The organism is Pseudomonas sp. Q2-TVG4-2 (assembly GCF_013620795.1).
Classification (GTDB): domain Bacteria; phylum Pseudomonadota; class Gammaproteobacteria; order Pseudomonadales; family Pseudomonadaceae; genus Stutzerimonas.
Window position 1 is genome coordinate 1 of sequence record NZ_LGLW01000002.1, and the last position, 56,989, is coordinate 56,989.

At 60.6% G+C, this 56,989-nt stretch carries 55 protein-coding genes and 3 pseudogenes (1 of these 58 cut by a window edge); 43 read left to right on the forward strand and 15 right to left on the reverse strand.

The annotated features are described in order from the left end of the window. The 5 genes and pseudogenes from H3028_RS05060 to dnaA form a co-directional block, all read right to left on the reverse strand. Positions 1-157 (reverse strand): annotated as a pseudogene (locus H3028_RS05060) (alkyl hydroperoxide reductase subunit F); the annotation flags it as partial. Between the two features lie 176 nt (positions 158-333). Next, the gene (gene gyrB, locus H3028_RS05065) at positions 334-2,748 is read right to left on the reverse strand and encodes a DNA topoisomerase (ATP-hydrolyzing) subunit B (RefSeq protein ID WP_181295987.1); all 2,415 of its coding nucleotides are present in this window, start codon (positions 2,746-2,748) and stop codon (positions 334-336) included. Continuing rightward, complete coding sequence (gene recF / locus H3028_RS05070) at positions 2,745-3,854, reverse strand: DNA replication/repair protein RecF (RefSeq protein WP_181295988.1); 1,110 nt, start codon at positions 3,852-3,854, stop codon at positions 2,745-2,747. The genes gyrB and recF overlap by 4 nt, the downstream gene beginning before the upstream one ends. Positions 3,855-3,869: 15 nt before the next feature. Further along, positions 3,870-4,973, reverse strand: a complete 1,104-nt coding sequence (gene dnaN / locus H3028_RS05075) for a DNA polymerase III subunit beta (RefSeq protein WP_181295989.1) — start codon at positions 4,971-4,973, stop codon at positions 3,870-3,872. A gap of 36 nt (positions 4,974-5,009) precedes the next feature. Then, positions 5,010-6,461 carry a chromosomal replication initiator protein DnaA gene (dnaA, locus tag H3028_RS05080; RefSeq protein ID WP_181295990.1) on the reverse strand — a complete coding sequence of 484 codons (1,452 nt, stop codon included), beginning with the start codon at positions 6,459-6,461 and terminating at the stop codon, positions 5,010-5,012. Between the two features lie 167 nt (positions 6,462-6,628). Between dnaA and H3028_RS05085 the strand changes: the two genes are divergently transcribed. The 26 genes and pseudogenes from H3028_RS05085 to H3028_RS05205 all read left to right on the forward strand — a co-directional run bounded on the left by H3028_RS05085 (position 6,629) and on the right by H3028_RS05205 (position 30,429). Further along, a complete protein-coding gene (locus H3028_RS05085; RefSeq protein ID WP_181295991.1) occupies positions 6,629-6,883 on the forward strand; it encodes a hypothetical protein in 255 nt (84 codons plus the stop codon). A 78-nt stretch (positions 6,884-6,961) separates the two neighbouring features. Continuing rightward, a complete protein-coding gene (gene rpmH / locus H3028_RS05090) occupies positions 6,962-7,096 on the forward strand; it encodes a 50S ribosomal protein L34 (RefSeq protein WP_019340723.1) in 135 nt (44 codons plus the stop codon). Positions 7,097-7,113: 17 nt separating this feature from the next. Beyond that, positions 7,114-7,509 (forward strand): ribonuclease P protein component, encoded by a 396-nt coding sequence (rnpA, locus tag H3028_RS05095; RefSeq protein WP_181295992.1) that lies wholly within the window; start codon positions 7,114-7,116, stop codon positions 7,507-7,509. After that, a complete protein-coding gene (gene yidD / locus H3028_RS05100; protein ID WP_168426211.1) occupies positions 7,502-7,747 on the forward strand; it encodes a membrane protein insertion efficiency factor YidD in 246 nt (81 codons plus the stop codon). The genes rnpA and yidD overlap by 8 nt, the downstream gene beginning before the upstream one ends. Positions 7,748-7,749: 2 nt before the next feature. Continuing rightward, positions 7,750-9,426 carry a membrane protein insertase YidC gene (yidC, locus tag H3028_RS05105; protein WP_181295993.1) on the forward strand — a complete coding sequence of 559 codons (1,677 nt, stop codon included), beginning with the start codon at positions 7,750-7,752 and terminating at the stop codon, positions 9,424-9,426. A 69-nt stretch (positions 9,427-9,495) separates the two neighbouring features. Then, positions 9,496-10,863 carry a tRNA uridine-5-carboxymethylaminomethyl(34) synthesis GTPase MnmE gene (gene mnmE, locus H3028_RS05110; protein WP_181295994.1) on the forward strand — a complete coding sequence of 456 codons (1,368 nt, stop codon included), beginning with the start codon at positions 9,496-9,498 and terminating at the stop codon, positions 10,861-10,863. Positions 10,864-11,434: 571 nt separating this feature from the next. Then, positions 11,435-13,327: a tRNA uridine-5-carboxymethylaminomethyl(34) synthesis enzyme MnmG gene (gene mnmG / locus H3028_RS05115; RefSeq protein ID WP_181295995.1), complete on the forward strand. Its 1,893-nt coding sequence runs from the start codon at positions 11,435-11,437 to the stop codon at positions 13,325-13,327. Continuing rightward, the gene (rsmG, locus tag H3028_RS05120) at positions 13,327-13,974 is read left to right on the forward strand and encodes a 16S rRNA (guanine(527)-N(7))-methyltransferase RsmG (protein ID WP_181295996.1); all 648 of its coding nucleotides are present in this window, start codon (positions 13,327-13,329) and stop codon (positions 13,972-13,974) included. Before mnmG ends, rsmG begins: the two co-directional genes overlap by 1 nt. A 19-nt stretch (positions 13,975-13,993) precedes the next feature. Beyond that, the gene (locus H3028_RS05125; protein ID WP_181295997.1) at positions 13,994-14,782 is read left to right on the forward strand and encodes a ParA family protein; all 789 of its coding nucleotides are present in this window, start codon (positions 13,994-13,996) and stop codon (positions 14,780-14,782) included. Positions 14,783-14,792: 10 nt separating this feature from the next. Next, positions 14,793-15,665 (forward strand): ParB/RepB/Spo0J family partition protein, encoded by an 873-nt coding sequence (locus H3028_RS05130; protein ID WP_181295998.1) that lies wholly within the window; start codon positions 14,793-14,795, stop codon positions 15,663-15,665. Between the two features lie 134 nt (positions 15,666-15,799). Then, positions 15,800-16,198, forward strand: a complete 399-nt coding sequence (locus tag H3028_RS05135; protein ID WP_309109525.1) for a F0F1 ATP synthase subunit I — start codon at positions 15,800-15,802, stop codon at positions 16,196-16,198. A gap of 14 nt (positions 16,199-16,212) precedes the next feature. After that, the gene (gene atpB, locus H3028_RS05140; protein WP_181295999.1) at positions 16,213-17,085 is read left to right on the forward strand and encodes a F0F1 ATP synthase subunit A; all 873 of its coding nucleotides are present in this window, start codon (positions 16,213-16,215) and stop codon (positions 17,083-17,085) included. A gap of 69 nt (positions 17,086-17,154) precedes the next feature. Next, positions 17,155-17,382: a F0F1 ATP synthase subunit C gene (gene atpE, locus H3028_RS05145; protein WP_019340921.1), complete on the forward strand. Its 228-nt coding sequence runs from the start codon at positions 17,155-17,157 to the stop codon at positions 17,380-17,382. A 93-nt stretch (positions 17,383-17,475) separates the two neighbouring features. Then, entirely contained in the window at positions 17,476-17,946 is a 471-nt protein-coding gene (locus tag H3028_RS05150) for a F0F1 ATP synthase subunit B (protein WP_019340922.1), read from the forward strand. Between the two features lie 12 nt (positions 17,947-17,958). Next, positions 17,959-18,495: a F0F1 ATP synthase subunit delta gene (locus tag H3028_RS05155; protein WP_181296000.1), complete on the forward strand. Its 537-nt coding sequence runs from the start codon at positions 17,959-17,961 to the stop codon at positions 18,493-18,495. 15 nt (positions 18,496-18,510) lie between these two features. Further along, positions 18,511-20,055 (forward strand): F0F1 ATP synthase subunit alpha, encoded by a 1,545-nt coding sequence (atpA, locus tag H3028_RS05160; RefSeq protein ID WP_181296001.1) that lies wholly within the window; start codon positions 18,511-18,513, stop codon positions 20,053-20,055. A gap of 50 nt (positions 20,056-20,105) precedes the next feature. Beyond that, positions 20,106-20,969, forward strand: coding sequence for a F0F1 ATP synthase subunit gamma (gene atpG, locus H3028_RS05165; protein ID WP_181296002.1), 864 nt, complete (start codon positions 20,106-20,108; stop codon positions 20,967-20,969). A 30-nt stretch (positions 20,970-20,999) separates the two neighbouring features. After that, positions 21,000-22,376, forward strand: a complete 1,377-nt coding sequence (gene atpD, locus H3028_RS05170; RefSeq protein ID WP_181296003.1) for a F0F1 ATP synthase subunit beta — start codon at positions 21,000-21,002, stop codon at positions 22,374-22,376. 80 nt (positions 22,377-22,456) lie between these two features. Beyond that, a complete protein-coding gene (locus H3028_RS05175; protein ID WP_168426220.1) occupies positions 22,457-22,885 on the forward strand; it encodes a F0F1 ATP synthase subunit epsilon in 429 nt (142 codons plus the stop codon). Positions 22,886-23,004: 119 nt separating this feature from the next. Next, positions 23,005-24,369 carry a bifunctional UDP-N-acetylglucosamine diphosphorylase/glucosamine-1-phosphate N-acetyltransferase GlmU gene (gene glmU, locus H3028_RS05180; RefSeq protein ID WP_181296004.1) on the forward strand — a complete coding sequence of 455 codons (1,365 nt, stop codon included), beginning with the start codon at positions 23,005-23,007 and terminating at the stop codon, positions 24,367-24,369. A 410-nt stretch (positions 24,370-24,779) separates the two neighbouring features. Continuing rightward, positions 24,780-25,775, forward strand: a pseudogene (locus H3028_RS21545) (HAMP domain-containing protein); the annotation flags it as partial. 345 nt (positions 25,776-26,120) lie between these two features. Beyond that, positions 26,121-26,633: pseudogene (locus H3028_RS21550) on the forward strand (methyl-accepting chemotaxis protein); the annotation flags it as partial. A 74-nt stretch (positions 26,634-26,707) separates the two neighbouring features. Continuing rightward, positions 26,708-27,490, forward strand: coding sequence for a DeoR/GlpR family DNA-binding transcription regulator (locus H3028_RS05190; protein ID WP_168426223.1), 783 nt, complete (start codon positions 26,708-26,710; stop codon positions 27,488-27,490). A gap of 2 nt (positions 27,491-27,492) precedes the next feature. Then, positions 27,493-29,343 carry a glutamine--fructose-6-phosphate transaminase (isomerizing) gene (gene glmS / locus H3028_RS05195; protein ID WP_181296006.1) on the forward strand — a complete coding sequence of 617 codons (1,851 nt, stop codon included), beginning with the start codon at positions 27,493-27,495 and terminating at the stop codon, positions 29,341-29,343. Between the two features lie 224 nt (positions 29,344-29,567). After that, positions 29,568-29,975: an SMI1/KNR4 family protein gene (locus H3028_RS05200; protein WP_181296007.1), complete on the forward strand. Its 408-nt coding sequence runs from the start codon at positions 29,568-29,570 to the stop codon at positions 29,973-29,975. A gap of 79 nt (positions 29,976-30,054) precedes the next feature. Next, complete coding sequence (locus H3028_RS05205) at positions 30,055-30,429, forward strand: DUF3301 domain-containing protein (RefSeq protein ID WP_181296008.1); 375 nt, start codon at positions 30,055-30,057, stop codon at positions 30,427-30,429. 8 nt (positions 30,430-30,437) lie between these two features. Here H3028_RS05205 and H3028_RS05210 read toward each other — a convergent pair whose 3' ends face one another. Next, the gene (locus H3028_RS05210) at positions 30,438-31,409 is read right to left on the reverse strand and encodes a GTP-binding protein (RefSeq protein WP_181296009.1); all 972 of its coding nucleotides are present in this window, start codon (positions 31,407-31,409) and stop codon (positions 30,438-30,440) included. 90 nt (positions 31,410-31,499) lie between these two features. Between H3028_RS05210 and H3028_RS05215 the strand changes: the two genes are divergently transcribed. Beyond that, a complete protein-coding gene (locus tag H3028_RS05215) occupies positions 31,500-31,853 on the forward strand; it encodes an NADH:ubiquinone oxidoreductase (protein WP_181296010.1) in 354 nt (117 codons plus the stop codon). A 46-nt stretch (positions 31,854-31,899) separates the two neighbouring features. On the opposite strand, the gene H3028_RS05220 is transcribed toward H3028_RS05215, so the two are convergent. Then, positions 31,900-32,424: a DUF3617 domain-containing protein gene (locus tag H3028_RS05220; RefSeq protein WP_181296011.1), complete on the reverse strand. Its 525-nt coding sequence runs from the start codon at positions 32,422-32,424 to the stop codon at positions 31,900-31,902. Between the two features lie 154 nt (positions 32,425-32,578). Between H3028_RS05220 and H3028_RS05225 the strand changes: the two genes are divergently transcribed. From H3028_RS05225 to H3028_RS05240, 4 genes are all read left to right on the forward strand, one after another. Next, positions 32,579-33,094 (forward strand): sigma-70 family RNA polymerase sigma factor, encoded by a 516-nt coding sequence (locus H3028_RS05225; protein ID WP_181296012.1) that lies wholly within the window; start codon positions 32,579-32,581, stop codon positions 33,092-33,094. Further along, on the forward strand, positions 33,094-34,047 hold the full coding sequence (locus H3028_RS05230; protein ID WP_181296013.1) for a FecR domain-containing protein: 954 nt from the start codon (positions 33,094-33,096) through the stop codon (positions 34,045-34,047). The genes H3028_RS05225 and H3028_RS05230 overlap by 1 nt, the downstream gene beginning before the upstream one ends. A gap of 104 nt (positions 34,048-34,151) precedes the next feature. Continuing rightward, the gene (locus H3028_RS05235; protein ID WP_181296014.1) at positions 34,152-36,635 is read left to right on the forward strand and encodes a TonB-dependent siderophore receptor; all 2,484 of its coding nucleotides are present in this window, start codon (positions 34,152-34,154) and stop codon (positions 36,633-36,635) included. 67 nt (positions 36,636-36,702) lie between these two features. Continuing rightward, positions 36,703-37,887 carry a PepSY domain-containing protein gene (locus H3028_RS05240; RefSeq protein WP_181296015.1) on the forward strand — a complete coding sequence of 395 codons (1,185 nt, stop codon included), beginning with the start codon at positions 36,703-36,705 and terminating at the stop codon, positions 37,885-37,887. A gap of 119 nt (positions 37,888-38,006) precedes the next feature. Here H3028_RS05240 and H3028_RS05245 read toward each other — a convergent pair whose 3' ends face one another. From H3028_RS05245 to H3028_RS05255, 3 genes are all read right to left on the reverse strand, one after another. Then, a complete protein-coding gene (locus H3028_RS05245) occupies positions 38,007-38,408 on the reverse strand; it encodes a DUF1850 domain-containing protein (RefSeq protein WP_181296016.1) in 402 nt (133 codons plus the stop codon). Continuing rightward, positions 38,405-40,438 carry a TRAP transporter permease gene (locus H3028_RS05250; protein ID WP_181296017.1) on the reverse strand — a complete coding sequence of 678 codons (2,034 nt, stop codon included), beginning with the start codon at positions 40,436-40,438 and terminating at the stop codon, positions 38,405-38,407. Before H3028_RS05250 ends, H3028_RS05245 begins: the two co-directional genes overlap by 4 nt. A 175-nt stretch (positions 40,439-40,613) precedes the next feature. Further along, entirely contained in the window at positions 40,614-41,567 is a 954-nt protein-coding gene (locus H3028_RS05255) for a TAXI family TRAP transporter solute-binding subunit (protein ID WP_181296018.1), read from the reverse strand. Between the two features lie 377 nt (positions 41,568-41,944). Between H3028_RS05255 and H3028_RS05260 the strand changes: the two genes are divergently transcribed. The 12 genes from H3028_RS05260 (at position 41,945) to madM (ending at position 50,887) form a co-directional block, all read left to right on the forward strand. After that, positions 41,945-42,373 (forward strand): DNA methylase, encoded by a 429-nt coding sequence (locus H3028_RS05260; RefSeq protein ID WP_181296019.1) that lies wholly within the window; start codon positions 41,945-41,947, stop codon positions 42,371-42,373. 179 nt (positions 42,374-42,552) lie between these two features. Beyond that, positions 42,553-42,795, forward strand: a complete 243-nt coding sequence (locus H3028_RS05265) for a hypothetical protein (RefSeq protein WP_181296020.1) — start codon at positions 42,553-42,555, stop codon at positions 42,793-42,795. Positions 42,796-42,894: 99 nt separating this feature from the next. Beyond that, positions 42,895-43,332, forward strand: coding sequence for a YqaA family protein (locus tag H3028_RS05270; protein ID WP_181296021.1), 438 nt, complete (start codon positions 42,895-42,897; stop codon positions 43,330-43,332). Between the two features lie 118 nt (positions 43,333-43,450). Next, positions 43,451-45,118, forward strand: a complete 1,668-nt coding sequence (gene mdcA / locus H3028_RS05275) for a malonate decarboxylase subunit alpha (protein WP_181296022.1) — start codon at positions 43,451-43,453, stop codon at positions 45,116-45,118. After that, positions 45,118-45,993, forward strand: coding sequence for a triphosphoribosyl-dephospho-CoA synthase (locus tag H3028_RS05280; RefSeq protein WP_181296023.1), 876 nt, complete (start codon positions 45,118-45,120; stop codon positions 45,991-45,993). The genes mdcA and H3028_RS05280 overlap by 1 nt, the downstream gene beginning before the upstream one ends. Positions 45,994-45,995: 2 nt before the next feature. Further along, positions 45,996-46,295 carry a malonate decarboxylase subunit delta gene (locus H3028_RS05285; RefSeq protein WP_003296879.1) on the forward strand — a complete coding sequence of 100 codons (300 nt, stop codon included), beginning with the start codon at positions 45,996-45,998 and terminating at the stop codon, positions 46,293-46,295. Next, a complete protein-coding gene (locus H3028_RS05290) occupies positions 46,288-47,154 on the forward strand; it encodes a biotin-independent malonate decarboxylase subunit beta (RefSeq protein WP_181296024.1) in 867 nt (288 codons plus the stop codon). Before H3028_RS05285 ends, H3028_RS05290 begins: the two co-directional genes overlap by 8 nt. Continuing rightward, positions 47,151-47,936 (forward strand): biotin-independent malonate decarboxylase subunit gamma, encoded by a 786-nt coding sequence (gene mdcE / locus H3028_RS05295; RefSeq protein ID WP_181296025.1) that lies wholly within the window; start codon positions 47,151-47,153, stop codon positions 47,934-47,936. The genes H3028_RS05290 and mdcE overlap by 4 nt, the downstream gene beginning before the upstream one ends. 101 nt (positions 47,937-48,037) lie before the next feature. Then, positions 48,038-48,658, forward strand: coding sequence for a malonate decarboxylase holo-ACP synthase (locus tag H3028_RS05300; protein WP_181296026.1), 621 nt, complete (start codon positions 48,038-48,040; stop codon positions 48,656-48,658). Next, positions 48,655-49,590, forward strand: coding sequence for a malonate decarboxylase subunit epsilon (gene mdcH / locus H3028_RS05305; RefSeq protein ID WP_181296027.1), 936 nt, complete (start codon positions 48,655-48,657; stop codon positions 49,588-49,590). The genes H3028_RS05300 and mdcH overlap by 4 nt, the downstream gene beginning before the upstream one ends. A 130-nt stretch (positions 49,591-49,720) precedes the next feature. Continuing rightward, positions 49,721-50,119: a malonate transporter subunit MadL gene (gene madL, locus H3028_RS05310; protein ID WP_181296028.1), complete on the forward strand. Its 399-nt coding sequence runs from the start codon at positions 49,721-49,723 to the stop codon at positions 50,117-50,119. Positions 50,120-50,122: 3 nt separating this feature from the next. Further along, a complete protein-coding gene (gene madM / locus H3028_RS05315) occupies positions 50,123-50,887 on the forward strand; it encodes a malonate transporter subunit MadM (RefSeq protein ID WP_181296029.1) in 765 nt (254 codons plus the stop codon). Between the two features lie 24 nt (positions 50,888-50,911). On the opposite strand, the gene H3028_RS05320 is transcribed toward madM, so the two are convergent. The 5 genes from H3028_RS05320 to H3028_RS05340 all read right to left on the reverse strand — a co-directional run. Further along, on the reverse strand, positions 50,912-51,832 hold the full coding sequence (locus tag H3028_RS05320) for a LysR substrate-binding domain-containing protein (RefSeq protein WP_181296030.1): 921 nt from the start codon (positions 51,830-51,832) through the stop codon (positions 50,912-50,914). Positions 51,833-52,593: 761 nt separating this feature from the next. Beyond that, positions 52,594-53,757, reverse strand: coding sequence for a class C beta-lactamase (gene ampC, locus H3028_RS05325; protein WP_181296031.1), 1,164 nt, complete (start codon positions 53,755-53,757; stop codon positions 52,594-52,596). A 112-nt stretch (positions 53,758-53,869) separates the two neighbouring features. Continuing rightward, the gene (locus H3028_RS05330) at positions 53,870-54,571 is read right to left on the reverse strand and encodes a fumarylacetoacetate hydrolase family protein (RefSeq protein ID WP_181296032.1); all 702 of its coding nucleotides are present in this window, start codon (positions 54,569-54,571) and stop codon (positions 53,870-53,872) included. Positions 54,572-54,640: 69 nt separating this feature from the next. Beyond that, positions 54,641-56,395, reverse strand: coding sequence for an IlvD/Edd family dehydratase (locus tag H3028_RS05335; protein ID WP_181296033.1), 1,755 nt, complete (start codon positions 56,393-56,395; stop codon positions 54,641-54,643). A 73-nt stretch (positions 56,396-56,468) separates the two neighbouring features. Further along, a protein-coding gene (locus H3028_RS05340; protein WP_219919901.1) for a LacI family DNA-binding transcriptional regulator crosses the window boundary here: on the reverse strand, positions 56,469-56,989 show its 3' portion. Its footprint extends 526 nt past the window's final position; 521 of the gene's 1,047 nt are visible here — the last part of the coding sequence; the start codon falls outside the window, past its right edge; the stop codon is at positions 56,469-56,471.

Genomic DNA, 56,989 nt, shown 5'->3' on the forward strand with positions numbered 1-56,989 from the left:
GCAGCGTGATCTTGTCGCTCAGGCTGGTGATGTCTTCCAGCAGGTTGAGCATTTCCTGGGATTTGGCGCCGTCACCGAGGGACGCAATGATCTCGAACGGCTGGGTGACCTTCTCGAGATAGGCTTTCAGTTGCGTTTTTAGATTGCTATCAAGCATGGAATTTCCCCTAGCTGGAAGTTGAGAAGCTTTGAATGGGGAAAGCATACGAGCCGAGAGGAAATTCTTAAAATTGATTAAAGCAAGCGGCACCATCGACTGAGGCTATCGGTGTTCCACGTGGAACAAAAAAACCCGGCTCACGCCGGGTTTTGGTAGCACGCTTATCGCACTAATCAGAAGTCCAGGTTGGATACCGCCAATGCATTGGATTCGATGAAATCGCGGCGCGGTTCAACTGCATCCCCCATCAACGTGTTGAAGATCTGATCAGCTCCAATAGCGTCTTCAATGGTGACTTTGAGCATTCGGCGAACCGCGGGATCCATGGTGGTTTCCCACAGCTGGTCCGGGTTCATTTCACCTAGTCCCTTGTATCGCTGAACACTGTGCCGGCGCGTACCTTCGGTCATCAACCAATCGAGCGCTTCCTTGAAGGTCGTAACCGGCTTCTTCCGCTCGCCACGCTTAACATAGGCACCCTCTTCAAGCAGGCTGTTCAGCTTTTCCCCCAGCACCGTGACCGTCTTGTAATCGTTGCTACCAAAGAAGTCGCGATTGAAGGTTATGTAGCTGGCCAAGCCATGGGAAACAATCTCCACCTCAGGCAGCCAGAGATTACGCTCCTTGTCCTCGCGCAGGCTCGCCTTGTATGCCAACCCTGAGCGCTCGATGCCTTTCAACAAGGCGGCGTAAGGTTCCAACCAGACCTGCATGGCCGCATGATCACCCAACTGTTCAACGGTCACTCGCGGCAGATAAATGAAATGCTCGGTCAACTCCTGAGGATACAGTCGCGACAGACGCTGCAATGTCTTCATCACGGTTCGGTAATCGTTGACCAGACGCTCTAGCGCCTCGCCCGACAAGCCAGGTGCATGCTCGTTGACGTGCAGGCTGGCATCCTCGAGAGCGGACTGAGTAAGGTACTCATCCATCGCCTCGTCATCCTTGATGTACTGTTCCTGCTTGCCGCGCTTGACCTTGTACAGCGGTGGCTGAGCGATATACACGTAGCCGCGCTCAATCAGTTCAGGAAGCTGGCGGAAGAAGAACGTCAGCAACAACGTACGAATGTGCGAACCGTCAACGTCCGCATCCGTCATGATGATGATGTTGTGATAACGCAGTTTGTCGATGTTGTACTCATCGCGGCCAATGCCGCAGCCAAGCGCGGTGATCAGCGTGCCGACTTCCTGAGACGAGATCATCTTGTCGAACCGAGCCTTCTCGACGTTGAGGATCTTACCCTTGAGCGGCAGGATGGCCTGAGTCCTGCGGTTACGACCTTGCTTGGCAGAACCGCCCGCGGAGTCACCCTCCACTATGTACAGTTCGGAGAGGGCAGGGTCCTTTTCCTGACAATCAGCGAGCTTGCCAGGCAGACCGGCGATGTCCAGCGCACCTTTACGGCGGGTCATCTCCCGCGCCTTGCGTGCGGCCTCACGGGCGCGCGCCGCGTCAATCATCTTGCCGACGACGGCCTTCGCTTCATTCGGACGCTCGAGCAAAAAGTCCGCAAAATGCTTGCCCATTTCCTGTTCAACGGCGGTTTTGACTTCGGAAGAGACGAGCTTGTCCTTGGTCTGCGAGCTGAACTTCGGATCCGGCACCTTCACCGAAATGATTGCTGTCAGGCCTTCCCGCGCATCGTCGCCGGTGGTCGCCACCTTGTGCTTCTTCGCCAGGCCTTCCTGCTCAATATAGTTATTCAGGTTGCGAGTGAGCGCTGAACGGAAACCCGCCAGGTGGGTACCGCCGTCGCGCTGAGGAATATTGTTGGTGAAGCAAAGCAGGTTCTCGTTGAAGCTGTCGTTCCACTGCAGAGCCACCTCGACACCAACGCCATCGTCACGCTGGACGTTGAAGTGAAATACCTCGTTGACCGGCGTCTTGTTGGTATTGAGATAGGCAACGAAGGCGCTAAGGCCGCCCTCGTATTTGAACAACTCTTCCTTCGCGTTGCGCTCATCGCGCAAAACGATTCCTACACCCGAGTTCAGGAAGGACAGCTCACGGAGCCGTTTAGCTAGAATATCCCAGCTGAAGTGAATGTTCTGGAAGGTCTCGGCCGATGGCTTGAAATGAATTTCGGTACCGGAATCCTCGGTTTCGCCAACAGCAACCAGCGGCGCCTGCGGTACACCGTGACGGTAAGTTTGCTCCCAAACCCTGCCCTCTCGACGGATCGTCAATATCAGCTCTTCGGAAAGCGCATTCACCACCGACACACCTACGCCATGCAGGCCGCCGGATACCTTGTAAGAGTTGTCGTCGAACTTACCACCCGCATGCAAGACAGTCATGATGACTTCAGCTGCGGACACGCCTTCTTCGTGGATATCTACGGGAATACCACGGCCATTGTCGCGGACGCTGATGGACTCATCCACGTGAATGGTAATGCTGATATCGCTGCAATGACCGGCCAACGCTTCGTCGATCGAGTTATCGACCACTTCGAAGACCATGTGGTGCAGACCGGTGCCGTCGTCGGTATCGCCGATATACATGCCGGGACGTTTACGTACAGCATCGAGGCCCTTGAGAACCTTGATGCTGGACGAATCGTACGTGTGATTTTCGCTCATGCCTTCACTCCCGAGGGGCCGTGGACCTGGGCTATCGCACCATGTTCCACGTGAAACATTGAGACTGGCGTATCGTCACGCCAGCCTTCTTTCAATACGTCTGAATCGACACAGGTGATGAATACCTGGCAATTCAGCTGTTCCAGTAACCGGCACAATGCAAGCCGGTGTTGGTCATCTAATTCGGACGGCAAATCATCGACCAGGTAAATGCATTGGCCTCGCTTGGCCTCGCTGACCAGGTGCCCTTGGGCGATTCTCAGCGCACAGACGACCAGCTTCTGTTGACCACGAGACAAGGTTTCGGCCGCGTTATGGTTGGCTATCCGCAAACGCAGGTCGGCCCGCTGCGGTCCTGCCTGCGTATGTCCCATGGCCCTGTCGCGCTCGATCGAAGTCGCAAGTACCTCGGCCAGGGAACGCTTATCCCAGCCCCGGTAGTAGCTCAACCGAAAGCCCTCAAGATCCAGAAGGGAGGCCAGCGTGCGTTCGAATACTGGTTTCAAGGCCTGAATATAAGCCCGCCTATAGCCGTCAATCTCATCGCTAGCAGCGCTGAGCTCGCGGCTCCAGGCGGCCTGTGAAGCGGCGTCCAGTGTACCATGTCGCAGCCATGAGTTCCGTTGCCTCAGTGCCTGCTGGAGGCGCTGCCAGGCCTGAAGGAAACGGGGTTCCACGTGGAACACACCCCAATCGAGAAATTGGCGGCGAAGCTTCGGTGCGCCTTCCAACAGGCGAAAGCTGTCCGGATTAATGAGCTGCAACGGCAATGCCTCTGCAAGCTCTGCCGCACTACGAACAGTCTGTCCGTTGATGCGAATCCGTACTTCCCCACTGCGATCTCTAGAGATCCCCAACGCACTTGACTGCTCTTTACCCAGCTCAGCCTGACCAAATACCGTACAGCTACTTTGCTCATGGCTTATGACTGGATTCAGGCGTGTGCTGCGAAACGAACGCGCCATTCCGAGGAGATGAATGGCTTCGAGAAGACTGGTCTTCCCGCTGCCGTTGTCACCGTAGAGGATATTGATTCGAGGGGAGGGGGTTAGCGTCACCGGCTGCAAATTGCGAATGCCGGTGACGGAGATGCGGCTAAGGGACATTCAGTTGGAAGCGGATTACAGGCGCATCGGCATTACGACGTAGGCCGAGTCATCGTTATCGAATTCCTGAACCAGCGCGCTGCTGTTCGCATCGGAAAGTATCAATCGAACCTGATCTGTGGTCATGACACCCAACACATCGAGCAAGTAGCTGACGTTGAAGCCTATCTCCAACGATCCGCCTGAATAGTCGACAGCGACTTCCTCTTCCGCCTCTTCCTGCTCGGGGTTGTTCGCCTGTATTTTTAACAGCCCGCTTTCTAACTGCAGACGGATTCCGCGGTACTTCTCGTTAGAGAGGATCGCCGTACGGCTGAATGCTTCTCGGAGGGTCTGGCGTTCGCCAACCACCAGCTTGTCGCCGCCACGAGGCAAGACTCGCTCGTAGTCGGGAAACTTTCCGTCCACTAGCTTGGAGGTAAAAGTAAACTCGCCGGTCGTCGCGCGGATGTGGTGCTGACCCAGCACGATACTGACTTCGCCGTCCTGATCGGTCAGCAGACGCGCCAGTTCGAGAATGCCCTTGCGTGGAACGATGACCTGGTGGCGATCCGGTTGTTCGATGCCGGCTTGCATGGAACACATCGCGAGACGATGACCATCGGTCGCGACCGCACGCAGCATGCCGCTAGAGACCTCGATCAGCATTCCGTTCAGGTAATAGCGAACATCCTGCTGAGCCATGGCAAAGCTGCTGCGTTCGATAAGACGGCGCATCTTGCCCTGGTTAACGCTGAAGTTCAGCGAGCCTGGACCCTCCTCTACCGTAGGAAAATCATTGGCCGGCAGAGTAGAAAGGGAAAAGCGGCTACGCCCTGATTTGATCACGACCTTCTGGTCATCCAGACGAATGTCGATCAGCGCGTCAGGCTGCAAGCTTTTGCAAATATCCATCAACTTACGCGCCGGTACCGTGATCTCGCCCGGCTCGGATGCATCTTCCAGAGCCACGCGGCCAACCAGTTCCACCTCAAGATCCGTACCGGTGAGCGATAACTGATGATCCTGAACCACCAGTAACACGTTGGACAACACCGGCAACGTCTGGCGCCTTTCGACGACGCCAGCCACCAACTGCAGGGGTTTCAACAGGGCTTCGCGCTGAATAGTGAAATGCATGGTCTGGTCCCTTGCCTATTAATTGGCCGCAGTCTGTCAGGTTGTCAAAGTACGCAGCAGGTTTTTGTAATCTTCGCGAATATCAGCATCCAATTCACGAAGTTCCGCAATCTTACGACAGGCATGTAGCACCGTCGTGTGATCACGCCCACCAAACGCATCGCCGATTTCGGGCAGGCTGTGGTTGGTGAGTTCTTTGGACAAAGCCATCGCGACCTGACGCGGCCGAGCTACCGAGCGCGAACGTCGTTTCGACAGCAGGTCGGATATCTTGATTTTGTAGTATTCCGCGACGGTGCGCTGAATATTATCGACGCTTACCAGCTTGTCCTGCAGGGCAAGCAAGTCTTTCAGCGATTCGCGAATGAGCTCGATGGTGATATCGCGCCCCATGAAGTGGGCATGAGCGATCACCCGCTTCAGCGCACCTTCCAGCTCACGAACATTCGAGCGGATCCGCTGCGCAATAAAGAACGCCGCATCATGAGGCAGATCCACGTTGGCCTGATCCGCCTTTTTCATCAAGATCGCCACTCGGGTCTCTAGCTCCGGCGGCTCGACGGCAACGGTCAGGCCCCAACCGAAGCGAGACTTCAGCCTTTCCTCAAGCCCGTCGATCTCCTTCGGATAACGGTCACTAGTAAGAATCACCTGTTGTCCGCCTTCAAGCAAGGCGTTGAAGGTGTGGAAAAATTCTTCCTGGGATCGCTCTTTTTTGGCGAAGAACTGGATGTCGTCAATCAGCAGCGCGTCTACGGACCGATAGAAGCGCTTGAATTCGTTAATGGCGTTGAGCTGCAGCGCCTTGACCATGTCGGCGACGAAGCGCTCGGAATGAAGGTAAACCACCTTGGCGTTGGGGTTCTTCTTCAGCAAATGATTGCCAACCGCATGCATCAGGTGCGTTTTGCCGAGGCCAACACCGCCATAGAGAAATAGAGGGTTGTAGCCATGCTTCGGATTGTCGGCAACCTGCCATGCCGCAGCGCGAGCCAGCTGGTTGGACTTACCTTCGACGAAGTTCTCGAAGGTAAAAGTCCGATTGAGATAACTGGTGTGTTTGAGTCCGCCTTCAACTTGAACGTTGCGTTCCGTCCTCGCAGGCGCCGGTGCAACGGCAGATTCAATTGCCGCCGTAACCGAAGGCTCCGATAACGAAGCCTGTGGTGGCGCGGACGCGGCAGGCGAGCCCGCCTGCTGTTGGGTGCGTGCGATCGATGCGGACGGAAGCGCCGCAGCGCTCCGCTTACTGCCTATCAATAAGGACAAAGAAGGAGTCAAGCCGGTGGCGCGCTCGGATAGCAGCTCGAGCAATCGAGACAGATATTTTTCGTTGACCCAATCGAGAACGAACCGGTTGGGCGCATAGACGCGCAGCTCATCCCCTTCGGCTTCGACCTGGAGCGGACGGATCCATGTGTTGAATTGCTGGGCCGGCAGCTCATCTCTCAAGAGGTCAATGCATTGCTGCCAAAGTTCCACCGACACGGAATCTCCTAGACGCTGTCGAGCTCATAAACGGCAGCCATTGTAGCCCCCGACCGAGCGGTTATCCACAGTTCGAAACGATATGGCGAGAAGAATCTGGCCACAACAGCAGTGTGCTATCGCATAAGCCTTGTTGATAACCCTGCCGGAAGCCTTAGGAAAAGTCTGTGCACAGCATGCTCATAAGCTTGCCTGTTGATAACATCGAAATTAATCCACAGGCAATCCAAGGGATGCCCACCGTGAGCACACCGCTTGCGCAGAGCCTTCGCGAACGCGTTAAGGACCACGGCGCCGCCGTTACAGGCATCTATCCACAGATTCCTCGCTACCCATTAATAAGCTCTGCATTAAAAAGAGCTTTAACTTCTCTTCTTCTTACTATTTTCTCTTCTCATCTTGCTGGCTGGAAATTGACCTAACAGCGCGGCTTCTCTACAATCGCCGGTCTCTTAAAAGGGGGCCATTCCGGCCCGCAACGGATCACCAGGTAACGCATCATGAAACGCACTTTCCAACCCAGCACACTCAAGCGCGCTCGCACCCACGGTTTCCGTGCTCGCATGGCCACCAAGAACGGCCGCGCCGTCCTGTCGCGTCGTCGCGCCAAAGGTCGTAAGCGCCTGGCAGTCTGAACACGTCGGAAAAGGTAGTGAGTCGAGACTTCGCTCGGGAAAAGCGATTGCTGACCCCGCGCCAGTTCAAAGCAGTCTTCGACTCCCCTTCCGGCAAGTTACCGGGCAGGAATGTCCTGCTCCTGGTACGCGAAAACGGACTGCCGCATCCCCGTATCGGGCTGGTGATCGGCAAAAAGAGCGTCAAGCTCGCGGTGGAGCGCAACCGCATCAAGCGGCAACTGCGTGAAACCTTTCGTCTCCACCAGATGGAACTGACGGGGTGGGACATCGTGGTTATCGCGCGCAAGGGATTGGCTGATCTGGATAATCCCGAATTGGCACGGCAATTCGCCAAACTCTGGAGGCGGTTGTCTCGCACCCCCTCCCAGACCGCCAATCATCCGGAACAGGGCAAGCCCGCCCATGCGTAAACTGGCTTTGATCCCGATTCGGATCTACCGGTATGCCATCAGTCCCATGATGGCGAGCCATTGTCGTTTCTACCCAAGTTGCTCCTGCTACGCACAAGAGGCCATTGAAACTCATGGTCTGCTGCGCGGTGGCTGGCTGAGCCTGCGCAGGCTTGGCCGTTGCCATCCATGGAATCCGGGCGGCTATGATCCCGTGCCTTCCAACCACACCTCCAATTCATCTTCGATGACCGAGTAACCATGGATATCAAACGCTCGATTCTGCTTGTCGCACTGGCAGTCGTTGCCTACCTGATGGTTCTTCAGTGGAATCAGGACTATGGCCAAGCTGCCTTGCCTGCCGAGACAAGTCAGGAACAACCTTCGACCGCTCAACTCCCTGACACCCCGCCAGCTGCCAGCGCAGAAGGTACGCAGGGTGATATTCCCGCCGTCGGAGGCGAGCAGTCTGCCAGCGCGCTTCCGGAAACCCAGGCCAGCTCGCAACTAATTCGCGTCCGCACCGACGTTCTGGACGTCGCGATCGATCCTCGTGGCGGCGATATCATCGATCTCCGCTTGCCAGAGTTTCCTCGTCGCCAGGATCGGCCGGACGTCCCGTTCCAGCTGTTCGAGCGAAGCGGTGACCGGACCTATGAGGCCCAAAGCGGCCTGATCGGTGACGGTCCAGACAAGGCCACTGGCCGGCCGTTGTACAGCAGCGAACAACAGCAGTATCAACTGGCAGAAGGTCAAGATCAGCTGGTCGTTGATCTGAAGTACAACGAAGGCGGCGTCAACTACACCAAGCGTTTCACCTTCGACCGTGGCGATTACGATCTGGGCGTCAGCTATCTGATTGACAACCAGAGCCAGGAGCCCTGGACGGGTTATATGTTCGGTCAGCTCAAGCGTGACGACAGCGGCGACCCGTCATCCAGCACAGCAACCGGAACCGCGACCTATCTGGGCGCAGCCCTCTGGACCAAGGACGAGCCTTATACCAAGGTGTCCATGGGCGACATGGATGACAAGAACCTGAAAAAAACTGTCGAAGGCGGATGGATCGCCTGGTTGCAGCACTACTTTGTGACGGCGTGGATTCCGGCACCTGATCAAACCAATCAAGTGCAGACCCGCAAGGACAGCCAAGGCAACTACATCATTGGCTTCACCGGCCCGGCGGTTACAGTCGCCCCGGGAAGCCAGGGTGAAACAGCCGCTACGCTGTATGCCGGGCCCAAGAGCCAAGACAAGCTCGAGGAACTCTCGCCAGGCCTGCGCCTGACCGTCGATTACGGCATTCTCTGGTTCATCGCCCAGCCGATATTCTGGCTGCTGGAAAATATTCATGCGCTGCTAGGCAACTGGGGCTGGTCGATTATCGTACTGACGATCGTCATCAAGCTGGCCTTCTTCCCGCTCTCGGCTGCCAGCTACAAGTCGATGGCACGCATGCGTGCGGTATCGCCGAAGATGCAGGCGCTCAAGGAGCAATTTGGCGACGATCGCCAGAAGATGTCCCAGGCGATGATGGAGCTGTACAAGAAGGAGAAGATCAATCCTTTGGGCGGTTGCCTGCCGATTCTGGTGCAGATGCCCGTGTTCCTCGCGCTTTACTGGGTACTGCTGGAAAGCGTCGAGATGCGCCAGGCCCCCTGGATGTTCTGGATCACTGATCTGTCAATCAAGGATCCGTTCTTCATCCTGCCTATCATCATGGGCGTGACCATGTTTATTCAGCAGCAGCTGAACCCCACGCCGCCGGATCCGATGCAAGCCAAGGTGATGAAGCTCCTGCCGGTCATCTTCACCTTCTTCTTCCTCTGGTTCCCGGCTGGTCTGGTGCTGTACTGGGTAGTCAACAACGTCTTGTCGATCGGACAGCAGTGGTACATTACCCGCAAGATCGAGAGGCAGACCGCGGCCGCAGCCTGATCTGCTGAGTCAACAGAACGCCCCTTGATTGGGGCGTTTTGCTTTTCTGACCCTCCTAGGAGAGTACGCATGAGCCAAGATCGCGAAACCATTGCTGCAATCGCCACCGCGCCGGGGAGAGGTGGTATCGGCGTCGTGCGAGTTTCCGGGGCGCGGGCAAAGGCGGTGGCCATCACGCTTAGCGGGCGCGAACCCATCGCCCGACACGCACATTACGGTCCGTTCCACTCCGATGACGGTGAGGTCATTGATGAGGGGATCATGCTGTTCTTCCCAGGCCCGAATTCCTTCACTGGCGAAGACGTGCTGGAACTCCAAGGCCATGGCGGCCCTGTGGTAATGGATATGTTGCTGCGCCGATGCGTTGAACTCGGGGTACGGCTGGCTAGGCCGGGCGAGTTCAGCGAGCGGGCCTTCCTTAACGATAAGCTGGACCTCGCACAGGCCGAGGCGATCGCCGATCTGATCGAAGCCAGCTCAGCCCAGGCGGCGCGTAACGCCGTGCGCTCGCTGCAAGGCGAATTTTCCCATCGAGTGCATGAGTTGACGGAGAAGCTGATCCAGCTGCGCATCTACGTTGAGGCAGCGATCGACTTCCCTGAAGAGGAAATCGATTTTCTGGCCGACGGCCGCGTGCTGGCTTTGCTGCAGGCCGTCAGGCAGGAGTTGAGCGAGGTGATTCGCGAGGCCGGTCAAGGCGCTCTGTTGCGTGAGGGCATGAACGTGGTGATCGCTGGCCGCCCCAACGCTGGGAAATCCAGCCTGCTCAACGCGCTGGCCGGCCGTGAAGCCGCGATTGTCACAGACGTCGCCGGCACCACCCGCGACGTGCTGCGAGAACACATTCATATCGACGGCATGCCCTTGCACATCATCGATACCGCAGGGCTGCGGGACACCGATGATCAGGTGGAACGAATTGGGGTGGAGCGCGCGATCAAAGCGATTGAGGATGCTGACCGGATATTGCTGGTGATAGACGCCAGTGCATCGCCTGCACATCCAGACAACTCCGATTGGCCCGACTTCCTCGCGGTCCGGCCAGATCGCGCCAAGACGACCCTCATCCGCAACAAGGCCGATTTGACAGGGGAGAGCGCCGCTCTCTCAGTCGATCCAGACGGCTACAGCACTTTGAGCCTTTCGGCCCGATCGGGTGATGGGCTGGAAATGCTCCGTGAGCACCTGAAGAGCTGCATGGGCTATGACCAGACCGCAGAGAGCGGCTTCAGCGCCCGCCGTAGGCACCTGGACGCGCTGCGGCAAACAGCCGACCACCTGAACCATGGCCATGCGCAACTCACCCTAGCGGGGGCGGGAGAGCTATTGGCTGAAGACTTACGCCAGGCCCAGCAGGCACTTGGCGAGATTACCGGTGCCTTCAGCTCGGATGATCTGTTGGGGCGCATCTTTTCGAGCTTCTGCATCGGCAAATAGCTCGAAACTGATGGCGCGCTATCGCTCGCTTTGGCGTCTCCTCCTCGGGACACGCTCTCTTTGCTCACGATCTGCAGAGGCGCCATGCGTAGGCATGCCTCTCTCGTTGAATCCTCGTGGCCACGCATTTTCCCTCTATCTCCTATCGGTGGCCTCGCTTCTTTTTGCCTAGCGGGCAGCTTGTGAGCCCTGTGGAAAACTAACCTTGAGCCCAGTCCATAACCCTTGGGATAACCGGTCGTATAAAACAGCTGTGCATAACTAAGCGTTTAGTGCACAGGCTGCGAACCGGTACTGCACCGGCACAGCCCAGGTTCAGCACAAGGTTCCCATGCGCTGCATGCTCCTAGAGCCGGAGCCTGCAACGAGTTATCCACAGATTTTCGCTGCATATTTATAAACATAAAAATAAGCTTTAAATAATATCTCTATCTTTTTATATATTGCTTTGAGTTCAGTCGAACTCTTCCGGAGCTGGTCATTTTTTGTTCAAGGGCCTTCTTTCACGGGCCTCGAGCCCCTATACTTGCGCGTTTCCCCAGAACTCATCTGAACAGGCACGAGGTGCGTGGTGGATTTCCCTTCCCGTTTTGACGTCATCGTCATCGGCGGTGGCCATGCCGGTACCGAAGCTGCATTGGCAGCCGCTCGAATCGGCGTGAGGACCTTGCTGCTCACTCACAATGTCGAGACCCTCGGGCAGATGAGCTGCAATCCGGCCATCGGCGGTATCGGCAAAAGCCATCTGGTCAAAGAGATCGATGCGCTCGGCGGCGCCATGGCGACCGCGACGGACAAAAGCGGCATTCAATTTCGCGTGCTCAACAGCCGCAAAGGTCCTGCGGTGCGTGCGACCCGTGCTCAGGCTGACCGCGTGCTCTACAAGGCCGCAGTCCGCGAGACCTTGGAGAACCAGGCGAACCTGTGGATATTTCAGCAAGCAGCTGACGATCTAATCGTTGAAGGGGACCAAGTCAAAGGCGTGGTCACTCAGATGGGGCTGCGCCTCTTCGCTGACTCGGTAGTCCTCACCACTGGCACCTTTCTGGGCGGACTTATCCACATCGGTTTGCAGAACTACTCAGGCGGTCGCGCTGGCGACCCGCCTTCCATCGCGCTCGCCAGACGTCTGCGTGAATTGCCGCTTCGCGTCGGCCGTCTGAAAACCGGGACGCCGCCCCGTATCGACGGGCGAGGCGTCGACTTTTCGGTGATGACCGAACAGCCAGGCGATACCCCCATCCCGCCGATGTCATTTCTGGGTCATGCCGCGCAGCATCCGAAACAGCTCAGCTGCTGGATCACCCATACCAATGCGCGGACTCATGAAATCATCGCTGCCAACCTCGACCGTTCACCGATGTACTCTGGCGTCATCGAAGGCGTGGGGCCACGCTATTGCCCGTCGATTGAGGACAAGATCCATCGCTTCGCCGACAAGGACAGCCATCAGGTCTTCATCGAGCCCGAGGGCCTGACGACCCACGAGCTCTACCCCAACGGTATTTCCACTTCGCTGCCATTCGATGTCCAGTTGCAGATCGTGCAAAGCATCCGCGGCCTGGAGGAGGCGCATATCGTTCGCCCCGGCTATGCCATCGAGTACGATTATTTCGATCCGCGCGATCTCAAATACAGCCTGGAAACCAAGGTCATCGGCGGGCTGTTCTTTGCCGGCCAGATCAATGGCACCACCGGTTACGAAGAAGCCGGTGCTCAAGGATTGCTCGCTGGCACCAACGCCGCGCTGCGCGCTCAGGGCAAGGACAGCTGGTGCCCGCGTCGCGACGAGGCTTACCTCGGTGTGCTTGTTGACGATCTGATCACTCTGGGGACTCAGGAGCCGTATCGCATGTTCACCTCGCGCGCCGAGTATCGACTGATACTTCGCGAGGACAACGCCGATCTGCGGCTGACCGAAAAGGGTCGTGAGCTGGGGTTGGTGGATGACGTTCGCTGGGCAGCGTTCGAGCGCAAACGCGAAAGCATCGTGCGGGAAGAACAGCGCCTGAAAAGCACCTGGGTGCGTCCTGCAACGCCGCAAGGCGACGCCATCGCTGAACGCTTCGGAACCCCTCTGACCCACGAATACAATTTGCTGAATCTGCTCGCTCGACCGGAAATAGACTATCGCAGCCTGGTTCAGCTCACCGGAGCGGGCGTCGAGGATCCTCAGGTGGCCGAGCAGGTCGAGATCAAGACCAAGTACGCCGGCTATATCGATCGCCAGCAGGAAGAGATTACGCGGCTGCGGGCGAGCGAGAATGTCGCGCTGCCCGCGGATCTGGAGTACTTGACGATCTCTGGACTGTCGAAGGAAATCCAGCACAAGCTTTCCCTGGCTCGTCCCGAAACTCTTGGGCAGGCTTCGCGGATCCCGGGAGTAACCCCGGCGGCGGTTTCCCTTCTGATGATTCATCTGAAAAAGCGCAGTGCCGGGCAGACGTTGGAGCAGACAGCTTGATGGAAGCCGAACACACGCGCTACGTCGAAGAGCTCACGCAGGGGGCGACACTACTGGGTGTCGAGCTGAGCGAAGCGCAGCAAGCTCAACTGCTCGCCTATCTGGCGCTGCTGCACAAGTGGAACAAGGCTTATAACCTGACCGCGGTTCGTGATCCGGCGGAGATGGTTTCGCGGCATCTGCTCGACAGCCTCAGCGTCGCACCGCACGTACAACAAGGCGGTGCGCGCTGGCTCGATGTTGGCAGCGGTGGTGGGATGCCCGGCATACCCCTGGCCATCCTGTTTCCCGAGCGAAGCTTCACCCTGCTCGACTCGAACGGCAAGAAGACCCGCTTTCTTACACAGGTCAAGCTCGAGCTGAAACTCACTAACGTCGAAGTTGTCCACAGCCGGGTCGAGCAGTTCAGGCCGCAGCAGCCTTTTACCGGAATCACTTCGCGGGCGTTCAGTTCGCTGGATGATTTTGCCAGCTGGACGCGCCATCTGGGCGATCTGGGTACCCGTTGGCTCGCCATGAAAGGCGTACAGCCGGATGACGAGTTGCAGGCGTTGCCGGCGGACTTCCAGCTGGAGCGCTGCCTGGTTCTCAAGGTTCCCGGTTGCCAAGGGCAACGCCATCTGCTGATACTGCGCCGCACTTCATGACTCCGGACAGACACTGACCATGGCTAAAGTATTTGCCATCGCCAACCAAAAGGGCGGTGTCGCCAAGACCACCACCTGCATCAACCTGGCCGCCTCGCTTGTCGCGACGCGACGCCGGGTGCTTCTCATCGACCTTGATCCCCAGGGCAACGCTACAACCGGTAGCGGTGTGGATAAGTTGAGCCTGGAATATTCGATCTATGACGTGCTGATCGGCGAATGCAGCTTGGTCGACGCGATGCAGTTTTCCGAGCATGGCGGCTACCAGTTATTGCCGGCCAACCGTGACCTGACGGCCGCCGAAGTTGCCCTGCTCAAATTACCGACCAAGGAGCATCGCCTGCGTGAGGCGCTCGCCCCGGTACGCGAGAATTACGACTACATCCTCATCGATTGCCCGCCCTCGCTGTCGATGCTGACGATCAACGCGTTAACGGCTGCCGACGGTGTGATCATCCCGATGCAGTGTGAGTATTACGCCCTCGAAGGGCTGACTGATCTGGTCAACTCGATTCAGCGTATCGGTCAGGCGCTGAACCCGTCACTGAAGATCGAGGGCCTGCTGCGCACTATGTACGATCCACGTAGCAGCCTTACCAACGACGTCACCGAACAGCTCAAGACGCATTTCGGCGAAAAGCTCTACGACACGGTTATCCCGCGCAATGTGCGGCTTGCCGAAGCACCCAGTCATGGTATGCCGGTGTTGGTCTATGACAAGCAATCCAAGGGGGCCTTGGCCTATTTGGCGCTGGCGGGCGAATTGTCACGTCGTCAGCGCCGAGCCGCCCGCAGCGTAACCGCATAAGGAAATTTTCATGGCGACCAAAAAACGAGGCCTAGGACGCGGACTGGATGCCCTGCTCGGCGGCGCCAACGTGACGGCGGTGCAGGAGGAAGCCGCTCAGGCCGATGAGCAAGAGCTGCGACAGTTGCCACTCGATGTCATTCAGCGTGGCAAGTACCAGCCACGGCGCGACATCGACCCGGTGACACTCGACGAGCTGGCGCACTCGATTCGCACCCAGGGTGTTATGCAGCCGATCGTCGTTCGCTCGATCGGTTCCGGCCGTTACGAGATCATTGCTGGCGAGCGCCGTTGGCGTGCCAGCCAGCAAGCGGGTCTGGACAAAATACCGGCACTGGTACGCGACGTTTCCGATGAGGCGGCTATCGCCATGGCGCTGATCGAAAACATTCAGCGCGAGGACCTCAATCCCATCGAGGAGGCCGTAGCACTGCAACGGTTGCAGCAGGAGTTTCAGCTGACTCAGCAGCAAGTCGCCGATGCCGTAGGCAAATCTCGCGTGACTATCAGCAATCTGTTGCGTCTGATTGCCCTGCCGGAGGAGATCAAGACGCTTCTGTCTCACGGCGATTTAGAGATGGGACATGCCCGCGCACTGCTTGGCCTGCCAGCAGAGCAACAGGTCGACGGAGCGCGTCATGTTGTCGCACGGGGACTGACCGTGCGACAGACCGAAGCGTTGGTTCGGCAGTGGCTGAGCAGCGCGGGGCAGCCGAAAGCCGAGCCGAAAAGCGATCCGGACATCGTTCGCCTCGAGCAGCGCCTCGCTGAGCGCTTAGGTTCTCCTGTGCAAATCAAGCATGGCGAAAAAGGTAAGGGGCAGTTAGTGATCCGCTACAATTCGCTGGATGAGCTGCAAGGTGTGCTTGCACACATCCGTTGAAACAAAATTTATGTAGTGGTAGTCGTAAACTGCTACCTGAAGGTTGAACGCAGGGTGGGCTACTCCTATACTCGCCGCGCTTTTTTGACTGCGGTCATTGCTGACCAGCGAACGACTTTGGCGATGGATGTACGGTGAATATACGCAACAAGACACCTCTCCATCGCATGCCAGTTGTCCGTGTGCTAATCGTACAGGCGCTCGTTGCGTTGGCCGCAGGCGTTTCTTGTGGGTTTTTTTTTGGTATGGTCGCCGGCTATTCGGGATTGTTGGGTGGTTCGATAGCGTTGATGGCCAACGTGTACTTCGCGTTCAAGGCGTTTCGCTATTTCGGCGCGCGGTCGGCCAAGGCCATCGTTCAGTCCCTCTGGGCTGGTGAGATGGGTAAACAGATTCTGGCAGCAGCGTTGTTTGCGCTGGTGTTTGTGGGAGTGAAACCGCTACAACCGGCTGCTTTGTTTGCCGGTTACCTGTTGGTTTTGGTCGCGGGCGCGAGTGCCCTCCTACTGATGAAAAATAATCCGAAGCATTGAGCACTGAGGCGTTTATGGCGAGTACCCCGGCGGAATATATCCAGCATCACCTACAGAATCTGACTTACGGAAAACTGCCGGAAGGCTACGTTCGCGCAGACGGCTCAGTGGTTGACCAGGCCACCTGGACCATCGCTCAATCGGGCCTCGAAGCTCGTGATATGGGTTTCATGGCGGTCCATCTCGATACGCTCGGATGGTCGTTATTCATGGGGCTGATCTTCATTCTGATCTTTCGCATGGCCGCTAAGGGCGCTACCGCCGGGATACCGGGTCGCCTGCAGAACTTCGTCGAGATGTGCGTTGAGTTTGTTGAAGGCGTAGTGAAAGACACCTTCCATGGCCGTAACGCACTGATTGCCCCGCTGGCCCTGACCATCTTCGTCTGGGTGTTCCTGATGAACAGCCTGAAATGGATCCCGGTCGACTACATTCCCGGTCTGGCGAGTGTGCTGGGGCTGCCCTATTTCAAAATTGTCCCGACAGCCGATCCGAACGGTACTTTCGGCTTGTCCCTCGGCGTGTTCATTTTGATTCTGTTCTACAGCGTCAAGGTCAAGGGTGTGGGCGGCTTCAGCAAGGAACTGGCTTTCACGCCGTTCAATCACTGGTCGCTTATCCCGTTCAACCTGTTCCTCGAGATCCTCGGTCTGCTGACCAAGCCGCTGAGTCTGGCTCTGCGTCTGTTCGGCAACATGTATGCCGGTGAGGTGGTGTTCATCCTCATCGCGCTGCTGCCGTTCTACGTGCAATGGACCCTGAATGTGCCCTGGGCGATCTTCCATATTCTGGTGATCCCGCTTCAGGCGTTCATTTTCATGGTTCTGACCGTGGTGTACCTGAGCTCGGCGCATGAAGATCACGGCCATGCCGAACTCACACCGTAACAGCTGATCCGGTTCAAACAGTTTCGCTTTACCCAAGAAAACCTTAACCCTTAGCTTCAGGAGCTTTACATGGAACTCGTCTACATCGCCGCCTCTATCATGATCGGTCTGGGTGCCCTGGGCACCGGCATCGGCTTCGCCCTGCTGGGCGGCAAGCTGCTGGAATCCACTGCTCGTCAACCCGAGCTGGCCCCTCAGCTGCAAACCAAGACCTTCCTGATGGCCGGTCTGCTCGACGCCGTGCCGATGATCGGTGTTGGTATCGCGATGTACCTCATCTTCGTTGTCGCTGCTTAAGACTTTTCCGGTTCCTGATGGGGTTCGCATCGCGAGCCCCGTTGCCGTGGAATTGACAACCGCGTCGAACGAGATAGCACGAGGTATATCGCTGTGAACATTAACTTGACGCTGTTCGGTCAAACGTTCGCTTTCGCTATTTTCGTCTGGTTCTGCATGAAGTACGTATGGCCGCCAATCACCAAGGCCATGCAAGAACGCCAGAAGAAAATTGCCGAAGGGCTGGACGCCGCAGGCCGTGCGCAGCAAGACCTAAAGTTGGCTCAGGAAAAGGTTTCCAATACTCTCCGTGAGACCAAGGGGCAAGCTGCCCAGATTCTTGAGCAAGCCAACAAGCAGGCCAACGCCATCGTTGAGGATGCCAAGCAACAGGCGCGCGTCGAAGGCGAGCGACTGGTAGCCGGCGCCCGCGCCGAAATCGAGCAGGAAGTGAATCGTGCCAAGGAGCAACTGCGTAACCAGGTAGCCGTGCTGGCTGTCATGGGTGCGGAGAAGATCCTGGAGTCCCAGGTGGACGCCAAGGCGCACAACGATCTGGTCGAAAAACTGGCCTCCCAACTCTAAGCGAGGCAAGCGATGATCAATACCCAGACGCTTGCCCGGCCATACGCAAAGGCCGCGTTCGAGTTCGCCAGCGCGGCTGGTCGGATTGATGCCTGGTCGGGCATGTTGAGCCTGGCTGCGGTCGCCGTTGAAGTTCCCCAAGTTGCCGAGCTGCTGAAAAATCCTCGTCTGACCAGCGAAAGCAAAGTTCAGACGCTGGTTCAGCTACTCGGTAGCGATATCGATGAAGCGTTCCGAAATTTCGTCTCCACGCTTGGCGACAATGATCGCCTGGACGTGTTGCCGACCATTCGGGAGCTGTTCGAGGAGCTCAAGGCTGAGGCCGAAAAGACACTCGACGTTGAAGTGCAGACAGCTTTCGAGCTGACCCCTGCGCAACTCCAAACTTTGGCTGCCGCCTTGTCGAAGCGGCTAGATCGTACCGTCAACCCCCAGCAGGTCGTGAACCCTGCGCTGATCGGCGGCGTTGTTATCCGCGCCGGCGATGTGGTTGTCGATGGTTCGGTCCGCGGCAAACTGAGCCAGTTGGCCGAATCGTTGAAATCCTGATTTGAGGGTCGTGGCATGCAGCAACTGAATCCTTCCGAGATTAGTGAAATCATAAAGCAGCGTATCGGTAATTCCGATGTGTCTGCCCAAGCGCGTAACGAAGGCACCATCGTCAGTGTTTCCGACGGTATCGTTCGCATTTACGGCCTTGCCGACGTGATGTATGGGGAGATGATCGAGTTCCCTGGCGGCGTCTTCGGCATGGCTCTGAACCTGGAGCAGGACTCTGTTGGTGCGGTGGTACTGGGCGCCTACCAGAGTTTGACCGAAGGCATGAGTGCCAAGTGCACCGGTCGCGTACTGGAAGTTCCGGTAGGTCCCGAGCTGCTGGGCCGTGTAGTCGATGCACTGGGTAACCCGGTCGACGGCAAGGGCCCGGTCAACGCTCAGGCAACTGACGCAGTTGAAAAGGTCGCCCCTGGCGTGATCTGGCGTAAGTCGGTCGACCAGCCGGTACAGACTGGTTACAAGTCGGTCGATGCGATGATTCCAGTCGGCCGCGGTCAGCGCGAGCTGATCATCGGTGACCGTCAGATCGGTAAGACCGCTCTGGCCATCGACGCGATCATCAACCAGCGCAACAGCGGCATCAAGTGCGTCTACGTCGCGATTGGTCAGAAGCAGTCGACCATCGCCAACGTGGTGCGCAAACTCGAGCAGCACGGTGCACTGGCTAACACCATCATCGTTGCTGCTTCGGCTTCGGAATCCGCTGCGCTGCAGTTCCTGGCGCCATACGCCGGTTGCACCATGGGCGAGTACTTCCGTGACCGCGGCGAAGATGCGCTGATCGTTTATGACGATCTGTCCAAGCAGGCCGTGGCCTATCGTCAGATCTCCTTGCTGCTGCGTCGTCCGCCGGGACGTGAAGCCTACCCGGGCGACGTGTTCTATCTCCACAGCCGTCTGCTCGAGCGCGCATCGCGCGTTTCCGAGGAGTACGTTGAGAAGTTCACCAATGGCGCCGTGACAGGCAAGACCGGTTCGCTGACCGCTCTGCCGATCATCGAAACCCAGGCCGGTGACGTTTCGGCGTTCGTTCCGACCAACGTGATCTCGATCACCGACGGTCAGATCTTCCTCGAGTCGTCGATGTTCAACGCTGGTATCCGTCCGGCCGTTAACGCCGGTATCTCGGTATCCCGGGTTGGTGGCGCTGCGCAGACCAAGATCATCAAGAAGCTGTCCGGTGGTATCCGTACCGCTCTGGCTCAGTACCGTGAACTGGCGGCATTCGCTCAGTTCGCCTCTGATCTGGACGAAGCGACCCGCAAGCAGCTCGAGCATGGTCAGCGAGTGACCGAGCTGATGAAGCAGAAGCAGTACGCGCCGATGTCCATTGCCGACATGGCGGTGTCCCTGTATGCGGCCGAGCGTGGCTATCTGCAGGACATCGAAGTAGCCAAGGTCGGCGCCTTCGAGCAGGCGTTGATTGCCTATTTCCACCACGAGCACGTCGCTCTGCTGGACAAAATCAACGTGAAGGGCGACTTCAACGACGAAATCGACGCAGGCATCAAGGCCGGTATCGAGTCGTTCAAGGCCACCCAATCCTGGTAAGCCGCAGCGGGAGCCGCAAGGCTCCCGCTTGCTAACCCGATAGGTGTCAAATGGCAGGCGCAAAAGAGATTCGCAGCAAGATTGCGAGCATCAAAAGCACGCAGAAGATCACCAGCGCCATGGAAAAGGTGGCGGTCAGCAAGATGCGCAAGGCACAGATGCGCATGGCTGCCAGCCGTCCCTATGCGGAGCGGATCCAGCAGGTAATCGGCCATCTGGCCAATACCAACCCTGAGTACCGTCATCCGTTCATGGTTGAGCGTCCGGTCAAGCGTGTCGGCTATATCGTCGTGTCTTCTGATCGTGGCCTGTGCGGCGGGTTGAACACCAACCTGTTCAAGGCGCTGATCAAAAGCATGAAGGAATGGCATGACAGCAAGGTCGAGGCCGATCTTTGCGTGATCGGTAACAAGGGCGCGAGCTTCTTCCGCAGCTTTGGCGGTAACGTGGTCGCGGCAGTCAACGGACTTGGCGAAGAGCCGTCGATCAACGATCTGATCGGCAGCGTCAAGGTCATGCTGGATGCCTTCGATCAGGGCCGTCTGGACCGTCTTTACTTGGTGTCGAACAAGTTCATCAACACCATGACCCAAAAGCCGACCGTAGCCCAGCTGCTGCCGTTGGCCGCGAGTGACGATCAGACCGCGCCGAAAGGCCAATGGGACTACCTGTACGAACCCGATGCCCGCCTATTGCTGGATGCGTTGCTGGTTCGCTACGTCGAATCCCAGGTTTACCAGGCCGTGGTCGAGAACGGAGCAGCCGAACAGGCCGCCCGGATGATCGCCATGAAGAACGCAACCGACAATGCCGGTGAGCTGATCGGCGACCTGCAACTGGTCTATAACAAGGCCCGTCAGGCGGCGATCACCCAGGAAATTTCGGAAATCGTCGGCGGCGCTGCCGCGGTTTAAGAACGGTTCAAATATTCAGAGGAACCAAACATGAGTAGCGGACGTATCGTTCAAATCATCGGCGCCGTTATCGACGTGGAATTTCCGCGCGATCTGGTACCGAACATTTATGACGCGCTGAAAGTCACAGGCGCCGAAACCACCCTGGAAGTCCAGCAGCAGCTGGGCGACGGCATTGTTCGTACCATCGCCATGGGCTCGACTGAAGGCCTCAAGCGTGGTCTGGACGTCAGCAACACTGGCGCGGCCATTTCCGTACCGGTGGGCACTGCCACCCTGGGCCGGATCATGGACGTGCTGGGCAACCCCATCGATGAAGCCGGCCCGATCGGTGAGGAAGAGCGCTGGGGTATCCACCGCGCCGCTCCGAGCTATTCCGAACAAGCAGGCGGCAACGAACTGTTGGAAACTGGCATCAAGGTTATCGACCTGGTATGCCCGTTCGCCAAGGGCGGTAAGGTCGGTCTGTTCGGTGGCGCCGGTGTTGGCAAGACCGTAAACATGATGGAGCTGATCCGTAACATCGCCATGGAGCACAGCGGTTACTCCGTGTTCGCCGGTGTGGGTGAGCGTACTCGTGAAGGTAACGACTTCTATCACGAGATGAAGGACTCCAACGTTCTGGACAAGGTTGCGCTGGTCTACGGCCAGATGAACGAGCCACCAGGAAACCGTCTGCGTGTGGCACTGACCGGCCTGACCATGGCCGAGAAGTTCCGCGACGAAGGCAAGGACGTTCTGCTGTTCGTTGACAACATCTACCGCTACACGCTGGCCGGTACCGAAGTGTCCGCGCTGCTGGGTCGTATGCCGTCCGCAGTGGGTTATCAGCCGACGCTGGCCGAGGAAATGGGCGTTCTGCAAGAGCGCATCACCTCCACCAAGAGCGGTTCGATCACTTCCGTTCAGGCCGTTTACGTCCCTGCGGATGACTTGACCGACCCGTCTCCGGCGACGACCTTCGCCCACCTGGACGCCACCGTGGTTCTGTCGCGTGACATCGCTTCCCTGGGTATCTACCCGGCGGTCGATCCGCTCGACTCCACCTCGCGTCAGCTGGATGCCAACGTGATCGGTCAAGAGCACTACGACACTGCTCGCGGTGTTCAGTACGTGCTGCAGCGCTACAAGGAACTGAAGGACATCATCGCGATCCTCGGTATGGATGAACTGTCCGAAGGCGACAAGCAGCTGGTATCCCGTGCTCGTAAGATCCAGCGCTTCCTGTCCCAGCCGTTCTTCGTGGCCGAGGTCTTCACCGGTTCGCCTGGTAAGTACGTCTCGCTGAAAGAAACCATCCGTGGCTTTGCCGGCATTCTCAACGGTGATTACGATCACCTGCCGGAGCAGGCGTTCTACATGGTTGGCGGTATCGACGAGGCCATCGAGAAAGCCAAGAAACTGTAACTGGCGCGCCCGCTTGCGGGCGCCAATAAGCTCAGCTGGCGGCAGCCGCCGCCAGCTGAGCCGATTACCGAGGCATAAGTATGGCTATGACAGTCCACTGTGACATCGTCAGTGCGGAAGAAGAGCTGTTCTCGGGGCTGGTAGAGATGGTTGTCGCTCATGGTCACTTGGGTGACCTGGGTATTCTGCCGGGCCACGCCCCACTGCTGACCGATCTCAAGCCCGGTCCGGTGCGAGTGATCAAGCAGGGCGGCGGCGAAGAGATCTTTTACATATCCGGCGGCTTCATCGAAGTCCAGCCGAACATGGTGAAGGTACTCGCCGATACCGCCACGCGCGCCAAGGATCTGGACGAAGCGGCGGCGAAGGCTGCCGTGACGGCGGCCGAGAGGGCGCTGCATGATAAGGGCGCGGAGTTCGATTACGGCTCTGCCGCTGCCCGTCTGGCCGAGGCTGCCGCTCAGCTGCGAACCATCGAGGCGATGCGCAAGAAGTACGGCCGCGGTTGATCCGTTAACGGCTTCATCGCGCACGAGTAAAAGGGTAGCCTTGGCTACCCTTTTTCTTTTCCGTTTTGAAAATAACGTCTCACGTTGGCCCTAGGGGTCACGATTGTTCAGGATCTGCCATGTCTCTCGATATCGTCATTCTCGCTGCCGGTCAGGGCACGCGCATGCGTTCAGCCCTGCCTAAGGTGCTTCACCCGGTCGCCGGACAGTCCATGCTCGGTCACGTCATCGATACCGCTCGTGGGCTCAAGCCGAAGGCCATCCATGTGGTGATTGGCCATGGCGCCGAGCTGGTACGCGAGCGGTTGGCGTCGGATGATCTGAATTTCGTCGTCCAGGCCGAGCAGCTGGGAACCGGACACGCCGTGGCTCAGGCCCTGCCGGCGCTCACTGCCGAACGAGTCCTGATTCTTTACGGCGACGTACCGCTGATCGAGGCAGGAACGTTGGATCGTCTTCTTCAAAAAGTCGGATCGCAGCAACTGGCACTGCTCACGGTGAATCTGGACGACCCGACCGGTTACGGTCGCATCGTCCGTGACGAACAAGGTGTGGTCCAGGCGATCATTGAACACAAGGATGCCACAGCCGAGCAGAAGCTGATCGCTGAAGGCAATACCGGGATTCTTGCGGTGCCGGGCGAGCGGCTCGGCGATTGGCTGGGAAGGCTGTCCAATACCAACGCTCAAGGTGAGTACTACCTGACCGACGTGATCGCCATGGCCGTGGCCGATGGCCTGACGGTCGCCACCGAGCAACCGCAGCATGCCATGGAGGTACAGGGCGCCAACGATCGCATCCAACTGGCCGATCTCGAGCGGCATTATCAGCAGCGTGCCGCGCGACGCTTGATGGCCCAGGGGGTGACATTGCGGGATCCGACTCGCTTCGATCTGCGCGGGGAGGTCACCATCGGCCGTGACGTGCTGATCGACGTGAACGTGATTCTCGAAGGCGAAGTCGTCATCGAGGATGGCGTCGAGATCGGACCGAATTGCGTGATTCGCAATAGCACGCTGCGTCGCGGAGCGGTGGTCAAGGCCAACTCCCACCTGGATGGCGCCGAGCTGGGCGAGGGCGCGGACTGCGGGCCGTTTGCACGTCTGCGCCCCGGCGCTGTTCTGGGGGAAAAGGCACATGTGGGCAACTTCGTCGAAGTGAAGAACTCGCACCTGGGTGAGGGCGCGAAAGCCGGCCATTTGGCGTATCTGGGTGATGCAGACATCGGCGCGCGAACCAATATCGGGGCCGGAACCATCACCTGCAATTACGACGGCGCGAACAAGTTCCGCACGGTTATGGGCGAAGACGTCTTTATCGGCTCCAACAGCTCGTTGGTGGCTCCGTTGAACGTTGGGGATGGCGCTACCACAGGCGCCGGTTCGGTAATTACTGCTGACGTGCCGGCTGGCACCCTGGCCCTGGGCCGGGCTCGCCAGGCATTGATCGAGGGCTGGAAGCGCCCACAGAAGGTTCGTAAGTAAGCCATCGACGTCGAGCGCTCCGGTGCTCAACGTGCGGCGACGACTTTATCCCGTAGGCGCTAAAGAGATCGTACATCTGGCCGATCTATCAGGGCATAACAAAAAAGGACGCACCCATGCCCTCCCTCACTCGACTGTCCATCCAGTGGAAGCTAACCCTGCTGGCTGGTCTCTGCCTGCTACTGATCGTTGGCCTGCTGATCGGTGCTTCACTTTATCAATCGCGCCAGACCGTGGCCCTGGTCAGTGCCTCGAGCAGCGTCATGCTCGAAGAGTCGGCGCGCGACAATCTACAGGCTCGCGGGCTGTCTCAGGCCTTGCGAATCGAGCGCCAGTTCAATGATGCCTATCAGTACGGTCAGGGGTTTGCCCGCCAGGTGTTGTCGCTGCGCGAGCAAGCTATCGAGCGCATGTCGAACGCGTTCGAGCTGCGGGAAGATCTGCATCATCAGATCAAGACCGCATTGGAGACGAACCCTGGCCTGATCGGTATTTACGTAGTGTTCGAAACCGACGCGCTGGACGACAAGGACGGCATGTTCATCGACAACCAGGAGATGGGCGGCAACGACAGCGGCCGTTTCTCACTGTACTGGTCGCAGCGCACGCCTGGCCAGCTCACGGCCGAAACCATCAGCGAGGAATTGCTCGCCGACACCACACCGAGCATCAGCGGTGCACCGTACAACGCCTGGTACAGCTGCCCCCGCGATAGCGCCCGGGTCTGCCTGCTGGACCCTTATTTCGATGAAGTGGAAGGCCGACCGCTGCTGATGACCAGCGTTGCCTTTCCGTTGATCGAGGACGGCAAGGTGATTGGCGTCGTCGGCGTCGACATCAGCCTGGCGTCGCTTCAGCAACTCAGTCAGCAGGCACATCAGGAGTTATATCAGGGCGAAGGCCAGCTGAGCGTCATCAGCCCGGCCAAGCTGCTGGGTGGCCACAGCCGCGACGCCGGTTTGCTCGGCAAGTCGTTGAGTGCTGCTTTCGGCTCGGAAAGCGAGGCGATTGGCCGCGCCGTCGATGCGGGCCAGAAGGCGATGCTCGAAAATGGCGACATGCTTCGCGTGTTACAACCCGTGCAGCCGATACCCGAACTTGCGCCCTGGGCAATCTTGCTGGAGGTACCACGGCAGGTCCTGCTCGGCCCGGCACAGCGTCTTGAACAGGCGCTGCAGACTCAGAGCCGCAAGGACAGCATGATTGCGCTGACCATCGGGCTTGGCGCGGTGCTGTTGGGCCTGGCACTGATGTGGCTGACCGCGCGCGGCGTCACCCGGCCGATCGAAGGGGTGGCGGCGATGCTCAAGGACATCGCCAGCGGTGAGGGCGATCTCACTCGTCGTCTGGAGTACTCTCGCGACGACGAACTGGGTGCATTGGCGGGGTGGTTCAACCGCTTCCTCGATAAGCTGCAGCCCACCATCGCCGATGTGAAGCGCTCGGTGCAGGATGCTCGCAGCAGCGCTGATCAGTCGGCGGCTATCGCGAGCCAGACCAGTGCTGGGATGCAGCAGCAGTTCCGCGAAGTGGATCAGGTGGCGACGGCGTCGCAGGAGATGAGTGCCACCGCGCAGGATGTTGCGCGCAATGCTGCGCAAGCGGCCGAAGCGGCACGTGACGCGGATCAGGCCACCCACGAAGGACTGAGCGTGATCGACCACACCACACAGAGCATCGGCAGGCTCGCCGACGAACTCAACCATGCCATGACTCAGGTGGAAAGCCTGGCCGCCAGCAGCGAACAGATCGGTTCGGTGCTGGAGGTGATTCGCGCAATCGCTGAGCAGACCAACCTGCTGGCGCTCAATGCTGCTATTGAGGCGGCGCGGGCCGGCGAGGCCGGGCGCGGTTTCGCTGTAGTGGCCGACGAGGTGCGCAGCCTGGCCCGACGTACCCAGGAATCCGTCGAGGAGATCCGCCAGGTCATAGAGCGCCTGCAGAACGGCACCCACGATGTGGTGACGGCCATGCAGGGTAGCCGCGGACAGGCCCAAAGCAATGTCGAGCAAGTGGGAAATGCGGTCGCTGCGTTGCGCAAGATTGGCGATGCAGTGGCAGTGATTTCCGACATGAACCTGCAGATAGCCAGCGCCGCCGAAGAGCAGAGCGCGGTCGCCGAGGAGATCAACCGCAACGTTGCGGGCATTCGTGACGTAACGGAATCGCTTTCCGGGCAGGCTGACGAGTCGGCACGGGTCAGCCAGGCCTTGAATCAGCTGGCGAACCATCAGCAGAGTTTGATGGGCTATTTTCGCGTCTGACCCAACCGGGAGTTGACGGAAGCGTTGGTTTAGGTTTTGATTCGCGAAATTTTCTTTCGAAACGAAACTTAAGCATGTCGAAACGCAACACGCCGCAACGACGCCACGCCATTCTCGCCCTGCTCAACGAGCAGGGCGAAGTGAGCGTCGATGAGCTGTCCAGGCGTTTCGAGACGTCTGAGGTGACCATCCGTAAGGACCTCGCTGCGCTGGAAAAGAACGGTCTGCTGTTGCGCCGCTACGGTGGCGCGGTGCCTTTGCCACAGGAGCTGATCGGAGATGGCGTGCAGCCCGTCTCGCCCTGGAAGCAGGCCATCGCCCGAGCCGCCGTCGGCTGCATTCGCGAACATGCTCGAATCATCATCGACAGCGGCACCACCACCGCTGCAATGATCCCCGAACTAGGGCACAAGCGCGGTCTGCTGGTTATGACCAACTCGTTGGGTGTGGCCAATGCCTTGCGAGAGTTGGAGCACGAGCCCACGCTGCTGATGACCGGCGGCACCTGGGATCCGCATTCCGAATCGTTCCAGGGCCAGGTGGCTGAGCAGGTGCTGCGCTCCTACGATTTCGATCAGCTGTTCATTGGTGCCGATGGCATCGACTTGCAGCGGGGCACCACCACCTTCAATGAATTGCTCGGCCTGTCGCGGGTCATGGCCGAAGTGGCCCGTGAAGTCATTGTGCTTGCTGAATCCGACAAGATCGGTAGACGCATACCCAACCTGGAACTGCCCTGGGGCGATATCCATACCCTCATAACGGACGAGCGCCTCACCGCCGAGGCGCGTTCAAGCATCCAGGCCCGCGGCGTCAAGCTGATCTGCGCGGCCGTCGAAACCCATCTGGAGAACTGAACATGTGTGGCATCGTTGGCGCTGTCGCCGAACGCAACATCACCGCAATTCTGCTCGAAGGTCTCAAGCGGCTCGAATACCGGGGCTATGACAGCGCCGGTGTCGCTGTGTTGGATAACAGCGGCGAGCTGCACCGCTTGCGCCGTTCCGGCAAGGTCGCCGAACTGGAGCAGGCGCAACAGCAGGAACAGCTTACCGGTCGCCTAGGCATTGCCCACACTCGCTGGGCCACCCACGGCGCACCCTGCGAGCGCAACGCTCACCCACATTTTTCCGGTGATGATCTGGCGGTGGTGCACAACGGCATCATCGAAAACCACGAAGCTCTGCGTAAGCAACTGAAGGCGCTGGGCTACGTTTTCGTCTCCGATACCGACACCGAAGTCATCGTCCACCTGCTGCGCCATAAGCTCGACGAATTCGGCGATCTGACCGTCGCGCTCAAGGCGGCGGCCAAAGAGCTGCATGGCGCCTATGGTCTGGCGGTGGTCAGCGCCAAGCAGCCGGATCGCCTACTGGCAGCTCGCAGCGGCAGCCCGCTGGTAATCGGCCTAGGCATGGGCGAAAACTTTCTCGCTTCCGATCAACTGGCCTTGCGCCAGGTGACCGACCGTTTCATGTACCTGGAGGAAGGCGACATCGCCGAGATCCGCCGCGATAGCGTGCAGATCTGGGATGCGAATGGCCAGCCCGTGGCGCGCGAAAGCGTGCAGTACCATGAGGGCGCCGAAGCCGCTGACAAGGGCGAGTATCGCCACTTTATGCTCAAGGAAATCCACGAACAGCCCAAGGTCGTTCAGCGCACCCTGGAAGGTCGGCTCGGTGATCATCAGGTGCTGGTGCAGGCCTTCGGTCCGGAGGCCGCCGAGCTGTTTGCCAAGGTACGCAACGTGCAAATCGTCGCCTGTGGCACCAGCTACCACGCCGGCATGGTCGCCCGTTACTGGCTGGAAGAGCTGGCTGGCATCCCTTGCCAGGTCGAGGTTGCCAGTGAGTTCCGCTACCGCAAGGTAGTGGTGCAACCCGATACCCTGTTCGTCACCATTTCTCAATCCGGAGAGACCGCCGATTCGCTCGCGGCGCTGCGCAACGCCAAGGCGCGCACCGACAAGGAGGGGCGCTATCTCGCCAGCCTGGCTATCTGCAACGTTGGCATCAGCTCGCTGGTGCGCGAATCCGATCTCACCCTGCTGACCCAGGCCGGACCCGAGATTGGCGTGGCCTCGACCAAGGCTTTCACCACCCAGCTGGTCGGCCTGCTGCTGCTGACCCTGGCGCTGGGACAGGTGCGCGGCACGCTGGCCCCGGCTCTGGAAGCCGAGCTGATCGACGAGCTGCGCCGCCTGCCGACGCGTCTGGGCGAGGCCCTGGCGATGGACACTACGGTGGAGAAGATCTCAGAGCACTTCGCCGAGAAGCACCACACGCTGTTTCTCGGACGTGGTGCGCAGTACCCGGTGGCAATGGAAGGCGCGCTCAAGCTCAAGGAAATTTCCTACATCCATGCCGAGGCGTATCCGGCCGGCGAACTCAAGCATGGCCCGTTGGCGCTGGTGGATGCCGACATGCCTGTGGTGACCGTGGCGCCGAACAACGAGCTGCTTGAAAAGCTCAAATCCAATCTCCAGGAAGTGCGCGCTCGTGGTGGCGAACTAATCGTCTTCGCCGATCGGGAAGCCGGTATCGAGAACGGTGAGGGCACCTTCATCGTCAGCATGCCGCATATCCACGATGTGTTGGCGCCGATCCTCTACACCTTGCCGTTGCAGCTGCTGTCGTACTACGTCGCGGTGCTGCGTGGCACGGACGTCGATCAGCCGCGTAACCTGGCCAAGAGCGTGACGGTGGAATAAGCGCCGCGAGCAGCGCCGAAGGTGTTGTGTACAGGGCATGGCGAAAGGCTAATCCCGAGGCGAAAGGGTGTTCGCCGCGGGAATGAGGCATAACCGGCAAGACTGCTGCCGTTGACGCCGGTTCTTTCGAGCGGCAATCGCGTTAGCACGACTGGTACTGGCTAGCCAATGCAAGGGCTTGTATAAACGGCGCATTCCTGGCGACTGCAAAAGAGGGGACTGTCGTGGAAGAAGTAATCGAGCAACTGCGTGAACTCAACGAACCGGTACCAGTTCCACTGGAATTGCCGGACGATGAACGCCTGGTGGAGGTTGAGGAAGAGTTGCTGATCAACCTGCCGTTTGGCTTACGCGAATTTCTGCTGACGGTCAGTGACGTTGTCTATGGCCGGCTGGAGCCGGTTACCGCCGCCGATCCGCAGTCGCATACCTATCTGCCGGAAGTGGCCGCGAATGCCTGGGATGCCGGTGTCGAGCGCGACCTGCTGCCTATCTGTCAGGACGGCCCCGACTACTACGTGGTCGATCTGGAGGGGGAGGTCATGTTGTTCGACGGCGAGGAGCATGAAATGACCGACCAGAGCTGGGAGTCGGTGTGGCACTGGGTGCGCGACGTCTGGCTGGAAAGTTGAACGGCCTGGTCAGCGGCGGGCCGGCGGCACTGCATCAATGTCTATCGGCCTCAGCGGGCCTCCGCGGGGCGCAACGCCTATGGTAACGCTCGGCAATCTGTTCATTTTTCTGCTGCTGATGACTGCGGCCGCCTGGCTTTGGCATTCCCATGGCATCCGCGAGCGCGCGCTGGCATCGGTGCGGCGGCATTGCCAGAAGATGGATGTCGAACTGCTCGATGGTAACGTCGCGTTTCGTCGGTTGGGGCTGATCCGAGATGCGCGCGGTCAGCGCCGCTTCGCGCGGGTCTATGGATTCGAGTTCACCGTGACCGGTGAGCAGCGTCATCAAGGCAACATTGTCATGTTCGGTGCTCGGCCGGGACCGATCGAGATGGATGCACATCCCTTTCGCGCACCTCCAGACTCAGGGCAGGTCATCCAGATCGACGATTGGCGGCGGCGCGACGATTGAGCTATGCGTTACAGACGGCAGGCACACATGTCTGCCTTCAACTGCTCTTCGTTCTGTGATTTATCGAAAATCAGTTCGAGCCTCGAATCCTTTCGCCATTCGCTGGGCTTGAACGCCAGCGCCTCGTCAGCCAGGGCGTTGGCCGAGCGCCAGCCATCGGCTCCGTGCAACACCAGCTTCGCTCGGCGCCAGCTCAGGCTGCCTAGCCACTGCGCAACTTGTGGAAGGTCGAAACGCTGGCTTGGATGCCAGCGCCAGCCGATGCTCCAACCGTCTGCGCTGCCCTGGCTTTGGCAGAAGGGCTTTTGCGAATCGAGCCAGACAGCACCGGATAGCTCGGACGAAGCAGTCGCGTCGGGCATAGGTACCTGGACGTCATCGAATCCGGCACGCTGGTCGATGCCCGGCAGCTCGGCGATCGGCAAGTCACCTTGCTGCGTCCAGCGCAGGGTCAATGGCGGCAACCGCGCAACGATGCGCTGACGCTCCGCCTGATTCAGCTTTTCGCTCTTGTTCAGCAGCGCCAAGCCACTGTGTCCTAGCGCTTGCTGCTGGCTCGACGGCAATGGCTCGCCCCGCGCAAGTGCCACGGCATCGAGCACAGTGACGCAAGGTTGAAGCGCGAGCACGCCTTGCCATGGCGGCGCGCCGAGTTGCGCCATCAGCTCGGTTGGATGACCCAGCCCGGAAGGCTCGATCAGCAGTCGGTCCGGTTTGGTCTTGCGCAGCAAGCGGCTCAGGCCGATCTGAAACGGCACGCCATTGACACAACACAGACAGCCGCCGGCCACTTCGGCCAGGCTGATGCCTGTTTCGTCAGTGCTCAGCAGCGCTGCGTCGAGTCCTATCTGGCCGAACTCGTTGATCAACACGGCCCAGCGCTCGCCCACGGGCTTCTGCGCCAGCAGCGAGCGAATAAGGCTGGTCTTGCCGGCGCCGAGCGGGCCGCAGATCAGGTGAGTAGGTATTTGGGTAAGCATTTAGGGATAGTGCGCATTCGATGAGCAGGTTGAAAGCGGTTTTTAGGCCTGCATGCTAGAGTCGCGGCGGATAGACCAAGGTGCCGTTCGATGCGTTCAATTTGCTTTGTGCTGTTTATGAGTGTCGCCGGTCAGGTATGGGCGGAAGGCTGCGTCATCCATAGCCAGGATGAACGAATCGAGGTGAAGCTCTGTCAGCAGAACCGGACGATTCCCACCGAGCTGTTCCGATCGGGCTTCTGCCAACCTCAGCTTAAAGACCAGAGGGTCGACATCGCCTTCGTCGAACAGTGCCCCACCGGCGCCTTTGGTATCTGCCGCAACGCCCAGGTTTCCAACATGCCCTATCGGCAGGACATTCACTACTACGGCGTCGCCAGCGACGCGCGTTTTCTCCAGCCCGCGTGCGAACAGACCAGTGACGGCGAGTGGATTGTCGAGTAACGGCCGCTGGGCCAGTATTTACGGGCGTTCCACGTGAAACGTTGCGCTAGCTTCTTGGTTTGAGCGACCCGCAATCCTCGCTCAACCATTTTCCATGGGACTTCATGCGACTGCTGCCTTGCTGCGTGCCGACCTGATAATCGCTTTCGATCACGCTAGCCACCTCGCGCTCGCTGATCAGCCGAGTCTCACCCTGGCCCTTGGCGTCAGGACATTGGAACGTGAACGACCATCGGCTATCGGTCTGCTCGGTTATTTTCTGGCTGCATCCGGGCTCGTCCTGAAACGGCAGTTCTCGTGACTTTACCTGCGCCTCGCTAAGGCAGATGCGCATGCCGCTGGCGCCCAGCTCGACACCCTGTGCCGCGAGCATTTCCTCCATCATCTTTCTCTGCTCGGGCGGGAGGCTCTTCATCTGTTCGACCATCTCCGCGACACCCGGCATCTGCATACCGTTTACCTCGATCTCGTCGCTGGAGAATTCCCATAGCCCAGGCAACATTTCTTCCGCCTGGACCGCCGATGCGGCTAGCAGCAGCGCCGCAGCACTCAGCCTTGCCTTGTGTTTCATGTGCAGCCTCCGAAAAACTGTCTTGAGATGAGCCTAGCCGAGGCCGGGCAAAAGGCCGAGGGAGAACCGATAAACTCCTCAAAGCGTCGCTGGGAATGGATTGCGTTGTTGAGAAGCGTTAGCATTACGCTCTCTACGGTGAAGGGAAACATCCATGGCGACCCAGGGTATGGTCCGGCAGCAGCTGGTGCATCGGCTCTATGTGGATCATCAGAGCTGGCTGAACGGCTGGTTGCGTCGCCAGCTCGGTTGTAGCCAGAAGGCCGCCGACCTGGCGCAGGACACCTTTGTCCGCATATTGACCAAGGACCATCGGCTGGACGCCATTCGCGAACCCCGCGCCTACCTGCATACCATCGCCAGGGGGCTGCTGATCAATCACTGGCGCCGCAAGCGGATCGAGCAGGCCTACCTGGATGCGCTCATGCTGCAGCCCGAAGCCGTGATGCCTTCGCCGGAATCGCAAGCGTTGGTCGTGGAAGCGCTGATGCAGGTCGATGCGATGCTGGCGCGCCTGCCGAACAAGGTGCGCCGTGCATTCCTACTGTCACAGCTGCATGGAATGACCTATGCAGCCATCGGCGCCGAACTCGGGGTGTCCGAGCGGATGGTAAAAAAATACATGGCGCAGGCCATGCTGCACTGCCTGACGCTGGTCGAGGACGAGTAATGAGCCTTGACTATCAAGTGCTGCAGGCTGCGGCCCAGTGGTTCGCGGTGCTGCAATCCGAATCGGTCAGCGAGGCCGACCGAGAAGCCTGGCGGGCCTGGCTGGCGGCACCCGAGCATGCCCGCGCCTGGCAACGGGTCGAGCAAATCAGCGGACGGCTCGAACCCTTGGCCGGCGATCCGTTCAGCCCAGCGGCTACGGCTCTGTTGCAACCCAGGCAGGCGAATCGCCGGCAGGCACTGAAAACCCTGTCGATCCTCTGCGGTGGAGGCGTGCTGGCGCTTGCCGCGGGTGCAATGCCGTGGCGAAACTGGGTGGCGGACCAGCGCACGGCTGTTGGTGAGGTACGCGATTGGCGCCTGGATGACGGCTCACAGCTGTGGTTGAACACCGATAGCGCCGTGGACATCGCCTTTGAAGACCGGACTCGCAAGGTCTCGCTGTACCGCGGTGAGCTGCTACTGCAAACGGTTGCCGAGCGCCGTCCGCTGATGTTGCGTACCGCCGAGGGCATTTTGCAGGCGCGTGATGCCGCGAGATTCTCGGTGCTGCAGCGTGACGGTAGCACCCAGCTCAGCGTGTTCGGCGGGACAATCGATATCCAGCTGGCCGAGCGTCGCACTTCACGTACCGTCATGAGGGGGCAACAGGTTGCCTTCAACAGTCATCGCATCGAGCCCGGGCGTCCAGTCCAATCGGGTCGGCAAGCCTGGGCCGGTGGGGTGCTGCTGGCCGATAACCTTCGCCTGGACGAGTTCGTCGCCGAGTTGGCGCGCTATCGTCAGGGCTATCTCGGTTGCGATCCGCGAGTGGCGGGCCTGCGCGTAGTGGGTGCCTATCCGTTGGCAGATACCGAGCGAGTATTGGAAGCGCTGGCCGGCACGCTATCACTTCGTATCAATCGGCGGCTTCCCTGGTGGGTGAGCCTCGAGCCATTGCAGCAGATCGCCTGATTAAACACGAATGTAAAAACTTCTTATCTGCAGTTCCCTTTTTGCAATGTCGTCGGGCATAACGGCAACGATCACGATTTTGCCCGCGCAAAAAAGGATGACCCATGCACTTCATCGCTCTTCCGCTCCGCCGTCCCAGCACGGTTGCCCAGGCCGTTCGCGCCGCTATGTTCTGCCTGCCGCTGGCGGCGCTCGTCACCTCGCCGGTGATCTTGGCGCAGACCGCCAGTCAGCAGTCGGTGGGTCGCTACGACATCCCCGCCGGCCCGCTGTCCAGTGCCCTTAGTCGTTTCGCCGGCGAGGCTGGAGTGATGTTGTCGGTCGACGGCAGCCTGATCACAGGGCGGCAATCGAACGGTCTGCAAGGTCAATACGGCATTGAGGAAGGCTTCGAAACGCTGTTACAGGACAGCGGACTGCAGGCGGTGCGCGACGCCCGCGGCACCTACTCGCTAGCACCGCGCCCAGAGCAAACCGGCACTGTCGAATTGAAGCCGATGGTGGTCGAGGGCTTTGCCCTGGGCAATGCCTTGGGCGAGATGGAAGGCTACAACGCTACTCATAGCAGCGTGGCGACCAAGACCAGTATGCCGTTGGTCGAAACCTCCCAGACCGTTTCGGTGGTAACTCGTCAGCAGATCGAGGACCAGGGCTCACGCTCCATCGCCCAGGCGGTTCGCTACACGCCGGGGCTGATGAGTTCGCCCTACGGGGCGACGACGCGTTATGACTATGTCGCCATGCGCGGCATTACCGACGGATCGGTGGATAACCTCTACCTCGACGGTCAGAAGCTGCTCGGCGACAGCGGTACCTACAGCAGCTTGCAGGTCGACCCCTATTTCATCGAGCGCATCGACATCCTCAAGGGGCCTTCATCGGTGCTCTACGGACGCAGCCTGCCTGGCGGCCTGGTAGCCATGACCACCAAGAAGCCGCAGCACGAGGCCCGTCGTCAGCTGCAGTTCTCCTATGGCAGCAACGATTACAAGCAGGCCGCGTTCGATTTCACCGGGCCGCTGGATGATGAGCGGATCGCCTACCGCCTCGCGGGCGTGGTCAAGGATGCTGACAATCAGGTGGATGGCATCGAGGAGCAGCGCTACGCCGTCATGCCGTCGGTGAGCATCGACTTCACCGAAGACACACGCTTGACTCTGCTGGCGATGCTGCAGAAAGACCCCGAAAGCGGTTACCACGGCGGCCTGCCGGCCGACGGCACGGTGACGTCGCATAACGGTCAGCGCATCTCGCGCAGCTTTTTCGAAGGCGACGAAGACTTCGAGAAGTTCGAGCGCGACCAGCAGATGCTTGGCTATCAGCTGGAGCACCGCTTCAACGATGTCGTGTCGGCACGGCAGAACTTCCAGTACCTCGACTCGACCGTGAAGTCCGGGCAGGTCTATCAGTACGGCTATGCAACGGCGGACGAGCTGGTGCGCTACTACACCGGTGCCGACGAGGCATTACACGCATGGACCATCGACAACCAGCTGCAGTTTCTCTTCGATACCGGCGCCCTCAGCCACACGCTGGTGACCGGCCTCGACTACCAGCGGCGCAAGGCCAAGGTCGACTACGACGCGGGTTATGGGTTGCCTGCCATCAACCCCTACACCGGCGCAGTCGGGGCAGGTAGTCCGGTGTTCTATCACCAGTACGACGAGACCCGTGAGCTGGAGCAGACCGGCCTCTATGTGCAGGACCTGATCAGTCTGGGTAACTGGCGCTTCTCGTTGGGCATGCGGCAGGACTGGGTGGATGTTTCCTTCGACCACACGAGCGATGCGTCCTATGGTGATCAGGCCGATAGCGCCAAGCTGGAGCAGTTCACCGGCCGGGTCGGCGTCCTCTATGCCTTCGACAACGGCCTGTCGCCCTACGTCAGTTACTCGGAGTCCTTCAATCCGAACGCCACCGCGGCCTATAACGAGGTATCGCCAGGGGTCTACGACATCGCCCTGCTGGACCCGACCGAGGGCGAACAGTACGAGGTAGGTCTGAAGTACCAGCCGCTCGGCACCGACGATCTCTACACCATTTCTTACTTCGATCTGAAACAGTCGAACCTGGCGAACAAGGATTCGAACGAGAATTTCTACCGCGCAGTGGGTGAGCTCACCTCAAAAGGCGTGGAAATGGAAGCCCGTCTGCGGCCGCTCGAACAGGTCAACGTCATCGCTAGCTACACCTACATGGATGTGGAGTATTCCAAGGATTTCACCGGCGCCGCCGGCGTAAACAATCGCGGCAACATGCCCAACGCGGTCGCGCGCAACATGGCCTCGCTGTGGACCGATTACACCGTCGATCAGGGCCCTCTGGCAGGTCTGCAGGTCGGCGGTGGCGCGCGCTATTTCGGCAAGAGCTGGGTCGACGCGGAGAACACACTGCGCATACCGTCCTACACGCTGTATGACGCCATGCTCGGCTACGACATGGCGCGTGTGGGCTTGCAGGGCGTCGGCGTGCGTCTGAACCTCAACAATTTCACCGACGAGAAGTACGTCGCCGCGTGCAACAGCCTGAGCCAGTGCTATTACGGCGAGGAGCGCAACGTCATGGCGACTGTGACCTACGACTTCTAGTCGGGTAACTCCGCCGCCGATCTCGATGGATCGGCGGCTTTTTGCTTTCTGAAAACGGAAACCGACGATGCGTCCGATCCTCGTTCTTCTGCACCGCTATATCGGCCTGGCTACCGCGCTGTTCCTGTTTCTCGCCGGTATCACCGGCAGCATCCTGGCCTTTCATCATGAGCTGGACGAATGGCTGAACCCGGAGTTCTACCACACCACCAGCCAAGGGCCCGTGCTGGCGCCAGGCACACTGGTCGATCGTGTGCAGCAGGCCAACCCGCATATGCAGGTCTGGTACATGGAATTTCCGGACGAGCCGGGCCATGCCGCGCTGATGGCGCTGGTGCCGCGCAACGACCCTGAAACCGGCAAACCCTATGACGAGCGGCCGGTGGTGCACTACCTCGACGTGGTCACCGGCGAGCCAGTCGGCACGCGCTACTGGGGCGAGTGCTGTTTCTCTCGGCAGAACTTCGTGCCGTTCATGCTCGAATTCCACTACAACCTGTCGCTGCCCGGAAATTGGGGGCTTTGGCTGATGGGCCTGGTGGCGATTTTCTGGACCCTTGACTGTTTCGTCTCGCTGTTGCTGACCTTTCCTCGCGGGCGGCCATTTTTTAGCAAGTGGTGGACGGCCTGGAAGATCAAGCGGCAGCGGCTCAACCATGACGTGCATCGCGCCAGCGGGCTCTGGCTGTGGTTATTGCTCACCCCGGTGGCGGTCAGCAGCATTGCGATGAACCTGCCTGAACAGGTATTCAAGCCGGTGGTTTCGCTACTTTCGCCGGTGGAGCCAAGCGTTTACGAGGCGCGTGGCAAGCTGCCCAAGAATGAACTCGGCGTGACCCAGTACGATTTCCATCAGGCCTACGATTACGCCATGCAGCACGCCGCCGACCTGGGGCTGAGCGAGCCCATCGGCGAGCTGTACTACAGCTTCGAATATAACTTCTACGGCGCTGGTTTCGGTGACCACGACAGCAACCAGGGCAACGCCTGGCTGTTCTTCCATGGCAGTGACGGCAGTCAACTGCTGGGCCAGGAGATCCCGGGGCAGGGCACGCTAGGCGAGCAGTTCCACATGTTGCAGCCTGCAATCCATGGCGGCCGAATCCTCGGCCTGCCGGGGCGTATCCTGATTGCCGTGTTAGGCGTGGCGATTGCCGTGCTCTCTGCCACCGGCGTTATGATCTGGTGGCGCAAATTGCGAGCACGGCGCTCGACGCTCGTGCGGCGGGGTACGTTGGTGGAAACGAGTTGATCGACACACGCCTGACCGGCGTCGCCTAAGTAGGGTGGATCACGCTTCACCGATCCACCAGCGGCCGTCGCAGCCCCTACGCCGCCTAGCTACGGAGACAGGGCTGCGAAGGTGCCGAATCAGGAGGAGCCGTCCGCAGATACGGCGCAACTCCAAAGCTCCAGCGCGGGCTGGTCCGCTTTTGGCGGGCCGAGCCATTCGCTCATCGAGTGACAGCGCTGGTCAAAGCACAGTTGATAATCCCCTGCTTCGGGGGTTCGCCCCACGCGCAGCGGTTGCAACGGCGGCATCTGGCGCTGGTAGTGCCAGGCCCCGTCACGCAGTTCGGCATCATCCGGGATTTCCATCCCGGCACCTGAACCCTTGACCCGCGCTTCGCCGAGCAGCAGTCCGTCCGGCATCACGCGGTAATCTTCCTCCCAGCGGATCTTCTCGATCGTGTGAATCCAGGCCAGGGTGAAGTCGGCGGTAGGCACCTGTGCCCACACCACCCCGGCCAAACCCAGACACAATCCGATCACGCCAGTACCGGCCCTGCCCGGCGTGCCCGCACGATGTGCTGAGCCAGCAGGAGAATGCCGATACCGAAGCCGATTTCATCAGTGATCGGCATGGCCATGATCAGCGTCGCGCCGGCCGCAAACCCGAGCAGGCGTTCCCACCACGCTAGCGGCCGCTGGAGATAGCCGATCGAAGCGATGCCCCACAGACCGATCGCGAAGGCTGCCTTGATCAGCATGTATGCAGTCATCCACAGGCTGTCGCCCTGCAGCATCAGCGCCGGGTTGTATACCGCCATGAAGGGCACCACGAATCCGGCGATTGCGATCCGTATGGCCCACATGCTGATCTTCAGCCCGGTCTCCTTGGCAATGGGCGCAGCGGCGAAGCAGGCCAGCGCCACCGGTGGTGTGAGATCGGCGAGGATGCCGAAGTAAAAGACGAACATGTGCGAAACGATCAGCGGCACGCCGAGGTCGAGCAAAGCCGGCGCAGCGATCGAGCTGGTGATGATGTAGTTGGGGATCGTCGGGATACCCATGCCGAGCACCAGGCACGTCAGCATCGTCAGAAGCAAGGACAGGAACAGGTTGTCCTCGCCCACCGCCAGGATGTAGCCGGCAAAGGTCGAAGCCACGCCAGTCAGCGACACCACACCGATAATCACGCCGACCAGCGCACAGGCAATGCCCACGGGTACGGCATGACGGGCGCCTTCGACCAGCGCATGTAGGCAGATCACCAACGTTTCGCGGCCGCCTTTGACGAACCAGCAGGCCGCCACGAGCACGCCGATGACCCCGAAAATGACGCCGATGCCCAGCTGAAAAAACGCCGCGCAGAGCAGCCCCAGGGCAATCCAGAAGGCGATTCTCAAGCCAAACGAGGACACCTTCAGGATGATTGCCGAGCCCAGGATAACGATGGCGGTCAGCGCCAGACCGATGATGCCGGCAAACATCGGCGTGCGTCCGGAGAACAGCAGCCAGACCAGCACTACCAACGGAATCAGCAGGAACCAGCGCTCCTTCACAGCTGCCCAGGCGCTTGGGCACTGCTCTTTCGGCAGGCCTTTGAGGTCAGCGCGCTTGGCTTCCAGGTGAACCATCCAGAACGTCGAGCCGAAATACAGCAACGCCGGAATCAGTGCAGCCTTGGCCACCTCGACGAAGGGCACATTGATCGTCTCGGCCATGATGAAGGCCACGGCGCCCATCACCGGGGGCATCATCTGGCTACCCATGCTGGACGTCGCCTCGACCCCTCCGGCAAATGCCGCGCGGTAGCCAAAGCGTTTCATCAGCGGAATGGTGAATTGGCCGGTCGTCACGACGTTGGCGACGCCCGAGCCAGTGATGGTGCCCATCAAGGCCGATGACACCACCGAAACCTTGGCGGGGCCGCCGAGTTTGTGGCCGAACAGGCCCATGGCGAAGTCAGTGAAGAGTTTGATCATGCCGGCCTGCTCGAGAAAGGCGCCGAACAGGATAAACAGGAAGATGTAAGTGGCCGATACGTAGGTTGGCGTGCCGTACAGCCCTTCGGTGCCAAAGGCGAGCTGGTTGATCAGCTGATCCAGGCCATAGCCACGATGCGCCAGGTCGCCCGGCAGATACTGCCCGAGCAGGCCATAGGCGAGGAACAGTCCGCAGATGATCGGCAATGCGACACCCATCACTCGCCGAGCGGCTTCGAAGACCAGGACGATGAGCGTCACCCCGACGACGAAGTCGAAGGTCGTCAGATCACCCGAACGCTGGATCAGATCGCCCTCGAAGTTCCATTGATAAAACGCCGTGCCCATGCCGGCTAGCGCCAGCACCCATGCCAGGGGCTGCCAGGGGCGACCCTTGCCAGCGGCTGGAATGCTCAGGTACACCACCATCAACAGGAAACCGACATGCCCGGCACGTAGAACCTGACTCGATACTGGGTGAAACGCCGCCATGATGATCTGGTACGTGGAAAACAGCAGGGCGACATAGAACAGTGTCTTGGGCCATCCGGCAGGGGTGCCAGCCAAGCCCTGTTCTTGTTGTAGTTCGCTCATGAAATGCCTCGAGCTGAAAAGCGTGGTCGCGTAGAGCTGCTAACAAAACCTGCCGTGGATACACGCTGGTTTTACTAGCATCTCTGCAGAAGGTCGGTTGGGGAATTCCGGCCGCGAGAGCGCGGGTGCGCTCGCGAGCCGGGAGTCGGAGCGGCGGATGCCGCCCCGGGTGTACTCAGAGTGCGCCGACTTCCTTGTAGTAACGCTCGGCACCCGGATGCAACGGGATCGGCAGCGCCTTGGTGGCGCTTTCCAGCTTGATGTCCTTCGCGGCCGAATGGGCTTTGCTCAGCTGGTCGAGGTTTTCGAACAGCAGCTTGGTCATCTGGTACGCCACGTCGTCCGACACGCCCTCATGGGTCACCAGGATGTTGGTGATTGCAACGGTCGGCACGTCCGCTTCCTGCCCGTCATAGGTTCCTGCCGGAATCTTTGCGGCCTGATAGGCATCGTTGTTGATCTTGGCGACGACATCTTCCGGAATCTCGACGTAGTTCAGCTCCATGGTCGAGGCCAGGTCGCGGATCGCCGCCATGCCCAGGCCGGCAGACTGCAGGGTGGCGTCGAGCTGACGGTTCTTGATCAGCTCGACCGACTCGGCGAACGGCAGATATTCGACCTTGCCCATGTCTTCATAGCTAAGGCCGGCCGCCTTGAGAATGGCGCGCGCGTTGAGCTCGGTACCGGATTTAGGTGCGCCAACGGAGAGCGATTTGCCTTTCAGGTCGGCCAGCGTCTTGATGCCGGATTCCTTGCTGGCGACGATCTGGATGTAGTTCGGGTAGCTGCCGCCGATGGCGCGCAGCTTGTTCAGCGGGGCCTTGAAACCGGCGTCTTCTACACCGTTCCAGCCATCGGCCACCGAATCACCGAGGGCGAAGCCCAGCTCACCGCGACCGGCCTGAAGCAGATTGAGGTTTTCGACCGAAGCCTTGGTTGCCTGCACGGATGTTTTCGAGCCCTCGATGCCTTTGCTGTACAGCTGGGAGATCGCCACACCGATCGGGTAGTACACGCCGCTGGTGCCGCCCGTCAGAACATTGATGAAGGTCGGCGCGGCAACCGCGGCGGTGCTGGCGGTAAAGGCCGCTGCGGCAGCGAGCAGGCTGAAGCGTTTGGTCAATCTCATTGTGTTTCTCCGTTTCGTTGTTATTGGTTTCGCAGAACTGAAGATAGACGATCAGTCGCAGCCGTAGAGCTGCAAGCGGACAAGAAAAGGCGGAGGCACACGGATAGGCTTTTGCAGTGAAAAGCAGGAGGGCGCTGTGCGGCTTTTCTTGTCTTTGATCGCATCGGGCAATACTGGCATAGCACGAGCCGTGCCATCACCGCTCAGGGCTCTAGTATGCGGTTCCCATCTGACTTTCGAAGCGCGCATGGGCAGAAAACTGCCGATCGTGACGGAGCGGTAGGCGGATTTTCGCCTATTGCGCGCTTGTTCCTCGCGGGAAACCCGGCGTGCACCGCGGCGTCGCATAAGGGGAAGGGCATTCAGCGAGGTGCACCATGGCAAGTGAAATCAGCGCGAAAGATCTGGGTATCGACATCGAGAAGGGCGGGGACGAGCTTTTCAAGTGGTTTATCGCCAGCTTCCTGTTCGGCAAGCGCATCCAGCAGGAAATCGCTGCCGAGGCCTATCGGGTAATCGTCGACAAGCATCAGCGCGACACGCCGCGCAAACTCTGCAACTGCAGTTGGCAAGAACTGGTGGACATGCTCGGCGAGGCGCATTACGTACGCTATGACGAATCGACAGCCGAGCGCCTGCTCAAACTGTGCAACAAGCTCAGCAGCGAATACGACGGCAAGCTCGGCAACATCCATGCGCAGAGCGAAAGCCGCAGAGAGCTGGAAAAGCGGTTGGCCGAGTTCGAAGGCGTCGGGCCGAAGACGGTAGAAATCTTCATGCGCGAGGCGGCGAAGGTCTGGTACTGAGTCGGTCGTCCGCTCGCTTTTCGTAGCAGCGAGCTTGCTTGCGAACCAGGCCAACCACGCTCGCCAGAAAGGACAAACGTCCCCCTTGGCTACAGGCTTTAGCCGACTGTTGCCGGACGGTGCTTGCGTCACACGACGATCCGGCTAAAGTGGCGCCAGCCCACTGCCGAAGCCCGACCATGCGTGTCCTTTTTATTGCCTTCAGTCTGTCCTTACCGCTATTGGCAGCTGCGGGCCCTGCACCCTATTACCAGTGGCAGAGCAAGGCCGACGGCACCGTCATTTGCCGGCAGACCCCACCCGGGCACGGTTGGGCGCTGCTCAACGGCCAGCCGTTTCGCGACCTCAATTGCACGCAACCGGCCGGTCGAGTGGATCGCCCCGCTGCGGTGCCGGGCTTTCGCCCACAGCCGGGGCGCTGACATCAGGACGATACGGCTCGGCAGCGCTCCTCGTTGCGCCAGCAGTCTTGGCGGCGTGCTGGCGCTCAGTGCCGTTCATTTCGTAAGCCTGCAGAAACCATGGCCGATCTGACCGCTTATCTCGGCCTGTTCGCCGCGGCTTTTGCCGCCGCCACGCTGGTACCGGCGCAATCGGAAGCGGTGCTGGTCGGGTTGCTGCTTGGCGGTAGCCTCTCTCCGGTGACCTTGTTGTGGGTCGCCACGCTCGGCAATGTGCTGGGCTCGCTGGTCAACTGGCTGCTCGGCCGCTCCATCGAGCGGCTGCGTCATAAACGCTGGTTTCCGGCCAGCGAGCAGCAGCTCGAAAAGGCGCAGCGCCGCTACCACCGCTACGGGCGTTGGTCGCTGCTGCTGAGCTGGGTGCCGATCATCGGCGACCCGCTTACTGTTATCGCGGGCACCCTGCGAGAACCCCTTTGGAGCTTTTTGCTGCTGGTGACCCTGGCCAAGGGCGGCCGCTATCTGCTGCTTGCCAGCGTTACCCTCGGGTGGCTGTAGCGCCTGGTTTTGCGAGATCGTTAACCTCAGCGTAACGAAGCGCCTCTGCGCTTGATTGATGACTGTTCGGTGATCTCCCTACTGTGCGCTCCACAAAGCGGAAACCTGTGGAGTCAGCATGACAACAACAATATCCCCACCGCCGCAGTGGTCGCGTCGTCGCGCTGAAAAAGCCCGGCGTCTCGATCTGGTGCGTAACCTGGCCGACGGGGTGGTCCTGCCCAGCGAGAAAATCGTTGCGGCGCTCGAAGCGCTGATCGCACCCGGCGATCGGGTGGTGCTCGAAGGTAACAACCAGAAGCAGGCGGATTTCCTCTCGCGCTCGTTGGCGCAGGTTGATCCCGGCAAGCTGCATGACCTGCACATGATCATGCCCAGCGTCAGCCGCGCCGAGCATCTGGACCTGTTCGAGCGGCAGATCGCCCGCAAGCTCGACTTCTCATTTGCCGGCCCACAGAGCCTGCGCATCAGCCAGCTGCTCGAAGATGGCCTGCTGGAAGTCGGCGCCATCCATACCTACATCGAACTCTATTCGCGCCTCTTGGTGGACCTGATCCCCAACGTCGCGCTGGTGGCCGGCTTTCAGGCCGATCGCCACGGCAACATCTACACCGGCCCCAGCACCGAGGACACCCCGGCGCTGGTTGAGCCCACGGCCTTCAGCGATGGCATCGTCATTTTTCAGGTCAACGAGATCGTCGACGAGTTGCCGCGCGTGGACATCCCGGCCAGCTGGGTCGACTTCGTGGTGGTCGCCGACAAGCCGTTCTACATCGAGCCGTTGTTCACCCGCGACCCGCGCCACATCAAGCCGGTGCACGTGCTGATGGCGATGATGGCGATCCGCGGTATCTATGAGAAGCACAACGTTCAGTCGCTCAACCATGGCATCGGCTTCAACACCGCCGCCATCGAGCTGATCCTGCCGACCTATGGCGAATCGTTGGGCCTGAAAGGCAAGATCTGCCGCAACTGGACGCTTAACCCGCACCCGACGCTGATTCCAGCAATCGAGACCGGATGGGTCGAGAGCGTGCACTGCTTCGGTACCGAGCTGGGCATGGAGAACTACATCGCCCAGCGCCCGGACGTATTTTTCACCGGCCGCGACGGCTCCATGCGCTCCAACCGCATGATGTGCCAGCTCGCCGGCCAGTACGCGGTCGATCTCTTCATCGGCGCCACCCTGCAGGTCGATGGCGATGGTCATTCCTCCACCGTGACCCGGGGTCGTCTGGCCGGTTTCGGCGGTGCGCCGAATATGGGCCACGACCCGCGTGGTCGCCGCCATCCGACCCCTGCCTGGTTGGACATGGCCACGCCAGGCGGCGAAGGCCCGGTAACCATGCTCGAGCGCGGCAAGAAGCTGGTGGTGCAGATGGTCGAGACGTTCCAGGAAGGCGGCAAACCCACCTTCGTCGAGCAGCTCGATGCGGTCGAAGTGGCGAAGAAGAGCGGCATGCCGCTGGCGCCGATCATGATCTATGGCGACGACGTTACCCACCTGCTCACTGAGGAAGGCATCGCCTACCTGTACAAGGCGCGTTCGCTGGAAGAGCGCCAGGCGATGATCGCCGCGGTGGCCGGCGTCACCAGCATCGGTCTGCGGCACAACCCGAAAGATACCGAGCGCATGCGCCGCGAAGGGCTGATCGCGCTGCCGGAGGACCTTGGCATTCGTCGCAACGACGCCAGCCGTGAACTGCTGGCGGCCAAGAGCATCGCCGAGCTGGTCGAGTGGTCTGGTGGGCTCTACAACCCGCCTGCGAAATTCAGGAGCTGGTAATGAGCGCACTGATTGCGAGACAACAGCCCTCGCTTGCCGAGCGGCTGGCGGACCTGGCGGTACAAGCGCTGATCGATGAAGCCGACCTATCACCCAAGCCGGGTCTGGTAGACCGGCGCGGCAGCGGTGCCCACAGCGACCTGCACCTGGGCCTGATGCACGCGTCGGCCAATGCGTTGTGGCCGGCCTTCAAGGCGATGGCTGAAGCGGCGCAAACAATTGGTGAAGTCGGCCAGCCATTGCGCGAAAGCCTTGGGCAACTCGGCCGGGACGGCGAAGCCGAAATGCTCCGCGTCACCAGCGGCGTGAATACGCATCGCGGCGCGATCTGGGCGCTAGGGCTGCTCACCGCGGCGACGGCACTTGAAACCGGCACATCGGACGCTCGGCGTATCGCTGATACCGCGGCCGCACTGGCCCGGTTGAGCGATCCTCTCGCGCCGGCCAACCCCGATAGCCACGGCGCTCGCGTCTGTCGCACCTACGGTGTGCTCGGCGCCCGCGAACAGGCGCAGCACGGCTTTCCGGCCGTCATCGAGCAGGGTCTGCCGCAACTGCTGGCCAGCCGCCGCGACGGGGTAGGCGAGCAGAACGCCCGGCTCGATGCGCTGCTGGCGATCATGAGTGGGCTGACCGACACCTGCGTGCTGCACCGTGCCGGGCTCCAAGGCCTGACCCGCATGCAGGCCGGTGCCCGCGCCGTGCTCGACGCCGGTGGCGCCGCCGGCCTCGCCGGTCGCCGTCAGTTACGTGATCTGGATCGCGACATGCTCGCCCTCAACGCCTCGCCGGGCGGCGCCGCCGACCTCTTGGCCGCCACCCTTTTCCTCGACCGCCTGACGCCTGCTGCGCCGGCCTCGACTGGGAGCAATTGATCATGGAAACCCTGTCTTTCGAATTCGCCGCTGGGCAACCCGCCCGCGGCAAGGCCCTGGTCGGTGTGGTCGGCTCGGGCGATCTTGAAGTGCTGCTCGAGCCCGGGCAGGCCGGCAAGCTGGCGATCCAGGTGGTCACCTCGGTAAACGGCGCCGAGCAGCGCTGGCAGCAACTGTTCGAGCGGATGTTCCGCGAGCAGACACCGCCAGCCTTGAACATCGACATTCACGATTTTGGGGCTACCCCCGGCGTAGTGCGTCTGCGCCTGGAGCAGGGACTGGAGGAAGTCGGCCATGACTGATTCGTCTGCTAACAACGTGGCCCGTTTACTTCAGTCGCGCAGCTTCGTCGAACTCGGCGCCCGCCAGCGCGCCCGCGCGCTGCTGGATGAGGGCAGCTTCCGCGAATTGCTCGATCCGTTCGATCGCGTCACCTCGCCCTGGCTGCCGAAGCAGGGCATCGTCACCCAGGCCGACGACGGCGTGGTGGTCGCGAAAGGAACCATCAACGGCCAGCCGGCGGTGATTGCCGCGATCGAAGGGGCCTTCCAGGGCGGCAGCATGGGCGAAGTCGGCGGCGCGAAGATCGCTGGCGCGCTCGAACTGGCTGCCGAGGACAACCGTAACGGCATCCCGACCCGCGCCGTGCTCCTGCTGGAAACCGGTGGCGTGCGGCTGCAGGAGGCCAACCTGGGCCTGGCCGCCATCGCCGAGATCCAAGCCGCCATCGTCGAGCTGCGCGAGCATCAGCCAGTGATCGGCGTGGTCGCCGGTTCGGTCGGCTGTTTTGGTGGCATGTCCATCGCCGCCGGGCTGTGCAGCTACCTGGTCGCCACCCGCGAGGCGCGCATCGGCCTCAACGGCCCGCAAGTCATCGAACAGGAAGCCGGTATCGAGGAATACGACTCCCGTGACCGGCCCTTCATCTGGAGCATGAGCGGCGGCGAGCAGCGCTATGCCAGCGGCTTGGTGGACGCCTATGTCGCCGATGATATCGATGCCATCCGCAAGCAACTGTATGGGCTGTTTGCCTTGGGCAAACCCACGCAGCCCCGCAGCCGCCGCTATGCCTGGTTCCTGCAACGCTTGGCCGATGTCGACACCCGCACGCAGCTTGATGCCGCCGCCGTGCGTGCCCTCTATGAAGGAGATGCTCAATGAGCCGTGGACTGAACTGGTTGCAAGCCCTGGCCGGCGGCCAGGCACTGGCGGATTATCCCGCCTCGGTAAAGGTGGTCGACGGCCAGCTCGGTGACCGCGCCGCGCGCTATATCGCGGTGGTGCCGGATGCCGAGAATCCCTTTCCCCGCGCTCGTAATGGCGAAGTCGGCCTGCTCGAAGGTTGGGGCCTGGGTAAAGCCGTGGACGAAGCCATCGAAGCCGATCGTGACAAGGCCGACAAGCGCGTGCTGGTCGCGGTGGTCGACGTGCCGAGCCAGGCCTACGGGCGCCGCGAGGAAGCCCTTGGCATTCATCAGGCGCTGGCCGGTGCGGTGGACGGCTATGCCCGCGCCCGTCTGGCAGGGCATCCCGTGGTTGCCCTGCTGGTGGGCAAGGCCATGTCCGGTGCCTTCCTCGCTCACGGTTACCAGGCTCAGCGAATCATCGCGTTGCGCGATCCGGGCGTGATGGTGCATGCCATGGGCAAGGCCGCGGCGGCGCGCATCACCCTGCGTAGCGTCGAGGAGCTCGAAGCCCTGGCCGAATCGGTGCCGCCAATGGCCTATGACATCGACAACTACGCCACCCTCGGCCTGCTTTGGGAAACCCTATCGGTCGACAACATCGAGCAGCCCGCCGGCGATGACCTGCAGCGGGTGCGCGACTGCCTGGAAAAGGCCGTCGAGGACATCGGCGGCAGGTCCGATTTGCGTGGGCGCCTTGGAGCGCCGAATCGCGAGGCATCGTCACGCGTGAGGGAGATGCTGCGCGCGCAGTGGTAGGAAAAACGCACGGCGGCGGCAACCCGCCGAAAGCGCTCGAAGCAGCTCCGATTGGGGTTTTTCCCCCGCCCTCCACAACAACAATCACGAGGAGGCTGTAGATGCACCCTATTCCACGCCCCCATGACCTGCTCTGGGGAATGTCCCTAGCGCACTTGCCCGCTGATGCTCCGGAATGGGCACGCCAAGTGCTCAGCGCTGGCCAGCCCGTGGTCGTCCGGCGAGCCATGGTGGCCACTGGTCAGATCGCGGTGGGTCTGCGCGGCGCCAGCCGTGATCAGCGCTATGCCTCGGTGATGCCGGCGAGCGGCATCATGCGCAGCGTGCGCCCAGAGCAGTTGGTCGAGTCGCTGCCGTCTCGCGACTTGCCGGCGCTGCGTGCGCTGGCACTGCTCAAGTCCTCCTTGGATGGTCTGGGCCTGCGCTGGGGCGTGACCGGTTCAGTGGGCTTTCAACTCGCAACCGGGCTTGCAGTCGCCCATGCCGATAGCGATCTCGACCTGCTGTTACGCACACCCGTCGAACTATCGCGCGCCGATGCCTGCGAATTGCAACTTCTACTGGACGGAGCTCCCTGCCGCGTCGATATGCAGCTGGAGACGCCCTCTGGTGCCGTCGCCTTGCGCGACTGGGCCAGTGAATCCGCACGCGTGCTGCTCAAGTCCCATGCCGGCGCACGACTGGTAAACGACCCCTGGCAGCTGCGGGAACTGGCGGCATGAGCAGCCTGTTTGCCTTTCCGGGGCAGGGCGCGCAGAAGCCCGGCATGCTCCATCGCCTGCCGCAGGAGCCGGAGGTGATCGAGTGCCTGCAGCAGGCCGGTGAAGCGCTCGGCGAGGATGCCCTGTCGCTGGACAGTGAAGCCGCGCTGGGCTCAACCCGCGCCGTGCAGCTCTGCCTGGTGATTGCCGGAGTCGCCGGTGCCCGATTGCTGATGCGCAGCGGGCAGGTGCCGGACTACGTCGCCGGTCTTTCCATCGGCGCCTATGCCGCAGCGGTGGCGGCCGGCTCGCTGGACTATCGCGACGCCGTACGGCTGGTCGCCTTACGTGGCGAGCTGATGCAGAACGCTTACCCACAGGGTTTCGGCATGACCGCGATCATCGGCCTTGATCTCGGTACCGTCGAACGTTTGCTGGGCGAGGTGCACGCAGGGCAGTCGCCCGTGCACCTCGCCAACATCAACGGCGACAACCAGATCGTCATCGCAGGTGCGAATCACGCAATGGCTGCGGTCGCAGAGCGCGCCAAGACCCTCGGCGCGGCCTGCGCAAAGCGACTGGCGGTGAGCGTGCCGTCCCACAGCGCGCTGTTGGACCAACCGGCCGCACGGCTCGCTGAGGCGTTCGGCGATGTCGAGCTACGCGCGCCGCGCATCCGCTATCTGAGCAGTACCACGGCGCGGCCAATCACCGATCCGCAGCGTCTGCGCGACGATCTGGCCTTCAATATGTGCCGCGTCGTCGATTGGCACGGCACCCTGTGCACCGCCTATGAGCGCGGGGTACGGCTGCATATCGAACTGCCGCCCGGAGCCATTCTCACCGGCCTGGCGCGGCGGGTTTTCGAACAGGGTACGCTGATCGCTTTCGACGGCGCTCGTTTGGATACGTTGGACGCCTTGCTGCGTCAGGAGGGAAGCCGGAGCCGATAAACCGCGTGCGCTTCGTGACGAGCGAACCCGTACTCGTCACTACTCGACGGATAAAAACAACTACCTCGACAACACCGTATTCCAGCCAGCTACGCATGGTCTGGTGTGCAACCCAAAAAGGACAATAACAATGATCATCTTCGGTGTGGCCTTCCTGGCCCTGTGCACCCTCGCAGGCATCTTCGTTGGTGAGCTGCTGGGCAAACTCATCGGCGTACCGGCCAACGTTGGCGGCGTCGGCATTGCCATGGTGCTGCTGATTCTGCTCGGCAGCTATCTCAAGAAGCGTGGCCTGTTCAAGGCGGATTCGGAGCAGGGCGTCAAATTCTGGAGCGCCGTTTATATCCCCATCGTTGTGGCCATGGCCGCGCAGCAAAACGTATTCGGCGCGCTCAGCGGCGGCCCGATGGCAATTCTCGCGGGTGTTGCGGCGGTGGCTATCGCCTTTGCCCTGGTACCAGTGCTCGATCGGATCGGCCGAAAAAAGCTTGAAGCCGATGAAGCCAAACCACTGACTACCGAGGGCTGAGCCATGTACGAATCTCTACTGAAGGTGGTTTCCGGCTACGGCCTGATCAGTGGCTTCGCCATCATCGGCGCGACCATGTGGTTCTCTTACTGGCTGTCGGACAAACTGACCAAGGGCCGCCTGCACGGCTCAGCGGTGGCCATCCTTATCGGCCTGTTGCTGTCCTACATCGGCGGCGTGATGACAGGGGGCCAAAAGGGGCTGGTAGACATCGCACTCTTCTCTGGCATCGGCCTGCTCGGCGGTTCCATGCTGCGTGACTTCGCCATTGTCGCCACCGGTTTCGGGGTCAGTGTCGAGGAACTCAAGCGCGCCGGAATGGTGGGCGTGCTGGCGCTGTTCGTCGGCGTTTTCTCGTCCTTTGTCGCCGGCGTTGGCGTGGCCATGGCGTTTGGTTACACCGATGCGATCAGCCTGACCACCATCGGCACGGGTGCGGTCACCTATATCGTCGGCCCGGTAACCGGCGCCGCGATTGGCGCCAGCTCTGAGGTTATGGCGTTGTCCATCGCGGCGGGTCTGGTAAAAGCGATTCTGGTGATGATTGCGACGCCGTTCTTCGCACCTATGATGGGCCTGAATAACCCGCGCGCGGCGGTCATTTTCGGTGGTTTGATCGGCACGTCCAGCGGGGTAGCGGGTGGTCTGGCGGCAACTGATGCCAAGCTGGTTCCGTACGGTTGTCTGACGGCGGCGTTCTATACCGCACTGGGCTGCTTGCTTGGCCCGTCACTGTTGTTCTTCATCATGCGTGGCTTGATCGGGTAGAGCACCGCATGGCCGCCGCATGGCTCAGCTGGGATTCTTCAAGCTGTACATGCGGCATTCGGCGAGGAGTGCGAGCAGGTTGGGATCGCGCTCCTTGGCCTTCAGGAACACCACGCCGATATGCTGTTGCAGGTGATAGCGTGCCTGTAGCGGCACCAGCTTGACCCGCGACTCGTAGACCATCCCGACCCGTCCCGGCAGCAGGGCATAACCCACCCCCGAGTTGACCATGCTGAGCAGGGTAAAGATGTCGTTCACCTGCATTGCCACCTTGGGCTCGAAGCCCGCCTGCTGAAACACCCGATTGCCGTCCTGATGGGTCGCAAAGCCCTGGGTGAGGGTAATGAATGTGGCATCGCGCAATTCGCTCAGATCCACCTCGGGCCGCTGGGCGAAGGGAGAGTCGGCCGGTGCGGCGAGAAAGATGTCATCGGCGAACAGGGGCAACTGGGCGCAGTCCGGGTCATGGCAGACGCTTTCGTTCAGCGACACCAGGATGGCGTCCAGCTCCATGTTCTTCAGCTTGTAGAAGAGGTCGATATTCGAGCCTAGGATCAGGTCGATATTCAGCTCGCTGCGGCGCAGCTTCAGACCCATGATGAGCTGCGGCACGGTTTTGACCGTCAGCGAATACAGTGCGCCGAGCTTGAAGCGCTCCGCCGAGAAGCCTGCGGCCTCGCGGGTCTGGCGAACTGTCTCGAGCACATCCTGCACCAGCTTCTGCGCCCTCTCCTCAAGCACATAAGCGCTTTCCAGCGGTATCAGGTTGCGCCCCTCATGCTTGAACAGCGGGCAGCGCAGCGCACTTTCCAGTGAATGGATCGCGCGGTGCACGCTGACATTACTGGTGTTCAGGTCGGCGGCTGCCTTGCTCAGGTTTCCGCTGCGCATGAAAGCTAGAAACACCTCCAGCTTTTTCAGGGTGAGTTCTTCGTCGATTTGCATGGGCGAGGGCTCGGACAAGGGAGTCGATTATGCCTAACGCGGACCGGCTTCGGGCTCAGGAGTCGCTCGCGCTACCTGCGTGATGCGCTAGCCGGCAAAGCGAGTCGTTTTACCTGGCCGAAAGCGCTTGGCGTGCAGATCGCATGCTTAAGTCGCGCTCGCCATGCATGTTGCATGATAGGCATGAATGGGTATGTTCGTAAGATACTGAAATATAAGGGAAACAGTCAGTCTGCATAATGGCATGTTCGATGCCTGTAGTTGTGTGCTGCCACTCGGCAAGGCCTACGACAACCCGAACGACGGCTGGACGGACGCTCCAGCTCAGGATATGGACGAAATGGATAACAGGCTGAACGGTAAGACGCAGATATGGGCCGACGGATATTCATTCATGGAAGTAACCGAGACGCTGCTGATGGCCTTGGGTATTCAAACGGAAGACTGCCAGTCTTCGCAACCGGAGCCTGGGCCAGCTGAACGGACCCCCTCATCGGATGCCATCCATGGAGCGGAGGCAGACGGGTAGCTCGGGCTTGGTTGATAGTTGCACCGCACTCGCTCTGCCTCGTAGATCAGAGCGGATCGTGCAGCTCGATGCCCATGTCGCGACAGATCAGACCCCGGTGGGCTAAAGCCCACCCTAGGAACCGGTGCGATAGCCATTTAGTCAGGGTTATAGGGCAGGGCAGGCGGCGCTCCGCTTCAGCCCACCAACCAGCGTGTCGACGCCTGCCGTCCCTAGGGTTCGCCACATCTGGTTATCCGTCAAACTGGCCCAGGATGCGATAAGCGAGCTTCACACGTTCCTCGTTGGGGTAGTACCGGTTGGCCAGAATGACGATTCCCAGCTGCTTGGCCGGTATGAAGGCCACATAGGCACCGAAGCCGTTGGTTGAGCCGGTCTTGTTGATCCAGGTATCGGCCTGCGGTTGCAGAGGCGGGGAGATCGGCTGCGCGGGCTGGCTTTCGAGCACCATCCTGCTGCCGTTGCCGGCCAGCAAATCTCCCAGCGCTACCGGATAGTCGTACTGCTCCCACACCAGCGCCTGCGTCATGGCGCCCACCCGGTAGTAGCCAGTTCGGGTCGCGGCCATGGCCTGCCTGACCGAATCATCCGTCTCGGCGATGCCGAGCTGCGTCTCGATAAAGCGAAGCAAATTCTGGCTGGTAGTTTTCACGCCGTAGGCTTCGTCCGCCAGCAGCGCGGGATTCAGCCTGACCGGGGCGCCGTCCTTGTTGTAGCCCTGCGCATAGCGCGCCATCTCGCTTGAAGGCACATTGATGAAGGTGTGGCGCATGCCGAGCTTCGGCAGCAGCTGGGTCTGCAAGGCATCGGCGTAGGGAAGCCCCAGGCTCTTCGCAGCGACCATTCCAAGCAGACCCATGCTGGGGTTGGCATAGGTACGCTGGGTGCGCGGTGGGTACTGGGGTCGCCAGGCTCTGAAGTAATCGGTCAGCTGCTGCTCGTTGCGAACCTCATCGGGTAGCTGCAAGGGAAAACCGCTGACAGTATGCGTGGCGAGATCGATCAGGGTGATCTGATCCAATTCGCTGCCTTCAAGAGCCGGCAGATGGCGACTGGGGCTGTCGGTCAGCGAGAGCTTTCCCTGGGCGTCGGCATAAGCCACCAGAGTGGCGGTAAGGGTTTTGCTGACCGAGCCGATCTCGAACAGGGTGTCGCGCGTAACGGGCTGCTGCGTCGCCTTCGAGGCGACCCCGTAGTGGTAGAAGCGCTGCTTGCCCTGCGCCGTGATGGCGATGGCCAGACCCGGAATGGCGTGTTGCGTCATCAGGGTCTGGGCGGCGTCCGCTACCGTCGCGTCCAGCTGCGCAAACTCCGTATCGGCCACCGCCAGGTGGCTGAGGATCGCCAGCATGGCGACGACAGGCAGCCGTGTTCGATACATCCTGGATACGCGCATCGTGGATCCTCGATCTCACCTGAAGGGCGTGAAACCTACCATCAGGCAGTCAGCTGCAGAAGCCCCTGTTACGGTGTCGCGCGCCAGCTTGCTCGCTCAGCGATGCATCCCCTCAGCCAACTGTGATCTCGAGCGTACCAATGCCCTGAACGCCGCCGCTCAGTCGGTCACCGCGCTGCACCGGTCCGACACCCGCCGGGGTGCCGGTCATGATCAGGTCGCCGGGCTCGAGTACGAACAGGCGCGACAGATAAGCGACCACCTCCGGCACGCTCCAGATCAGCGAAGCCAGGTCGCCCTCCTGGCGGGTCTCGCCATTGATGTCGAGCCAGATACGGCCCTCGCTCGGATGGCCGATCGTTACAGCCGGCACCAGCGCCGAGCAGGGCGCGGCGTGATCGAAGCCCTTGGCCACCGCCCAGGGTCGCCCCATCTTCTTCGCTTCGGCCTGCAGATCGCGGCGAGTCATGTCCAGCCCCACAGCGTAGCCGTAGACGTGCTGGAGCGCCTGTTCGGCCGGGATATCGGCGCCGCCGCGGCCAATCGCTACGACCATTTCGATCTCGTGGTGCACGCTCTCGGTGCCCGGCGGGTAGGGGAACACGCTGCCGTCCGGCAGCAGGCTGTCGGGGTGCTTGGTGAAGAAGAATGGCGGCTCGCGGTCCGGGTCATGGCCCATTTCGCGCGCGTGCTCGGCGTAGTTGCGCCCGACGCAGTAGACGCGTCGCACCGGGAAGCGCTGGTTGCTACCGGCGATGGCGAGGCTGGGAATGTCGGGGGTGAAGAGGTAGTCGTTCTGGTCAATCGCGTTCACTGTTCGGACTCCAGGGTCTTGTTGTTGACGTGTCCGCGTCGCCACCGATGAGCCGCGACGCGCAGGGGTTCATTTGCGCAGCGGCACGCTACCGGCCTCATCCAGGCTGCGCAGAAAATCGAAGTCGCAGCCATGATCGGCCTGAGTCACGGTATCCAGGAACAGCTTGCGATAGCCGCGTTCATCGCCTTCTCGCGGCTCCGGCAGGCTCAGGGTGCTGCGCCGGCGGGCCAGTTCCTCGTCGCTGACCAGCAATTGCAGGGAGCGCTCGGCCACGCTCAGGCGCAGGCGATCACCGCTTTCGATCAGCGCCAGTGGCCCGCCGACCGCCGCTTCGGGCGTGACGTGCAGAATGATGGTGCCGCCTGCCGTGCCGCTCATGCGCCCATCGGAGATGCGCACCATGTCCTTCACGCCAGCCCGCGCCAGTTTGCGCGGAATCGGGATGTAGCCGGCTTCCGGCATGCCAGGGGCGCCCTTCGGGCCGATGTTCTTCAGCACCAGGATGTCGTCTGCGTTCACGTCGAGGTCCGGATCGTCGATGCGCTGAGCCAGATCCTCCAGGCCGTCGAACACCACCACTCGGCCTTCATGTTCCATCAGCTCGGCACTGGCGGCGGACTGTTTGATGATCGCTCCGTCCGGCGCCAGGTTTCCGCGCAGAAAGGCGATGCCGCCTTGCGGGTAGATCGGGTTATTCAGCGGACGCACCACCTCCTGCGGGAACGCGGCGATGTCATCGAGCTCTTCGCCCAGCGTGCGTCCGGTGACCGTCAGCGCGTCGAGGTGCAGGAAGGGCCGCAGTTCGCGCAGCACGGGGGCGAGCCCGCCGGCCTTATGCAAATCTTCCATGTAGTGCGTACCGGACGGCTTGAGATTGACCAGAACCGGGATGTTGCGGCCAAGCGCATCGACCTGGTCCATGTCGATGCGGATGCCGCAGCGGCCGGCGATCGCCGACAGGTGCACGATGGCATTGGTCGATCCGCCGATGGCAAGCAACACCATCAGGGCGTTCTCGAAGGCGTTCTCGGTGAGAATCCGGTCCGGTGTGATCCCCGCCTGGATCATCGCCACTGCCTGGGTGCCGGTGCGCTCGGCAATACGGATGCGGTCGGCAGTCACCGCTGGTGGCGTGGCGCCGCCTGGCAGCATCATGCCCAGCGCCTCGGTGACGCAGGCCATGGTGCTGGCTGTGCCCATGACCGAGCAGGTACCGACGCTGGCCACCAACTGATCGTTGACCTCGGTGATTTCCTGCTGGTCGATCTCGTCGCCGCGGTACATGCCCCAGAAGCGCCGGCAATCAGTACAGGCGCCAACGCGCACGCCGCGGTGGGAGCCGGTCAACATCGAGCCGCTGACCAGCTGGATGGCCGGCACCCCGGCGCTGGCGGCGCCCATCAGTTGGGCCGGGACGGTCTTATCGCAGCCACCGATCAGCACCACCGCATCGATCGGCAGGGCGCGGATCATTTCCTCGGTGTCCATCGACATGAGGTTGCGCAGGAACATGCTGTTGGGGTGGGCGAAGCTCTCGTGGATCGAGATGGTGGGGAAATCCACCGGCAGGCCGCCGGCGAGCATCACCCCGCGCTTGACCGCCTCGATCAGTTGCGGCGCGTTGCCGTGGCAGGGGTTGAAGCCGCTGCCGGTGTTGGTGATGCCGATGATCGGGCGCGACAGGGCGTCGTCCGAATAACCGGCGCCCTTGATGAAGGCCTTGCGCAGAAACAGCGAGAACTCCGCATCGCCATAGTTGGTCAGGCCCTTGCGCATGCCCTGCGCCGCGTTTTCTGCCGAGTTGCCATTGTTCTTGTTCATGGGCGTTTCCTCTCGATGGGTTGGAACGATGCCGGGGCAGTCGGCTCCAGGATGAAAAGGCGGCGGGCGGCGCTCACTCGGGGCCGGTCGGTGCCGGGCCGGAACTGCCTCGTACCAGGAGCTCCGTGGTCGTCTCTATCAGGCCAACCGGCCGCTTGCCGGCCAGGGCTTCGAGCAGATAGGCGCCCGCGAAGTCGCCCATCTGCGCCAGGTCCACGCGAATCGTGGTCAGCGGCGGGGACATGTACTTGGCGTAATCGAAGTCGTTGAAACCGACCACTGAAATGTCTTCGGGCACACGAACGCCCAGATTCTTGGCAGCTAGCAGTGCGCCGAACGCCAGCAAGTCGTTAGCGCAAATGACAGCTGTAGGCCGCTCCGGACCTCGCAACAGACGCTGCATGGCTACGATCGCGCTTTCCAGCGTCAGGTCAGCCGCCACGCGCCATTGGGCGGGCAGGTCCAACCCCTCTTCGGCGAGGCGTGCATGAGTACCTGCGATCCGGTCGCCCACACGGTCGTTGAACGAGCGTTCGTTGACGATCATGGCGAATTTCCGGTGCCCGAGGGACAACAGGTGTTCGACCATCTGCC

Bases quoted from the DNA above. Each gene is read 5' to 3' on its own strand.
- atpB (WP_181295999.1), top strand. From the start codon at position 16,213: ATGGCGAGTACCCCGGCGGAATATATCCAGCATCACCTACAGAATCTG.
- atpA (WP_181296001.1), top strand. From the start codon at position 18,511: ATGCAGCAACTGAATCCTTCCGAGATTAGTGAAATCATAAAGCAGCGT.
- H3028_RS05220 (WP_181296011.1), bottom strand. From the start codon at position 32,424: ATGAAACACAAGGCAAGGCTGAGTGCTGCGGCGCTGCTGCTAGCCGCA.
- H3028_RS05225 (WP_181296012.1), top strand. From the start codon at position 32,579: ATGGCGACCCAGGGTATGGTCCGGCAGCAGCTGGTGCATCGGCTCTAT.
- H3028_RS05130 (WP_181295998.1), top strand. From the start codon at position 14,793: ATGGCGACCAAAAAACGAGGCCTAGGACGCGGACTGGATGCCCTGCTC.
- H3028_RS05205 (WP_181296008.1), top strand. From the start codon at position 30,055: ATGGTAACGCTCGGCAATCTGTTCATTTTTCTGCTGCTGATGACTGCG.
- mdcA (WP_181296022.1), top strand. From the start codon at position 43,451: ATGACAACAACAATATCCCCACCGCCGCAGTGGTCGCGTCGTCGCGCT.
- H3028_RS05255 (WP_181296018.1), bottom strand. From the start codon at position 41,567: ATGAGATTGACCAAACGCTTCAGCCTGCTCGCTGCCGCAGCGGCCTTT.
- H3028_RS05230 (WP_181296013.1), top strand. From the start codon at position 33,094: ATGAGCCTTGACTATCAAGTGCTGCAGGCTGCGGCCCAGTGGTTCGCG.
- dnaN (WP_181295989.1), bottom strand. From the start codon at position 4,973: ATGCATTTCACTATTCAGCGCGAAGCCCTGTTGAAACCCCTGCAGTTG.
- mnmE (WP_181295994.1), top strand. From the start codon at position 9,496: ATGAGCCAAGATCGCGAAACCATTGCTGCAATCGCCACCGCGCCGGGG.
- ampC (WP_181296031.1), bottom strand. From the start codon at position 53,757: ATGCGCGTATCCAGGATGTATCGAACACGGCTGCCTGTCGTCGCCATG.
- glmS (WP_181296006.1), top strand. From the start codon at position 27,493: ATGTGTGGCATCGTTGGCGCTGTCGCCGAACGCAACATCACCGCAATT.
- glmU (WP_181296004.1), top strand. From the start codon at position 23,005: ATGTCTCTCGATATCGTCATTCTCGCTGCCGGTCAGGGCACGCGCATG.
- yidD (WP_168426211.1), top strand. From the start codon at position 7,502: ATGCGTAAACTGGCTTTGATCCCGATTCGGATCTACCGGTATGCCATC.
- recF (WP_181295988.1), bottom strand. From the start codon at position 3,854: ATGTCCCTTAGCCGCATCTCCGTCACCGGCATTCGCAATTTGCAGCCG.
- H3028_RS05260 (WP_181296019.1), top strand. From the start codon at position 41,945: ATGGCAAGTGAAATCAGCGCGAAAGATCTGGGTATCGACATCGAGAAG.
- H3028_RS05285 (WP_003296879.1), top strand. From the start codon at position 45,996: ATGGAAACCCTGTCTTTCGAATTCGCCGCTGGGCAACCCGCCCGCGGC.
- atpD (WP_181296003.1), top strand. From the start codon at position 21,000: ATGAGTAGCGGACGTATCGTTCAAATCATCGGCGCCGTTATCGACGTG.
- H3028_RS05300 (WP_181296026.1), top strand. From the start codon at position 48,038: ATGCACCCTATTCCACGCCCCCATGACCTGCTCTGGGGAATGTCCCTA.
- H3028_RS05190 (WP_168426223.1), top strand. From the start codon at position 26,708: ATGTCGAAACGCAACACGCCGCAACGACGCCACGCCATTCTCGCCCTG.
- H3028_RS05235 (WP_181296014.1), top strand. From the start codon at position 34,152: ATGCACTTCATCGCTCTTCCGCTCCGCCGTCCCAGCACGGTTGCCCAG.
- rsmG (WP_181295996.1), top strand. From the start codon at position 13,327: ATGGAAGCCGAACACACGCGCTACGTCGAAGAGCTCACGCAGGGGGCG.
- H3028_RS05155 (WP_181296000.1), top strand. From the start codon at position 17,959: ATGATCAATACCCAGACGCTTGCCCGGCCATACGCAAAGGCCGCGTTC.
- yidC (WP_181295993.1), top strand. From the start codon at position 7,750: ATGGATATCAAACGCTCGATTCTGCTTGTCGCACTGGCAGTCGTTGCC.
- H3028_RS05250 (WP_181296017.1), bottom strand. From the start codon at position 40,438: ATGAGCGAACTACAACAAGAACAGGGCTTGGCTGGCACCCCTGCCGGA.
- H3028_RS05290 (WP_181296024.1), top strand. From the start codon at position 46,288: ATGACTGATTCGTCTGCTAACAACGTGGCCCGTTTACTTCAGTCGCGC.
- mdcH (WP_181296027.1), top strand. From the start codon at position 48,655: ATGAGCAGCCTGTTTGCCTTTCCGGGGCAGGGCGCGCAGAAGCCCGGC.
- madL (WP_181296028.1), top strand. From the start codon at position 49,721: ATGATCATCTTCGGTGTGGCCTTCCTGGCCCTGTGCACCCTCGCAGGC.
- H3028_RS05210 (WP_181296009.1), bottom strand. From the start codon at position 31,409: ATGCTTACCCAAATACCTACTCACCTGATCTGCGGCCCGCTCGGCGCC.
- madM (WP_181296029.1), top strand. From the start codon at position 50,123: ATGTACGAATCTCTACTGAAGGTGGTTTCCGGCTACGGCCTGATCAGT.
- H3028_RS05265 (WP_181296020.1), top strand. From the start codon at position 42,553: ATGCGTGTCCTTTTTATTGCCTTCAGTCTGTCCTTACCGCTATTGGCA.
- mdcE (WP_181296025.1), top strand. From the start codon at position 47,151: ATGAGCCGTGGACTGAACTGGTTGCAAGCCCTGGCCGGCGGCCAGGCA.
- atpG (WP_181296002.1), top strand. From the start codon at position 20,106: ATGGCAGGCGCAAAAGAGATTCGCAGCAAGATTGCGAGCATCAAAAGC.
- H3028_RS05280 (WP_181296023.1), top strand. From the start codon at position 45,118: ATGAGCGCACTGATTGCGAGACAACAGCCCTCGCTTGCCGAGCGGCTG.
- H3028_RS05335 (WP_181296033.1), bottom strand. From the start codon at position 56,395: ATGAACAAGAACAATGGCAACTCGGCAGAAAACGCGGCGCAGGGCATG.
- gyrB (WP_181295987.1), bottom strand. From the start codon at position 2,748: ATGAGCGAAAATCACACGTACGATTCGTCCAGCATCAAGGTTCTCAAG.
- rpmH (WP_019340723.1), top strand. From the start codon at position 6,962: ATGAAACGCACTTTCCAACCCAGCACACTCAAGCGCGCTCGCACCCAC.
- H3028_RS05320 (WP_181296030.1), bottom strand. From the start codon at position 51,832: ATGCAAATCGACGAAGAACTCACCCTGAAAAAGCTGGAGGTGTTTCTA.
- H3028_RS05215 (WP_181296010.1), top strand. From the start codon at position 31,500: ATGCGTTCAATTTGCTTTGTGCTGTTTATGAGTGTCGCCGGTCAGGTA.
- atpE (WP_019340921.1), top strand. From the start codon at position 17,155: ATGGAACTCGTCTACATCGCCGCCTCTATCATGATCGGTCTGGGTGCC.
- H3028_RS05125 (WP_181295997.1), top strand. From the start codon at position 13,994: ATGGCTAAAGTATTTGCCATCGCCAACCAAAAGGGCGGTGTCGCCAAG.
- H3028_RS05240 (WP_181296015.1), top strand. From the start codon at position 36,703: ATGCGTCCGATCCTCGTTCTTCTGCACCGCTATATCGGCCTGGCTACC.
- H3028_RS05270 (WP_181296021.1), top strand. From the start codon at position 42,895: ATGGCCGATCTGACCGCTTATCTCGGCCTGTTCGCCGCGGCTTTTGCC.
- H3028_RS05175 (WP_168426220.1), top strand. From the start codon at position 22,457: ATGGCTATGACAGTCCACTGTGACATCGTCAGTGCGGAAGAAGAGCTG.